This is a genomic window from Ruegeria sp. YKSF070, from assembly GCF_059612725.1.
In genome coordinates this window covers 1-54,930 of record NZ_JBXWRD010000011.1, presented here as the reverse complement: position 1 = coordinate 54,930, position 54,930 = coordinate 1, and the positions used below count along the sequence as shown (strand labels likewise).

General features: G+C 65.9%; 56 protein-coding genes, 1 pseudogene and 1 riboswitch (1 of these 58 only partly in view). Of the genes and pseudogenes, 41 read left to right on the top strand and 16 right to left on the bottom strand.

Going from position 1 to position 54,930, the window contains the following annotated elements; genetic code table 11:
• Positions 1–658 carry the 3' portion of a precorrin-2 C(20)-methyltransferase gene (locus tag AC2FL1_RS08420; RefSeq protein WP_496876612.1) on the top strand. Its footprint begins 71 nt before the window's first position, so only the last 658 of its 729 coding nucleotides appear in the window; the start codon falls outside the window, past its left edge; its stop codon occupies positions 656–658.
• Positions 655–1,407, top strand: coding sequence for a precorrin-3B C(17)-methyltransferase (cobJ, locus tag AC2FL1_RS08415; RefSeq protein ID WP_496876611.1), 753 nt, complete (start codon positions 655–657; stop codon positions 1,405–1,407). The genes AC2FL1_RS08420 and cobJ overlap by 4 nt, the downstream gene beginning before the upstream one ends.
• Here cobJ and AC2FL1_RS08410 read toward each other — a convergent pair.
• Complete coding sequence (locus AC2FL1_RS08410) at positions 1,380–2,132, bottom strand: cobalt-precorrin-6A reductase (RefSeq protein WP_496876610.1); 753 nt, start codon at positions 2,130–2,132, stop codon at positions 1,380–1,382. The genes cobJ and AC2FL1_RS08410 overlap by 28 nt on opposite strands.
• On the opposite strand from AC2FL1_RS08410, the gene cbiE reads away from it, so the two are divergent.
• The 9 genes from cbiE (at position 2,131) to AC2FL1_RS08365 (ending at position 8,976) form a co-directional block, all read left to right on the top strand.
• On the top strand, positions 2,131–3,330 hold the full coding sequence (gene cbiE, locus AC2FL1_RS08405) for a precorrin-6y C5,15-methyltransferase (decarboxylating) subunit CbiE (RefSeq protein WP_496876609.1): 1,200 nt from the start codon (positions 2,131–2,133) through the stop codon (positions 3,328–3,330). The genes AC2FL1_RS08410 and cbiE overlap by 2 nt on opposite strands.
• Positions 3,327–3,695 carry a cobalamin biosynthesis protein gene (locus AC2FL1_RS08400; RefSeq protein WP_496824666.1) on the top strand — a complete coding sequence of 123 codons (369 nt, stop codon included), beginning with the start codon at positions 3,327–3,329 and terminating at the stop codon, positions 3,693–3,695. Before cbiE ends, AC2FL1_RS08400 begins: the two co-directional genes overlap by 4 nt.
• A complete protein-coding gene (cobM, locus tag AC2FL1_RS08395; RefSeq protein WP_496876608.1) occupies positions 3,692–4,486 on the top strand; it encodes a precorrin-4 C(11)-methyltransferase in 795 nt (264 codons plus the stop codon). Before AC2FL1_RS08400 ends, cobM begins: the two co-directional genes overlap by 4 nt.
• The gene (locus AC2FL1_RS08390) at positions 4,473–5,795 is read left to right on the top strand and encodes a cobyrinic acid a,c-diamide synthase CobB (protein WP_496876607.1); all 1,323 of its coding nucleotides are present in this window, start codon (positions 4,473–4,475) and stop codon (positions 5,793–5,795) included. The genes cobM and AC2FL1_RS08390 overlap by 14 nt, the downstream gene beginning before the upstream one ends.
• Positions 5,792–6,520: a uroporphyrinogen-III C-methyltransferase gene (gene cobA / locus AC2FL1_RS08385; protein ID WP_496876606.1), complete on the top strand. Its 729-nt coding sequence runs from the start codon at positions 5,792–5,794 to the stop codon at positions 6,518–6,520. The genes AC2FL1_RS08390 and cobA overlap by 4 nt, the downstream gene beginning before the upstream one ends.
• Positions 6,513–7,256, top strand: a complete 744-nt coding sequence (gene cobF, locus AC2FL1_RS08380) for a precorrin-6A synthase (deacetylating) (RefSeq protein WP_496824673.1) — start codon at positions 6,513–6,515, stop codon at positions 7,254–7,256. Before cobA ends, cobF begins: the two co-directional genes overlap by 8 nt.
• Before the next feature lie 43 nt (positions 7,257–7,299).
• Positions 7,300–7,510, top strand: a riboswitch (cobalamin riboswitch).
• Between the two features lie 35 nt (positions 7,511–7,545).
• Positions 7,546–7,716 (top strand): CbtB domain-containing protein, encoded by a 171-nt coding sequence (locus AC2FL1_RS08375; RefSeq protein ID WP_234138881.1) that lies wholly within the window; start codon positions 7,546–7,548, stop codon positions 7,714–7,716.
• A gap of 3 nt (positions 7,717–7,719) precedes the next feature.
• The gene (locus AC2FL1_RS08370) at positions 7,720–8,418 is read left to right on the top strand and encodes a CbtA family protein (protein ID WP_496824675.1); all 699 of its coding nucleotides are present in this window, start codon (positions 7,720–7,722) and stop codon (positions 8,416–8,418) included.
• Positions 8,419–8,481: 63 nt separating this feature from the next.
• On the top strand, positions 8,482–8,976 hold the full coding sequence (locus AC2FL1_RS08365; RefSeq protein ID WP_496876605.1) for a hypothetical protein: 495 nt from the start codon (positions 8,482–8,484) through the stop codon (positions 8,974–8,976).
• Here the strand turns inward: AC2FL1_RS08365 and AC2FL1_RS08360 are convergent.
• Genes AC2FL1_RS08360 through AC2FL1_RS08350 form a run of 3 tightly spaced genes read right to left on the bottom strand, consistent with a single transcriptional unit; the run spans position 8,964 to position 11,187 of the window.
• Positions 8,964–9,320 (bottom strand): DUF1636 family protein, encoded by a 357-nt coding sequence (locus tag AC2FL1_RS08360; protein WP_496876604.1) that lies wholly within the window; start codon positions 9,318–9,320, stop codon positions 8,964–8,966. The two genes, AC2FL1_RS08365 and AC2FL1_RS08360, sit on opposite strands and share 13 nt — an antisense overlap.
• Before the next feature lie 55 nt (positions 9,321–9,375).
• Positions 9,376–10,326: a LysR substrate-binding domain-containing protein gene (locus AC2FL1_RS08355; protein WP_496876603.1), complete on the bottom strand. Its 951-nt coding sequence runs from the start codon at positions 10,324–10,326 to the stop codon at positions 9,376–9,378.
• Between the two features lie 33 nt (positions 10,327–10,359).
• A complete protein-coding gene (locus tag AC2FL1_RS08350) occupies positions 10,360–11,187 on the bottom strand; it encodes an aspartate dehydrogenase (RefSeq protein WP_496876602.1) in 828 nt (275 codons plus the stop codon).
• A gap of 83 nt (positions 11,188–11,270) precedes the next feature.
• Here AC2FL1_RS08350 and AC2FL1_RS08345 point away from each other — a divergent pair, with 83 nt between their 5' ends.
• Together AC2FL1_RS08345 and AC2FL1_RS08340 are read left to right on the top strand one after the other, a co-directional pair.
• Positions 11,271–13,400, top strand: coding sequence for a xanthine dehydrogenase family protein molybdopterin-binding subunit (locus AC2FL1_RS08345; RefSeq protein ID WP_496876601.1), 2,130 nt, complete (start codon positions 11,271–11,273; stop codon positions 13,398–13,400).
• A complete protein-coding gene (locus AC2FL1_RS08340) occupies positions 13,397–14,350 on the top strand; it encodes a dihydrodipicolinate synthase family protein (RefSeq protein WP_496876600.1) in 954 nt (317 codons plus the stop codon). The genes AC2FL1_RS08345 and AC2FL1_RS08340 overlap by 4 nt, the downstream gene beginning before the upstream one ends.
• Positions 14,351–14,425: 75 nt before the next feature.
• Here AC2FL1_RS08340 and AC2FL1_RS08335 read toward each other — a convergent pair whose 3' ends face one another.
• Positions 14,426–15,976, bottom strand: a complete 1,551-nt coding sequence (locus AC2FL1_RS08335) for an acetolactate synthase large subunit (RefSeq protein ID WP_496876599.1) — start codon at positions 15,974–15,976, stop codon at positions 14,426–14,428.
• A gap of 127 nt (positions 15,977–16,103) precedes the next feature.
• On the opposite strand from AC2FL1_RS08335, the gene AC2FL1_RS08330 reads away from it, so the two are divergent.
• The 7 genes from AC2FL1_RS08330 to mdoH all read left to right on the top strand — a co-directional run bounded on the left by AC2FL1_RS08330 (position 16,104) and on the right by mdoH (position 25,618).
• Complete coding sequence (locus tag AC2FL1_RS08330; RefSeq protein WP_496876598.1) at positions 16,104–16,577, top strand: DUF302 domain-containing protein; 474 nt, start codon at positions 16,104–16,106, stop codon at positions 16,575–16,577.
• A 73-nt stretch (positions 16,578–16,650) separates the two neighbouring features.
• A complete protein-coding gene (locus AC2FL1_RS08325) occupies positions 16,651–18,270 on the top strand; it encodes a thiamine pyrophosphate-binding protein (RefSeq protein WP_496876597.1) in 1,620 nt (539 codons plus the stop codon).
• Complete coding sequence (locus AC2FL1_RS08320) at positions 18,257–19,450, top strand: CaiB/BaiF CoA transferase family protein (RefSeq protein WP_496876596.1); 1,194 nt, start codon at positions 18,257–18,259, stop codon at positions 19,448–19,450. The genes AC2FL1_RS08325 and AC2FL1_RS08320 overlap by 14 nt, the downstream gene beginning before the upstream one ends.
• 176 nt (positions 19,451–19,626) lie before the next feature.
• The gene (locus AC2FL1_RS08315) at positions 19,627–20,997 is read left to right on the top strand and encodes a tetratricopeptide repeat protein (protein ID WP_496876595.1); all 1,371 of its coding nucleotides are present in this window, start codon (positions 19,627–19,629) and stop codon (positions 20,995–20,997) included.
• A gap of 27 nt (positions 20,998–21,024) precedes the next feature.
• Complete coding sequence (locus AC2FL1_RS08310) at positions 21,025–22,251, top strand: OpgC family protein (protein WP_496876594.1); 1,227 nt, start codon at positions 21,025–21,027, stop codon at positions 22,249–22,251.
• Entirely contained in the window at positions 22,248–23,747 is a 1,500-nt protein-coding gene (locus AC2FL1_RS08305) for an OpgD/OpgG family glucan biosynthesis protein (protein WP_496876593.1), read from the top strand. Before AC2FL1_RS08310 ends, AC2FL1_RS08305 begins: the two co-directional genes overlap by 4 nt.
• Positions 23,747–25,618, top strand: a complete 1,872-nt coding sequence (mdoH, locus tag AC2FL1_RS08300) for a glucans biosynthesis glucosyltransferase MdoH (RefSeq protein ID WP_496876592.1) — start codon at positions 23,747–23,749, stop codon at positions 25,616–25,618. Before AC2FL1_RS08305 ends, mdoH begins: the two co-directional genes overlap by 1 nt.
• A 4-nt stretch (positions 25,619–25,622) precedes the next feature.
• Here the strand turns inward: mdoH and AC2FL1_RS08295 are convergent, their stop codons facing one another.
• Entirely contained in the window at positions 25,623–26,441 is an 819-nt protein-coding gene (locus AC2FL1_RS08295; protein ID WP_496876591.1) for a CE1 family esterase, read from the bottom strand.
• Positions 26,438–26,905: a rhodanese-like domain-containing protein gene (locus AC2FL1_RS08290; RefSeq protein WP_496876645.1), complete on the bottom strand. Its 468-nt coding sequence runs from the start codon at positions 26,903–26,905 to the stop codon at positions 26,438–26,440. Before AC2FL1_RS08290 ends, AC2FL1_RS08295 begins: the two co-directional genes overlap by 4 nt.
• A 236-nt stretch (positions 26,906–27,141) precedes the next feature.
• Here AC2FL1_RS08290 and AC2FL1_RS08285 point away from each other — a divergent pair, with 236 nt between their 5' ends.
• Genes AC2FL1_RS08285 through selD form a run of 7 tightly spaced genes read left to right on the top strand, consistent with a single transcriptional unit; the run spans position 27,142 to position 35,277 of the window.
• A complete protein-coding gene (locus AC2FL1_RS08285; RefSeq protein WP_496876590.1) occupies positions 27,142–30,051 on the top strand; it encodes a monovalent cation/H+ antiporter subunit A in 2,910 nt (969 codons plus the stop codon).
• A 1-nt stretch (position 30,052) separates the two neighbouring features.
• Complete coding sequence (locus tag AC2FL1_RS08280) at positions 30,053–30,412, top strand: Na+/H+ antiporter subunit C (RefSeq protein ID WP_234138862.1); 360 nt, start codon at positions 30,053–30,055, stop codon at positions 30,410–30,412.
• Positions 30,409–31,956 (top strand): monovalent cation/H+ antiporter subunit D, encoded by a 1,548-nt coding sequence (locus AC2FL1_RS08275; protein ID WP_496876589.1) that lies wholly within the window; start codon positions 30,409–30,411, stop codon positions 31,954–31,956. The genes AC2FL1_RS08280 and AC2FL1_RS08275 overlap by 4 nt, the downstream gene beginning before the upstream one ends.
• Positions 31,953–32,450: a Na+/H+ antiporter subunit E gene (locus AC2FL1_RS08270; RefSeq protein ID WP_496824707.1), complete on the top strand. Its 498-nt coding sequence runs from the start codon at positions 31,953–31,955 to the stop codon at positions 32,448–32,450. Before AC2FL1_RS08275 ends, AC2FL1_RS08270 begins: the two co-directional genes overlap by 4 nt.
• Positions 32,447–32,719: a K+/H+ antiporter subunit F gene (locus tag AC2FL1_RS08265; RefSeq protein ID WP_235776030.1), complete on the top strand. Its 273-nt coding sequence runs from the start codon at positions 32,447–32,449 to the stop codon at positions 32,717–32,719. Before AC2FL1_RS08270 ends, AC2FL1_RS08265 begins: the two co-directional genes overlap by 4 nt.
• A gap of 7 nt (positions 32,720–32,726) precedes the next feature.
• On the top strand, positions 32,727–33,113 hold the full coding sequence (locus tag AC2FL1_RS08260) for a Na+/H+ antiporter subunit G (protein ID WP_496876588.1): 387 nt from the start codon (positions 32,727–32,729) through the stop codon (positions 33,111–33,113).
• Between the two features lie 4 nt (positions 33,114–33,117).
• On the top strand, positions 33,118–35,277 hold the full coding sequence (gene selD / locus AC2FL1_RS08255) for a selenide, water dikinase SelD (RefSeq protein ID WP_496876587.1): 2,160 nt from the start codon (positions 33,118–33,120) through the stop codon (positions 35,275–35,277).
• A 156-nt stretch (positions 35,278–35,433) separates the two neighbouring features.
• Here selD and mnmH read toward each other — a convergent pair whose 3' ends face one another.
• From mnmH to AC2FL1_RS08240, 3 genes are read right to left on the bottom strand one after another with little or no spacing between them, the layout of a single operon-like run.
• Entirely contained in the window at positions 35,434–36,486 is a 1,053-nt protein-coding gene (gene mnmH, locus AC2FL1_RS08250; RefSeq protein WP_496876586.1) for a tRNA 2-selenouridine(34) synthase MnmH, read from the bottom strand.
• 37 nt (positions 36,487–36,523) lie between these two features.
• The gene (locus AC2FL1_RS08245) at positions 36,524–37,189 is read right to left on the bottom strand and encodes an SOS response-associated peptidase (RefSeq protein WP_496824712.1); all 666 of its coding nucleotides are present in this window, start codon (positions 37,187–37,189) and stop codon (positions 36,524–36,526) included.
• A 9-nt stretch (positions 37,190–37,198) separates the two neighbouring features.
• The gene (locus AC2FL1_RS08240) at positions 37,199–37,828 is read right to left on the bottom strand and encodes a glutathione S-transferase family protein (RefSeq protein ID WP_496876585.1); all 630 of its coding nucleotides are present in this window, start codon (positions 37,826–37,828) and stop codon (positions 37,199–37,201) included.
• Between the two features lie 141 nt (positions 37,829–37,969).
• Here AC2FL1_RS08240 and AC2FL1_RS08235 point away from each other — a divergent pair, with 141 nt between their 5' ends.
• Complete coding sequence (locus AC2FL1_RS08235) at positions 37,970–39,706, top strand: sulfotransferase family protein (RefSeq protein WP_496876584.1); 1,737 nt, start codon at positions 37,970–37,972, stop codon at positions 39,704–39,706.
• A gap of 15 nt (positions 39,707–39,721) precedes the next feature.
• Here AC2FL1_RS08235 and AC2FL1_RS08230 read toward each other — a convergent pair whose 3' ends face one another.
• On the bottom strand, positions 39,722–41,296 hold the full coding sequence (locus AC2FL1_RS08230) for a bifunctional metallophosphatase/5'-nucleotidase (protein WP_496824718.1): 1,575 nt from the start codon (positions 41,294–41,296) through the stop codon (positions 39,722–39,724).
• A gap of 116 nt (positions 41,297–41,412) precedes the next feature.
• Here AC2FL1_RS08230 and AC2FL1_RS08225 point away from each other — a divergent pair, with 116 nt between their 5' ends.
• Genes AC2FL1_RS08225 through arsC form a run of 4 tightly spaced genes read left to right on the top strand, consistent with a single transcriptional unit; the run spans position 41,413 to position 43,575 of the window.
• Positions 41,413–41,751, top strand: a complete 339-nt coding sequence (locus AC2FL1_RS08225; RefSeq protein WP_496824719.1) for a DUF952 domain-containing protein — start codon at positions 41,413–41,415, stop codon at positions 41,749–41,751.
• Positions 41,748–42,179 carry a DUF1330 domain-containing protein gene (locus AC2FL1_RS08220; RefSeq protein WP_496876583.1) on the top strand — a complete coding sequence of 144 codons (432 nt, stop codon included), beginning with the start codon at positions 41,748–41,750 and terminating at the stop codon, positions 42,177–42,179. Before AC2FL1_RS08225 ends, AC2FL1_RS08220 begins: the two co-directional genes overlap by 4 nt.
• Entirely contained in the window at positions 42,176–43,234 is a 1,059-nt protein-coding gene (locus AC2FL1_RS08215) for a quinone-dependent dihydroorotate dehydrogenase (protein ID WP_496876582.1), read from the top strand. Before AC2FL1_RS08220 ends, AC2FL1_RS08215 begins: the two co-directional genes overlap by 4 nt.
• Entirely contained in the window at positions 43,231–43,575 is a 345-nt protein-coding gene (gene arsC, locus AC2FL1_RS08210; protein ID WP_496876581.1) for an arsenate reductase (glutaredoxin), read from the top strand. Before AC2FL1_RS08215 ends, arsC begins: the two co-directional genes overlap by 4 nt.
• Here the strand turns inward: arsC and AC2FL1_RS08205 are convergent.
• Genes AC2FL1_RS08205 through AC2FL1_RS08195 form a run of 3 tightly spaced genes read right to left on the bottom strand, consistent with a single transcriptional unit; the run spans position 43,559 to position 45,830 of the window.
• A complete protein-coding gene (locus AC2FL1_RS08205) occupies positions 43,559–44,884 on the bottom strand; it encodes an MATE family efflux transporter (RefSeq protein ID WP_496876580.1) in 1,326 nt (441 codons plus the stop codon). The genes arsC and AC2FL1_RS08205 overlap by 17 nt on opposite strands.
• 6 nt (positions 44,885–44,890) lie before the next feature.
• Positions 44,891–45,409 carry a PaaI family thioesterase gene (locus AC2FL1_RS08200; RefSeq protein WP_234138847.1) on the bottom strand — a complete coding sequence of 173 codons (519 nt, stop codon included), beginning with the start codon at positions 45,407–45,409 and terminating at the stop codon, positions 44,891–44,893.
• Between the two features lies 1 nt (position 45,410).
• Complete coding sequence (locus AC2FL1_RS08195; protein ID WP_234138846.1) at positions 45,411–45,830, bottom strand: PaaI family thioesterase; 420 nt, start codon at positions 45,828–45,830, stop codon at positions 45,411–45,413.
• Between the two features lie 117 nt (positions 45,831–45,947).
• On the opposite strand from AC2FL1_RS08195, the gene AC2FL1_RS08190 reads away from it, so the two are divergent.
• The 9 genes from AC2FL1_RS08190 (at position 45,948) to AC2FL1_RS08150 (ending at position 54,149) form a co-directional block, all read left to right on the top strand.
• Complete coding sequence (locus AC2FL1_RS08190) at positions 45,948–46,316, top strand: MerR family transcriptional regulator (protein WP_234138845.1); 369 nt, start codon at positions 45,948–45,950, stop codon at positions 46,314–46,316.
• A 119-nt stretch (positions 46,317–46,435) separates the two neighbouring features.
• The gene (locus AC2FL1_RS08185) at positions 46,436–46,630 is read left to right on the top strand and encodes a hypothetical protein (protein ID WP_234138844.1); all 195 of its coding nucleotides are present in this window, start codon (positions 46,436–46,438) and stop codon (positions 46,628–46,630) included.
• A gap of 218 nt (positions 46,631–46,848) precedes the next feature.
• Complete coding sequence (locus tag AC2FL1_RS08180; protein WP_234170547.1) at positions 46,849–47,250, top strand: MerR family transcriptional regulator; 402 nt, start codon at positions 46,849–46,851, stop codon at positions 47,248–47,250.
• Positions 47,251–47,294: 44 nt separating this feature from the next.
• The gene (locus AC2FL1_RS08175; RefSeq protein WP_496876579.1) at positions 47,295–49,076 is read left to right on the top strand and encodes an acyl-CoA dehydrogenase C-terminal domain-containing protein; all 1,782 of its coding nucleotides are present in this window, start codon (positions 47,295–47,297) and stop codon (positions 49,074–49,076) included.
• A gap of 52 nt (positions 49,077–49,128) precedes the next feature.
• Positions 49,129–49,341 carry a hypothetical protein gene (locus tag AC2FL1_RS08170; RefSeq protein WP_234143398.1) on the top strand — a complete coding sequence of 71 codons (213 nt, stop codon included), beginning with the start codon at positions 49,129–49,131 and terminating at the stop codon, positions 49,339–49,341.
• Positions 49,342–49,606: 265 nt separating this feature from the next.
• A complete protein-coding gene (locus tag AC2FL1_RS08165) occupies positions 49,607–50,245 on the top strand; it encodes a glutathione S-transferase family protein (RefSeq protein WP_234138841.1) in 639 nt (212 codons plus the stop codon).
• Between the two features lie 10 nt (positions 50,246–50,255).
• Positions 50,256–51,467, top strand: coding sequence for an acetyl-CoA C-acetyltransferase (locus AC2FL1_RS08160; RefSeq protein ID WP_496876578.1), 1,212 nt, complete (start codon positions 50,256–50,258; stop codon positions 51,465–51,467).
• Positions 51,467–51,955 carry a cupin domain-containing protein gene (locus AC2FL1_RS08155; RefSeq protein ID WP_496876577.1) on the top strand — a complete coding sequence of 163 codons (489 nt, stop codon included), beginning with the start codon at positions 51,467–51,469 and terminating at the stop codon, positions 51,953–51,955. Before AC2FL1_RS08160 ends, AC2FL1_RS08155 begins: the two co-directional genes overlap by 1 nt.
• Entirely contained in the window at positions 51,948–54,149 is a 2,202-nt protein-coding gene (locus tag AC2FL1_RS08150; RefSeq protein WP_496876576.1) for a 3-hydroxyacyl-CoA dehydrogenase NAD-binding domain-containing protein, read from the top strand. Before AC2FL1_RS08155 ends, AC2FL1_RS08150 begins: the two co-directional genes overlap by 8 nt.
• An 81-nt stretch (positions 54,150–54,230) precedes the next feature.
• On the opposite strand, the gene AC2FL1_RS08145 is transcribed toward AC2FL1_RS08150, so the two are convergent.
• Together AC2FL1_RS08145 and AC2FL1_RS08140 are read right to left on the bottom strand one after the other, a co-directional pair.
• Positions 54,231–54,356 (bottom strand): hypothetical protein, encoded by a 126-nt coding sequence (locus AC2FL1_RS08145; protein WP_275671883.1) that lies wholly within the window; start codon positions 54,354–54,356, stop codon positions 54,231–54,233.
• A 485-nt stretch (positions 54,357–54,841) separates the two neighbouring features.
• Positions 54,842–54,930 (bottom strand): annotated as a pseudogene (locus AC2FL1_RS08140) (IS5/IS1182 family transposase); the annotation flags it as partial.

The window sequence follows — 54,930 nt, the reverse complement described above, 5'->3', positions numbered from 1 at the left end:
CCGGCTGCTGCGCGGCGCCCGCCATGTGGCCTATTTCCGCAAGCCCGGCCGCAGTGGCCAGGCCCGCAAGATTGTCAACGGGATGGTCCCCGAGGGCGCGGTCGAGTTTCCGATGGAATACCCGGTCACCACCGAGATCCCGGTGACCGATCCGCGCTATAACCAGCTGCTGTCCGAGTTCTACGAGAGCGCCGCCGCCCATCTGCGCACGCTGGCCGACGCGGGCGAGGATGTGGTTGTCCTATGCGAGGGCGACCCGTTCTTCTACGGCTCGTTCATGCATCTTTATACCCGCCTGCGCGATCTGGTCCCGGTCGAAGTTATCCCCGCCATCACCGGCATGTCCGGCGCCTGGACCGCCACCGGCACCCCGATCACCTGGGGCGACGATGTGCTGACCGTGCTGCCCGGCACCCTGCCCGAGGATGTGCTGGCCGCCCGCATGGCCGAAACCGACGCGCTGGTGGTGATGAAGCTGGGCCGCAACCTCGACAAGGTAGTGCGCGCGCTCAAGACTGCCGACCTGTTCGAGCGCGCCTGGATCGTCGAATACGCGCAGATGGCCAATCAGCAGGTCTCGCGCCTGTCCGAGAAATGCAGCGGCGTGACCCCCTATTTCTCGATCATCATCGTACATGGTCAGGGGCGGCGGCCATGAGCGGCTGGCTGCGGATCGTCGGCCTTGGCCCGGGCTCGGAGGCGCTGGTCACCCCCGAGGTGACGGCCGCGCTGGAAGAGGCCACCGATGTGGTGGGCTATATCCCTTACGTTGCGCGGGTGGCCGAGCGGCCCGGCTTGACGCTGCATGCCAGCGACAACCGGGTCGAGATCGACAGGTCTCGCCATGCGCTCGAGATGGCCGCCGACGGACACCGGGTGGTCGTGGTCTCGTCGGGCGATCCCGGCGTTTTTGCCATGGCCTCGGCAGTGTTCGAGGCGGTCGAGGCTGGCCCGCCTGCATGGCGCGATCTGGACATTCAGGTGCTGCCCGGCATCACCGCCATGCTGGCCGCCGCTGCGCACGCGGGCGCGCCGCTGGGCCATGATTTCTGTTGCATTAATCTGAGTGACAACCTGAAACCCTGGCCGTTGATCGAACGCCGGTTGCGGCTGGCCGCGCAGGCGGATTTCGCCATGGCGTTCTACAATCCACGCTCGAAGTCCCGGCCCGAAGGCTTTGAAAAGACGTTGCAAATCCTGCGTGAAGAATGCGAACCCGAGCGGTTGATCCTGTTTGCCCGCGCGGTCTCGCGCCCGGACGAGGCGCTGCGCATCGCGCGTCTGGCCGAAGCGACACCCGAGATGGCGGATATGCAGACCGTGGTCCTGGTCGGTTCTTCCCGCACCCGCGTCATCGAAAGAGACGGTACCCCAATCGTTTACACGCCAAGGTTCACGCCGGAATGACGCAGCCAGCGCAGCACATCGGTGGGGGTGGCAAACTCGGTCCGGGGCGGCAGAACGGGGCGGTCGATCATAAGCACCGGCAGGCCCAGGTCGCGCGCCGCGTCCAGCTTGGCCCGCGCCCCGGTGCCGCCGGCGTTCTTGCTGACCACAAGCTGCGTTTTATGCTGTTGCATCAGCGCCTTGTCACCCTCTCTTGTGAAGGGACCACGCGACACCACGACCTGCGCCTTGGGCAAGGGCAGCGGATCGCTGGGCGCGTCGACGAGGCGCAAAAGATAATCGTGCTGCGGCTGGGATGCGAAGTCGCCCAGATGCATCCGGCCTACCGCCAGAAACACGCGCTGCGGGACGCCCTTCAAAGCGGCGACTGCGGCGGAGATATCCGGGACGCGGTGCCAGTTGTCCCCGTCTCCGGACTGCCAGGCGGGCCGCGTCAGCGCGGCCAAGGGCGTGTCCGTTTGGGCGCAGGCAGCGCAGGCGTTGGCACTCATTTGCGCAGCAAAAGGATGCGTAGCATCAATAACATGCGTTACGCTGTTGCTGTGGACAAATTCCACCAGACCGGCCACGCCGCCGAATCCGCCGACCCGCACCGGGATCGGCTGCTCGCGCGGCGCCTCGACCCGGCCGGCGTAGGAATAGGTCGCGCGCAGGCCCGTCTCGGCCACGGCGCGCGCCAACGCGTTCGCTTCGGTGGTACCGCCCAGGATCAGGAGGTGCGACATGTCTGATGCTCCGTGGCTGAGCGTGATCGGCATGGGCGAGGATGGACTGGATGGCCTGCCGCCCGCAAGCCGTCAAGCCCTGGACGCGGCCGAGGTGATCATGGCGCCGCCCCGGCACCTGTCGCTGCTGCCCGAGGGGCCGCAGGAGCGCATCGCATGGCCAGTCCCGTATTCTGACGGCTTGGAGATTCTCTCCGGGCTGCGCGGGCGCCGTGTCGCGGTGCTAGCTTCGGGCGATCCGTTCTGGTTTGGCGCGGGTGCCGTCATCGCCCGGCATTTCGATGCGGGCGAATGGCGCGCGTTGCCCGGAGTCTCGACCTTTTCGCTGGCAGCGGCGCGGCTGGGCTGGCCGCTGGAGAAGACCCTCACCCTGGGTCTGCATGCCGCACCGCTGACCCGGCTGCGGCCCTATCTGGCATCCGGCCTGCGCGCGCTGATCCTGCTGCGCGACGGTGCGGCGGTATCCGAACTGTCGCGCTACTTGGATCAGACCGGCTTTGCCGCCAGCCGCCTGCATGTGATGGAGGCGCTGGCGGGCCCGCGCGAGCGCCTGCAAACCCTGTCGCTGGCCGAGGCGCAAGCGGGCGATTTCGCCCACCCCGTCTGTGTCGGCGTCGCAGTGGCGGGTGAAGGTCGGGCGATCTCCAAGGCAAGCGGCAGGCCCGACGCGATCTTCGAGACCGACGGGCAGATCACCAAGCGCCCGGTGCGGGCGCTGACGCTTTCGGCGCTGGCGCCGCAGCGGGGCGAGCACCTGTGGGACATCGGCGGCGGCACCGGCTCGATCGGGATCGAATGGTTGATGAGCGATCCAACGCTGAGCGCCACCACCATTGAGCCCCGCGCCGACCGCGCCGCGCGCATCCGCGCCAATGCCGACGCCCTGGGGCAAGACCACCTGCGCGTGGTCGAGGGCAGCGCGCCCGAGGTGCTGGGCAGCCTTGCGCGGCCCCACGCGGTGTTCATCGGCGGCGGTCTCAGCACGGCACTGCTGGAATGGCTCTTTGCCGAACTGCCCGCCGGCACCCGGCTTGTCGCCAATGCAGTGACGCTGGAAAGCGAGGCTTTGCTGGCCCTCTGGCAGGCCGACAAGGGCGGCGAGCTGCTGCGGGTCGAACTGGCGCAAGCCGCCCCGCTGGGGCCGCGCCGGGGCTGGAAATCGGCCTATCCGGTGGTGCAGTGGAGCGTGACGCTATGATCGTCGCGGGACTGGGCTTTACCACCACGGCAGAGGCGGCCAGCCTGCGCGCAGCCTATGACAAGGCCGCCGCCGGACAGGCGGTGGCCGCGCTCGCCACCGTTGCCGACAAGGCCGGGCACCCGGCGCTGGAGGCGCTGGCGGCAGAGCTGGCGCTGCCCTTGCACCTTATTCCGGCGAGCGAGCTTGCCGGGCAGCGCACCCTCACCTGCTCGCCGCAAAGCCGCGCCAGCTATGGCACCGGCAGCGTGGCCGAGGCCGCGGCGCTGGTCGCCGCCGGGCCGGGCGCGCGGCTGATCACCCCAAGACAGATATCGGACGACCGGCGCGCCACCTGCGCCCTCGCCATCGGAGACCAGACATGACCGTACATTTCATCGGCGCCGGACCGGGCGCTGCCGACCTGCTCACCCTGCGTGGCCGCGATATCATCGCCTCCTGCCCGGTCTGCCTTTATGCCGGGTCGCTGGTGCCCGAGGAGATCCTGAGCCATTGCCCCGAGGGGGCAAGGATCGTCAACACCGCGCCGATGGATCTGGATCAGATCATGGCCGAGATCGAGGCCGCGCATAAGGCCGGGCAGGATGTGGCGCGGCTGCATTCGGGTGATCTGTCGGTCTGGTCGGCCATGGGCGAGCAGATCCGGCGGCTGAAACAGATGGGCATCCCGGTCAGCGTTACACCCGGCGTACCGTCGTTCGCGGCCGCTGCTGCCGCGCTGGGGACCGAGCTGACCCTGCCGGGTCTGGGGCAATCGGTGGTGCTGACCCGCACGCCCGGTCGCGCCTCGTCGATGCCCGAGGGCGAGAGCCTGGAGAACTTCGCCCGCACCGGTGCCACGCTGGCCATCCACCTGTCGATCGGCAATCTGGACAAGGTGGTCGCCGATTTGACCCCGCACTACGGCGCCGATTGCCCGGTGGCGGTGGTCTATCGCGCCAGCTGGCCCGACGAACGGATCATCCGCGCCACGCTGGAGACGCTGAAAGAGTCGCTGGACGAAAGCATCTCGCGCACCGCGCTGATCCTGGTGGGACCGGTTCTGAAGGGTGAGGGGTTTGACGAAAGCTGCCTCTATTCCCGCGAATACGACCGCCGTTACCGGCCGCAAAGCGCCGACAGCCCGTGGTCGAGCTGGAGCCATGGCGATGACTAACCCCCCCGGCCTGATGATCTCGGCCCCGGCCTCGGGCACCGGCAAGACCACTGTCATGCTGGGGCTGTTGCGCGCGCTGGCCGAAGACGGGCTGGTGGTGCAGCCCTTCAAGAGCGGACCCGATTATATCGACCCTGCCTTTCACCTAGCGGCGGCGGGGCGGGCCTCGTTCAACCTCGACAGCTGGGCGATGGGCGAGCGGCTGCTGGGTGCCGTTGCCGCGCAGGCGGCTGGCGCCGATATCGTGGTAGCCGAAGGGTCGATGGGCCTGTTCGACGGTGTCGCCAAACCCGGCGAGACCGGCCACGGTTCGAGCGCCGAGACCGCGCTCAGGATGGGCTGGCCGGTGGTGCTGGTCCTCGATGTGGGTGGACAGGCGCAATCGGCGGCGGCCACGGCGCTGGGATTCCGGATGTACAATCCCGACCTGCCCTTTGCCGGGGTGATCCTGAACCGCTGTGCCAGCCCCCGGCACGAGCGGCTGACCCGGCTGGGCATGGAGCGCGCGGGCCTGCCGGTGCTGGGCGTGCTGCCCCGGCGTGGCGACCTGACCCTGCCCGAGCGGCATCTGGGCCTCATTCAGGCGGTGGAACATCCCGACCTGGAGGCCGCCATCGCGGGCTATGCCGCATTCCTGCGCGAACATGTCGACCTGGACTCGATCCGGGCCGCCGCCTCTTCAAGCCCTGCAGGGCTTTCCTCGGCACCGCTGCCGCCGCCCCCGGCCCAGCGCATCGCGCTGGCGCGGGATGCAGCGTTTTCCTTCACCTATCCGCATCTCCTGGAAGGCTGGCGCGCGGGTGGCGCCGAGATCCTGCCGTTTTCACCGCTGGCCGACGAGGCCCCCGCGCCCGATGCCGATCTGGTCTGGCTGCCCGGCGGCTATCCCGAACTGCATGCGGGCACACTCGCCGCCGCCAATACCTTTCGCGCGGGGCTGAGACGACATGCCGAAACCCGGCCCGTGCATGGCGAATGCGGCGGCTACATGGCATTGGGTGAGGCGCTGATCGACAAGGACGGCACCCGCCACCGGATGGCGGGTCTGTTGGGCCTCGTCACCTCGTATGACAAGCGCAAGTTCAACCTGGGCTATCGCCGGGCCGAATTGCTGGGGCCCCTGCCCGGCTATGGTACCGGTGCCACCCTGCGCGGGCACGAGTTCCACTATTCCTCGATCCTGGAACAGCCCGACGCGCCGCTGGCCCGTGTTTTCGATGCCGAAGGCGTCGAGGGGCCGCAAACCGGGTCCGTGCGCGGGAATGTCACCGGCACCTTCTTTCACCTGATCGCAGAGGCGGGATCATGAGCGGTTTTGTCTCCTTCGTCGGCTCGGGGCCGGGCGACCCGGACCTGTTGACGCTGAAAGCTGTGGACCGGCTGGGCAAGGCAGACGCGGTGCTGTTCGACGATCTGTCGAGCGGTCCGATCCTGACCCATGCGCGCGCGGATGCCGATCTGGTGGGGGTGGGCAAGCGGGCGGGCCGCGCCTCGCCCAAGCAGGACCATGTGAGCCGCCTGCTGGTGGATTATGCGCAGACCGGCGCCCACGTCGTGCGGCTGAAATCCGGCGATGGCGGTCTCTTTGGCCGGCTGGAGGAGGAACTGGTCGCGCTGCGCGCGGCCGGGATCGGATACGAGATCATCCCCGGCATCCCCTCGGCGGTGGCGGCGGCGGCGGCGGCGGGCATCCCGCTGACCCGACGGCTGACCGCGCGGCGGGTGCAATTCGTCACCGGCCATGACGTCAGCGGGCAATTGCCCCCCGACCTGAACCTGCCCGCACTCGCGGATGCTCAGGCCACCACGGTCGTGTTCATGGGCAAGCGCACCTTTCCGTTGCTGCTCGACGCGCTCGAAGCGCATGGCCTGCCGCGTACGACGCCTGCGTTGATGGCCGAAAGCGTCTCGACCCCTGAACAGCGCCTGACACGCGCCACCATGGGCGAACTGGCCGAGCGGCTGGCAGAGGAGGTGGGCACCGCCCCTGCCCTGATCCTTTATGGTCCGCTGGCGGAGTTCGGCGATGGTTGAGCTACTCCTGATCGGAATCGGCACTGGCAATCCCGACCATGTCACCCGCGAAGGCATCGCCGCCATTCGCGCCGCCGATCTGATCCTGATCCCGCGCAAGGGGGCGGGGAAATCCGATCTGGCCGGGCTGCGCGAGCGCATCATCACTGACGCCACCGACACCCCGCCGCAGATCGCCTATTTCGACATCCCCGCGCGCCGGGCTGACGACGGGTATCTGAAGGGCGTCGACGACTGGCACGATGCAATCGCCCTGCGCTGGCAGGCGGCGATGGAGGACCACCCCGGCGCGGCGCGGGTGGCGTTGCTGATCTGGGGAGACCCGTCGCTTTATGACAGTTCGCTGCGAATCGCGGCACGGCTCGATCCGCAACCCAAGGTGCGGGTGATTCCCGGCATCACGGCGCTTCAGGCCCTGACGGCGGCACATGGCATTCCGATCAACGAATTAGGCGCACCGTTTCTGGTCACAACCGGGCGGCGCCTGCGCGACGAAGGCTGGCCCCCCGCCGTGGATACCGCGGCCGTGATGCTGGACGGCGAATGCTCGTTCCAGGCCTTGGATATGTCCGATTACCACATCTGGTGGGGCGCCTATGTGGGTATGGAGGAACAGATTCTGGTGGCGGGTCCATTGGCCGCGGTGGCGGGAGAAATCGTCGAAACCCGTGCCCGCGCGCGGGCCGATCATGGCTGGATCATGGATATCTATCTTTTGAAAAAGCGCGGAAACTGACCGGAAAGGTCGCAAATGACGATTGCGCCGGGCGCGCGTTCGCGGCTAAATGGAGGGGTCTGGTCCTGCCGGAGCAATCCGGATGCTAAGAGGGAATTTGGTGCGACCGCCCGCCGGTTCAAGCCAAAGCCGCCCCCGCGACTGTAAGCGGTGAGCCGCTGTTCAACCAGCCACTCCCGGGTTCGCTCCGGGGGGAAGGCGAACAGAGGCACCGACCCGCGAGCCAGGAGACCTGCCAGACAGGTAATGAAACACCGGCCGTCGGGTGCGGCGGCAAGGAGGAAATGACATGACGACCAAAACTCTCAAGGCATCGGCCACCGGTTCCGCGATCCTTCCGGCCCTGTTCGCCGTAATCCTGGGCCTGGGCATCGTGACCCTGGCGGGCCATGTGCAGGCATCCGCACTGCATGACGCCGCCCACGACGTGCGCCACGCAACCGGCTTTCCCTGCCACTGAACCATGTTCAGTCGCATTCTGACCAGCGCGTTGTTCGCTGGCGCTGCAGCAGGGCTGATTGCCGCCTTGCTGCAGTTTCTGTTCGTGCAGCCCGTGTTGCTGCATGCCGAGTTGTATGAATCCGGCGAACTGGTTCATTTCGGCGCCGAGGCGGTAAGTGCCCAGCCCGACCTGCCCGGTATGTTCGCCGATCCGATGCGCGATGCGCTCACGGTCGTTTTTGCGATGCTGACCTATACCGGCTATGCAGTTGTCATGGTTGCCCTGATGTCGGTGGCCGAGGGGATGGGCCATGCGGTGACCGCGCGCGCCGGTCTGCTTTGGGGGCTGGCCGGGTTCATCACCTTTCACTTCGCGCCCGGCCTGTCGCTGGCGCCCGAGGTGCCCGGTGTGTCCTATACAGATATCACCGCCCGCCAGATCTGGTGGACCGCGACCGTAGCCGCGGCAGGCATCGCCATGTGGCTGATCGCCTTCGGTGGCAACCTGATGGCCTATGGCGCCGCCGCGCTGCTGTTGATGGCGCCGCATCTGATCGGCGCGCCCGAGCCTGACAGCTTTGCCGGCCCGGTCCCCACCGAGCTGGGCGCGCTGTTTGCCGCCCGCGCCTTTGGTGTCGGGATGGCGGCCTGGGTGCTGCTGGGTGGCTTCGCGGGTTACTTCTGGCAGACCGAGAGCAAGCGCGCCGAAGCGCACGCCTGATCCGCCAGCCCATATGCCCCGCCGGACCCATCCGGCGGGGTTTTTCTTTGCTAGGAGACTGATATGTCCCGCTCTCTCGCTCTGTTCGCCATCGGCCTTGTCTTTGGTGGCGGTGCCGGTTTCGTAACCGCGGCGGCCTATGGCGTTACCTTTGACGGTCATGATCATGGCGACACGGCCCAGCATGGCGCCCATGACGTGGCGCAAGGCGGCCACGACCACGCCCAGGCCACCCATCTGCCCGCTGGCCCCGACGCACCCGGTGTGTCCGTAGCACTGACCCGTGATCCGATGTCGGGTTGGAACCTGCATGTAAGCCCGCAGAATTTCCGCTTTGCCCCCGAAAATGCCTCGGCCAGTGACGTGCCGGGCGAAGGCCATGCTCATGTTTATGTCAACGGCGTGAAACTGGCCCGGCTCTATGGCGAATGGATGCATATCCCCGACCTGCCCAAAGGCCCGGTCGAGGTGAAGGTCTCGCTGAACGCCAACAGCCACAGCCCGCTGATGGTCGATGGCACCCCGGTCGAGGCCGTGGTCACGGTTCAGGTGGAATAGGCCGGAATCCGCGCCAGCAGGCATTCCCGCAACCGTCCGCAGGGACGGGCATCGGAAATCCAGCCTCCGGGGCTATCCAGATAGACACGGCAGGTGGCGGCGATATCGTCGGCATCCGCCACCACGTCGAGATCCGAGAACACATAGCTGGCCCGCCCCGGCCCCTGAAGGGCCAGCGCCACCGGGGTGGCGCAGGCGCCGAAACAGGCATGCTCCACCAGCTCCACCCTCCCGCTCAGCCCGGCGCGCGCCAGCGCCTCGGCCACGGCGGCACGCTCGGCCCCTTGGTCACGGTCCCGGTCGTCCTGACAGCTGGAGCAAAGGGAAAGGCGCATGTCGCTCATGGTGTCTCCTTGATCGGTGCCGCAGATGTGGCGCATCGGGTCCACCGAGGCAAGCTCAACGCGTCATTTGCGCGGCCTCAACCCGCAGCGCATCCAGCACGCCGGCGACCGAGGGCGACAGGCTGGCGGATTTGCGCATCGACACACCCACCGGCCCGATCGGGATCGGCACCGGCCAGTCGACCCGCGCCAGCGCCCCCGCGCTGATATCGTGGCGCGGCACATGCGCGGGCATCACCGCCAGCATGTCCGACCCCAGCAACAGACCCCGGTTGGCCAGGTAAGAGACCGATTCCACCGCATAGGGTGGCGCGCCGCCGCCCAGATCGACAAAGACCTGATCCAGCTGGCGGCGCAACGTGGTTTCCGCCGGTGGCAGGATCCAGGGGTATTCCATCAGGTCGGTCAGCACGGGCGCTGCGTGGCGATGCACCGGATGGTCGCTCCGGGCGACACAGATCACCTCTTCGTCGAACAGCCGTTCCTGCACGATCTCGGCCCGGTGCCGGTGCATCGGCAAGCGCCCGACCACCAGATCGACATCGCCCGAGCGCAGCGCCGGCATCAGCACCTCGTTGGTGCCCTCGACCAGTTTCACCACCAGCCCCGGCTTGTCGGTCAGAAGCCGGGTCAGCACGCGGGGCAGAAACTCGGCCGAGGCGGCCAGCAGCGTACCCACCACCACGCGCCCGCCATTGCCCTCGTTCAGATCGTCAAGCTCTTGGGCGGCATGGGAAATCTGCGCCAGGATCAGCTTGCCATGCCGGATCAGGGCCGCCCCGAACACGGTGGGCACCATGCCGCGATTGGTGCGGTCGAACAGCTGCACGTCGAAATCCAGCTCCAGATCCTTGATCAGCTTTGTTGCGGCGGGTTGGGACATGTTCAGCGCCTGCGCCGCGTGCAGGATCGAATGCCGCTCGCCCACGGCGACCAGCAGGCGCAGCTGTTTCAGCTTGAGCCGGGTCAATACACGCTCGACGATGCGGATCTGGGTGCGGTTCATGGGTTTCGCGATATCACGAAGCGTGGCTATCGGTCAAAGCGATAGCCGGATCGCCGCGCCGCGCTGTCGCAGCGCCGCCAGCAGGCTGAGCGCGGTCAGCGCCGAGGAACGTGGATTGCTCGGCAGCGGCAACCCCTCGATCTGAAACCGGAACCGGCCAAAAGCGCCTTCGGCCGCGATCTCGTGGATATTGGCGGTAGCGCCCGGATCGGCGATCAGCTCGGCCCGGGTGGCGTCCAGCCCGGCCCCGGCAAGCGCCACGGCGGCGGCCACATTGGCATTCTTGGGATAGGCTTGCGCCGCCGCGCGCGCGGTGCCGGTGAAATGGGTGGCGGGTGCGGTTAGCGCGTCCAGATCCAGCACCTTCTCGGCGCGGCTGCCGCGCCAACCCTGCGGCGGTTTGCGCCCGGTATAGGTGACCTGCAAGCCCGTGCCCATCGCCGCCGCCGCCAACGCGTCCAGCGCCCCGATCGCGCCCGAGGCCAGGCAGAGTCGCGTGCCACCGGCGCGGGCGGCAGCCTCCAACTCGGCACAAAAGACCGCATCGGCCAATGCACCGACCGAGACGGTCAGCACCTCGACCCCCGCGCCCAGCGCCGCCACCCCATGGGCGCGCAACCCGGAATGCCCTGCGCAATCGACCAGCAGATCAGGCCGCCCGGGCAGGCCCTGCAAGGCTTGCGCCACCGGCACGCCCAGCGCCGCGCGCGCGGCCTGATCCCGCCCGGGACGGCAAAGCGCCCCGGTCAGCTGCACGCCGACAGGCAGATGCGCCGCCACATGGGCGGCAATGGGTCCATGCCCGATCAGTGCTATCCTCACCCTGTCCCCCTTTGGCCAACTGCCCCATAGTTTCCACATATCAGAACGATTGTGATATGCCGATTGCGGATAACAGGATGCAATTTCGCGATTTGTACCCGCCCGGTCAGGCTTGCAGGATCGTGGCACCCGCCACCGCAACCGAGACCCCCGTGACCCGATCCGCGCCCTATACCGGACAAGCGCTGCCCCGGCGCGAAGACCCCCGCCTGCTGCGGGGCGAGGGGCAGTATACGGGTGATATCCGCCTGCCGGGGGCGCTGCACCTAGCCTTTCTGCGCAGTTCCCATGCCAGCGGGCGGCTCGTTGCCTGCGATACCTCTGCCGCCCGCGCGATGCCGGGTGTGGCGGCGGTGCTGACCGCCGCCGACCTGGGCGCGCTGGGCGGACTCGAGGTCAACCCGGTGCTGCCGCTCGACCATGCCACGCCTTATCCGATTCTGGCGGATGGCGCGGTATCGGCAGTGGGCCAGCCCATCGCGGTGGTGCTGGCCGAAACGCCGGGTCAGGCGCTGGACGCGGTCGAGGAGATCTGGGCCGAGATCGACGAGACCCCCGCCCCGACCCCCGAGCTGTTGGCCATGCAACACTGGCAGAGTGGCGATGCGGCAGCGGAATTCGCCCGTGCCGCCCATGTGGTCGCGGTCCGGGTTGCGCATCCTCGCCTTGCCCCCAGCCCGATGGAGCCGCGCGCCATCGCCATTCTGCCCGACAGCAGCGGGCTGACCGTCTGGCTGTCCACCCAGACGCCGCACCGGGCGCGGGCCGATCTAGCCCGTATCCTGTCGCTCGACCCCGAGCACCTGCGGGTGATCGCCCACGACGTGGGCGGCGCCTTTGGCATGAAGGCCTCGCTTTACCCCGAAGAGGTGCTGGCGGTCTGGGCCGCGCATCATCTGGGCCGCCCGGTGCGCTGGACCGCCACCCGCAGCGAAGAGTTCCTGTCGGCCACCCATGGCCGGGGGCTGACAAGCGAAGGACAGCTTGCCATTGACGGTGACGGGCACTTTCTGGCGCTCAAGGCCCGCGTCGAGGCGCCGCTGGGCCATTGGCTGCCCAATTCAGCGCTGATCCCGGCCTGGAACGCCGCCCGCATCCTGCCCGGCCCCTATGACATCGCCGCCACCGATCTGGGTACCAGCGCCCGGCGCGCCCATACTGCGCCCACCGGCATCTATCGCGGCGCGGGCCGCCCCGAGGCCTGCGCGCTGATGGAACGTCTGGCCGATGCCGCCGCCCGTGCCACCGGCCTTGATCCCGCCGAGATCCGCCGCCGCAACCTGCACCGCTTGAACGGCCCGCGCGACCTGCCTGCGGGCCAGGTCGAGGGGGCCGATTATGCCACGGAACTCGACCATTTCCTGGCACTCGCGGATTATCCTGCCTGGCGCGCCTGGCGCGACGCTCGGCGCACCGAGGGGGCATTGGCCGGGATCGGCCTCGGCTTTTACGTCGAACCCTCGGGCAAGGGGTGGGAAAGCGCGCGCGTGACCCTTGAGGCGGGCCGCGCCACCGTGGCATTCGGCGGCAGCAGCCAGGGACATGGGCGCGAAACCGCGCTGGCCCAGATCGCCGCCGATGCTCTGAACCTCACGCCCAATGCAATAACGGTCAGACATGGCGACACCGCCACCTGCCCACCCGGCATCGGCGCGTTGGCCAGCCGCAGCACCCCCATCGGCGCCAGCGCCGTGCTCGAGGCCTGCCGCGAGATCATCCGCCGCCGCGACGCGGGCAAGCCCGCCCCGATCACCGCCGACACCGTCTATACCGCCCCGGGCGAGGCCTGGGGGCATGGCTGCTACCTCGCCGCGATCGAGATCGACCACGACACCGGTGCCCCGCGCCTGACGCATATGGCCTGCCTCGACGATGCCGGGCGGCTGATCAACCCGCTGCTGGCCGAGGGACAGGTGATGGGCGGCTTTGCCCAGGGCCTGGGCGAGGCGATGATGGAGGCGCTGCATTTCGACGACGGGCAGCTGCTCACCGGCTCGTTCATGGATTACGCGATGCCGCGCGCGGGTGACCTGCCGCCACTCACCATCCACAAGACCGAGACGCTCGCCACCACCAACGCGCTCGGCGCCAAGGGGATCGGCGAGGCCGGCACCATCGGCGCCCCGGCGGCGATCCTGAACGCCGCGCTCGATGCGCTGGCGCCGCTGGGTGTGACCGATCTGCAAATGCCGCTTACCAGCCTGTCGCTCTGGCAGGCGATCACCGATGCAAGCAAGGGAAGTGAGACATGAAATACGCCAAAAGCGAGGCCAAGGACCATGCCCGCGAACATATGCGCGGCATCTGGGCCGCCGCCCTCAACCCCTTTGCCGAGGATCTGTTGTTCGACGAGGCCGGTTTTCGCCGCAACATCCGCCACTGGGTCGATGATCTGGGCATCGAGGGCCTCTTCATCTGCGGCAAACAGGGCGAGTTCTTCTCGATGTCGCTGGAGGAGCGCAAGCGCAACCTCGAGGTTGCGGTCGAGGAATGCGCCGGACGCGCGGGCACCATGATGTCGGTCTCGGACCAGAATTTCGACACTGTGCTGGAACTGGCACACCATGCCCAGGACGTGGGCGCCGATTACATCGTGGTGCACGCGCCCTTGCTGCATTTCGTGCATGATCGCGACGCGCTGCTTTACGAGTATTACAAGGCGATCAGCGAGGCGGTCGATATCGGCATCGCCATGTGGAGCCACCCCGACAGCGGTTACCTGATGAGCCCCGAATTGTGCGCGCGCATTGCCGATCTGCCGAATGTGGTGGCGATCAAATACTCGGTCCCGCGCGAGATGTATGCTCGCCTGACCGAACTGGCGGGCGACCGGATCCAGGTCTCCACCGCGTCCGAGGAGGAATGGTTCGACAATATCGTGGAACTGGGCTGGCGGCTCTATCTCTGCTCCTCACCGCCTTACCAGCTGCAAACCGCAAACGACCGGCGCATGCATGACTATACCCAACTGGCCTTTGCCGGCCGTATCGACGAGGCGCGCGCGATCCGCGACAGCCTCGACCCGGTGCGCCAGGCGATCAAATCCACCAAACCGGGCGGCAAGCCGCAGGCGCATGGCAAATACTGGCAAGAGCTTCTGGGACAGACCGGCGGGCGGGTGCGCTTTCCCATGCAGGAACTGACCGAGGCTGAAAAATCCGCCACGCGTGCTGCCTTTGAGGCCTGCGGCCTGCGACTCTGACCCTTCATTTCGCCCAAAATACTCCGGGGGAGTCGCGCAAGGCGCGACGGGGGCAGCGCCCCCTCCCCGGCCCCGCTAAAGCAGAACCTCGATCAGCTTCGGCCCCGCCTCGGCAAATCCCCGCTCCAGCGCCAGCGCAAACTCTTCGGCCCGCTCGACCCGGACAGCAGGCACACCAAGGCTTTGCGCCTGCCCGATCCAATCGATGGCGGGCCGCTCCAGGCTCAGCATGTCGAGCGCGCGCGGGCCGGGGTTCATCACTCCTACCCCCGACAATTCGCCCAGCAGGATGCGATAGCTGCGGTTGGCCCAGATCACCACGGTGATATCCAGACCTTCACGCGCCATGGTCCACAGCGCCTGTGGCATGTACATGGCCGAGCCATCACCGGTCAGCGTCATCACCTTGCGGTCGGGGCAGGCGATGGCCGCGCCGATGGCGGCGGCAAGGCTATAGCCGATGGAGCCGCCGCAATTGTTGATCCATGTATGCGGCGCAGCGCCCAGCGTGGCGCCGTGAAAGGCGCGTCCCGTGGTCACCGACTCGTCCAGCACGATGGCGTCTTCGGGGATGTGTTGGCCCAGCACGGCGGCAACGCTCTCGGGCGTGCAGGGGCCGCTGACCGATCCCTGCACGACAGGCGGCGCGTGCACCGGCGCGGCACCCGCAGCGCCCACCGCCTGTTCCAACCCTGCCAGCGCGCCGTCCAGATCGGCGGCCCAATCGGCCAGCGCGATGATCTCGGCCTCTGGATGGGTCAGCACGGCGGGTTTGCCCGGATAAGCGAAAAAGCCGATGGGTGGCCGCGCACCCAGCAAGACGATGCGCCGAAACCGCGACAGCGCCTCCACTGCCATATCGATCGGATAGGGCACGCGCGCCACCGGCACCCGGCCCGCGCCGCGCTCCATCCGCGCATTGGCCCATTCCGACAGCAACGCGCAGCCAGTCGCCGCCGCGATACGGCCCGCGCGTTCGAGATTTTCGGCGCTCAAAGCCTCACCCCCGAGCAGCAACAGGCTGTCCGGCCCTCTCAGCGCGGCGGCGGCCTGTTCCAACGTCTCGGCCTCAACCGGCGCCCGCGCAGGCACCGGTCGGGCGGGCGCGACCTGCCCACCCGAGGTCCAGGCCGTGTCAGACGGCAGGATCAGCGTCGCCACCTGCCCCGGCGCGCTGCGCGCCGCCTGCACCGCGCGGGCGGCATCGCGCCCCACATCCGCCGCCGAGAGCGAAGTTTCGACCCAATGCGACACCGGCCGAGCCAACCCTTCGATATCCGCCGTCAATGGCGCGTCCAGCTCCAGATGGCTGGCCGCGTGCTGGCCTACGATGTTGACCACGCCCGACCCGGCCTTTTTGGCGTTGTGCAGGTTCGAGATTCCGTTGGCCAGTCCCGGTCCCAGATGCAGCAGCGTCGCCGCCGGTTTGCGCGCCATCCGGTAATATCCATCCGCCGCCCCGGTCGCGACACCCTCGAACAGCGCCAGCACCGAGCGCATGCCCGGCACCTGATCGAGCGCCGCCACAAAATGCATCTCTGAGGTGCCGGGATTGGTGAAACAGGTATCGACCCCGCTTTGCAGCAGGCTGCGCACCAGGCTTTCGGCGCCATTCATGTCGCTCATTCCCCTCACTCCTCGCTATTGAGGCGAGCCTAGGCGGCGCGCGGCGTCACGTAAACGGTGCACGATATCGTGAGCGCGGACGGCCCCGAAATCTGGCATCAAGGGACGAGCAACGGAGACACCCACCATGCGCCTTGCCATCCTCGCCCTGATCGCCTGCCTTGCCCTGCCCGCACTGGCGGGCGACCTGAGCCCGCGCCCGGGCTGGGCGGTGCACGCCACGACCAAGACCCATGCGCAACTGATCGAGGATACCCGCGCCGCGATCACCGCAAACGGCTTGGGCATCGTCACCCAGGCGGGCCCTACCGAGGCCGCTGCCCGGCGCGGCATCACCATTCCCGGCAACCGGGTCATCGGCGCCTTCAACAACGATTTCGCCGTCCGGATACTTGCGCTGTCCACCGCCGCGATGATCGAGGCGCCGATCCGGTTCTACGTCACCGAGAACGCCGACGGCTCTGCCACGCTGGGCTACAAGCTGCCCTCGCAGGTCTTTGCCCCCTATCTGGACGAGGGCGGCGACGAACTGGCCGCCATTGCCGCCGAACTGGACGCGCGGTTTGCAGCCGTGGCGGCGCAGGCAATCGCCTCACAGTGACGTGACCCCCCTTGCCTTCGGACGCAGGCTCCGCAATCTCGGCCAGAACCGACCCCTTTAACGGAGCCCCACCATGTCAGACCCCCTTCCCCGCGCTGCCGACCTGCTGGCCCGGCGGCTGTACGAGGCGGGCTGCCGCCATGCCTTTGGCATGCCCGGCGGCGAGGTGCTGACGCTGGTCGATGCGCTGGACAAGGCCGGGATCACCTTTCATCTGGCCAAGCATGAGAATGCCGCAGGCTTCATGGCAGAGGCGGTGCACCACCGCGATGGCGCACCCGCGATCCTGCTTGCGACGCTGGGGCCCGGGGCGATGAACGGGGTCAATGTCGTCGCCAATGCGCTGCAGGACCGGGTACCGATGATCGTGCTCACCGGCTGTGTCGATGCCGACGAGGCGCTGACCTATACCCATCAGGTGATGGACCATGCCCAGGTGTTCCGCCCGATCACCAAGGGCAGTTTCCGCCTGACCGCCGAAGGCTCGGATATCATCGCCGACAAGGCGGTGTCGCTGGCGACGCAACCCCGCTCCGGCCCGGTTCATATCGACGTGCCGATCGGCGTGGCCGATACCCCGGTGCGCGAGACAAGGCGGCGGCGGCTGACCCCGGCGGCCCCGGTGGCGCCCGGTGGCACCTGTCTGGAGACCGCCCGCCGATGGGTCGCCGAGGCACGCCGCCCGCTGGCGGTGATCGGCCTCGACGTGCTGGCGGACGGGTCGAAATGTGTCCTGCAAGCCTTTCTGGAACATTTCGAAATTCCTTTTGTGACCACCTACAAGGCCAAGGGTATCCTGCCCGAGGATCATCGCCTTTGCCTGGGCGGCGCGGGCCTGTCACCACTGGCCGACAGCCACCTGCTGCCGCTGGTCAAGGCCGCCGATCTGATCCTGTGCCTTGGTTATGACCCGATCGAGATGCGCCCCGGCTGGCGCGAGGTCTGGGACACCGAACGCCAGCGGGTGATCGACATCTCAGCGGTGGTCAACGACCACTACATGCATCAAGCCGGGATCAATATCGTCGCCGATACCGGCGCCACGCTGGAGGCCATCGCCAAAGGCACACCGGGGCACCCTACCTGGCCCGGGGGCCAACCGCAGGCGGCCCGCGACGCTCTGGCCCGCGCCTTTCCCGAAGACGAAGAGTGGGGGCCCGCCGCGATCATCGCCGAGACCCGCGCCACCCTGCCCGAAGGCACATTGGCCACCGCCGATAGCGGCGCCCATCGCATCCTGCTCAGCCAGATGTGGCGCTGTGACGAGCCGCGCGGGCTGATCCAGTCCTCGGGCCTGTGCACCATGGGCTGCGCCTTGCCGATGGCAATTGGCCTGAAACTGGCCGAACCGAACCGCCCGGTGATCAGCTTCTCGGGCGATGCCGGGTTCCTGATGGTCGCCGGAGAGCTGTCCACCGCTGCCGAGATGGGCGGCAACCCGATCTTTCTGGTCTTTGTCGATGCCAGCCTGTCGCTGATCGAGCTGAAGCAGCGCGGCCGCCAGTTGCCCAATCGGGGCGTCGATTTCGGACATCACGACTTTGCCGCCATCGGCCGCGCCTTTGGCGGGCATGGACACACCGTGCGCTCGCGGGCAGAGTTGCGCGCGGCGCTGGAGGCGGCGCAGGCGGCAGACCGGTTCACGGTGATCGCAGCCGAGATTTCACGGGGAGATTACGATGGCCGGATCTGAGCAACCAAAGGGTCCGCTCGACGGGGTGCGCGTGCTGGACCTCAGCCGCATTCTGGCGGGGCCGACCTGTACCCAGCTTTTGGGTGATCTGGGCGCCAATGTTATCAAGATCGAGAACCCCGGCTCGGGCGGTGACGACACCCGCCAATGGGGGCCGCCCTATGTGACTGATGCGGATGGCAATCCGAGCGATTTGAGTGCCTATTTCATGGCCGCCAACCGTAACAAGAAATCGGTGACGCTGGATATCTCGACGCCCGAGGGGCAGGCACAGATCCGGCGTCTGGCGGCCCATGCCGATATCCTGATCGAGAATTTCAAACCTGGAGGGCTGGCCAAATACGGGCTGGACTATGCCAGCCTCGGACCGGAGTTTCCCGGCCTCGTCTATTGCTCGATCTCGGGCTTTGGCCAGACCGGCCCCAATGCCTCGAAACCGGGTTATGACCTGATGGCGCAAGGGTTCGGCGGCGTGATGTCCCTGACAGGAGAGCCCGAGGGCGCCCCGATGAAGGTGGGCGTGGGCATCGCCGACGTGATGTGCGGCATGTATGCAACCGTGGGGATCCTCGCCGCGCTGCATCACCGCCAGCGCACCGGCGAAGGCCAGCATATCGACCTGGCGCTGGTCGATGCGCAGGTGGCCTGGATGATCAACGAGGGCGTGAACTACCTGACCAGCGGCGCCCTGCCCCAGCGGCGGGGCAATGCTCATCCCAACATCATGCCCTATGACGTCTATGCCACCTCGGACGGGCATGTGGTGCTGGCGGTGGGCAATGACAGCCAGTTCCGTCGGTTCTGCGGTTTTCTGGACCTGGGCGCGCTGGCAGACAACCCGCGCTTTGCCACCAACCAGGCGCGGTTGCAAAACCGCTCCGAATTGGATGCCTTGCTGCGTCCGGCGCTGGCGGCGCGCAGCATGGCCGAGGTGATTGCCGGGCTCGAGGCGCTCAAGGTCACGGTGGGGCCGGTCCAGACCATCGACCAGGTCTTTGCCAGTGATCAGGTCGCGGCCCGGCAGATGCAGATCGACATGGAGGCCGAGCCCGGCCCGGTGCACCTGATCGGCAATCCGCTGAAACTGTCGCGCACCCCTGTCACCTATCGCAGGGCGCCGCCGCGCTGCGGGCAGGACACCGAATCCGTGCTCTCCTCGGACGATCCGTTCGCAGACTGAAACATCGCCTGTCCCTGGGCGGCAAATTGCTGAAACAACAGGGGCATTCGGCGGCTTTTCCCCCATTTTCCGCACACGCGCTTTCACCAATTCGCGAGCGGCGTCGATCCTGATACGGGGCTCCAATAGACTTGGCAAAGGCGCGAACTGCCCCCTTTGCAAGGAACGGACCCGGTATGAGAGACGATGTTTTTGGACAGACCAACAGCCTGACCCGCGCGGACAGCGCCGAGGCGTGGGACGGCGTTCTGCTGGGCTTCATGGCCCATGCGTCAGTTACCCCGCAGCATCTGGCGCGGGTGTTGGAACTGGAGCCCGATTTTGCCCTGGGCCATGCCATCAAGGGCCTGTTCATGCTGCTTTTGGGCCGGCGCGAGATGACGCCGGTCGCGGTCGACGCGATGGCCGCCGCCGAGCGCGCGGCCGATGCGCACCCGGTGACGCCGCGCGAGGCGCATTACCTGGCCGCGCTGCGCCACTGGCTGGCAGGCAGCCCCAGCCGCGCGGTTCAGGAATTCGAGGCGATCCTGCGCACCCATCCCGAGGACACGCTGGCGATGAAGCTGAGCCATGCGACCCGATTCGTACTGGGCGATCCCGACGGAATGCGCCGCTCGATCGAGCGGGTGCTGCCCGCCTATGCCCCCGATCACGCCGGGCGCGGATACCTGCTGGGTTGCCATGCCTTCGCGCTGGAGGAAACCGGCGCCTACGACAAGGCAGAGATCGCCGGACGGCAGGCGCTGTGGATGGTATCGGACGACGCCTGGGGCCTGCATGCGGTAGCGCATGTCCATGAAATGAAAGGACAATCCGAACAAGGCCTGGAATGGCTGGCCGGGCGCGAGTCGGCCTGGTCCCATTGCAACAATTTTCGTTACCACGTCTGGTGGCACAAGGCACTTATGCATCTGGACCAAGGCCAGATTGATCAGGTATTCGATCTCTACGATTCAGCGATTCGCAAGGATAAGACAGACGACTATCGGGACATATCGAACGCCACCTCGCTGCTGTCGCGGCTCGAGCTCGAAGGCGTAAATGTCGGAGACCGCTGGGAAGAACTGGCCGATCTGAGTGCCGCGCGCACCGAGGATGGATGCCTGATCTTCGCAGACCTGCATTACCTGCTGGCCCTGACCGGGGATACCCGAGAAGACGCCATCTCGCGAATGCTGCACCGGATCAAGCGCGATGCAGACATGGCCCAGTGCGACACCACGCGCCGCATGGCCGACCCCGGACTGGCCGCAGCACAAGGGCTCGAAGCCTTTGGCGAGGGGCAGTATGGCCAAGCCTTCGACCACCTGCTGGCCGCGCGCGGCAGCATGCAGCTGGCCGGGGGCAGTCACGCCCAGCGCGACGTTTTCGAACGCATCACCATCGACGCGGGCCTTCGGGCGGGGCGTCTGGACGCAGTCGAGCGGGTGCTGGACGACCGTCGCGCCAAACGCGGCGGTCATGAAGATAGCTATGCCCTCGCCCGCCGGGCCTTGATCGAGGCGGGTCGCGACGACCGCAATTTTCACAGCGTTCCCGCGGAATGACGAGTGACACAGAAGGACCAAGGACGTATGGCGACGATTTCGCCCGCCTCTGATTTCGCCCCCACAGCCACGGCGCACCGCGCTGTGGCCACGGCCGCCAGAACCCGCGACCTGCGGCTGGATTTCTTTCGCGGCATCGCGATGTTCATCATTCTGGTGGCCCATATTCCCAGCAACCCCTGGGCCGGCTGGATCCCGGCGCGGTTCGGCTTTTCCGACGCGACCGAAATATTTGTCTTCTGCTCGGGCATGGCCTCGGCCATCGCCTTTGGCGGCGCCTTTCTGAAACGGGGCTGGTGGATGGGCACCGCGCGTATCGCGTTCCGGGTCTGGCAGGTCTATTGGGCGCATATTGGCCTGTTCTTTTTCACCGCCATGTGCATGGCAGCGCTGGACCTCTCGGGCCTGTTTGAAAAGAGCTATGTAGACGGGCTGAACCTGCAGCATTTCTTTGGCGATCCGATGTCGCAGATCGTGGGCTTGTTTACGCTCACCTACGTCCCCAACTACTTCGACATTCTGCCGATGTATCTGGTGGTTCTGGCAATGATGCCGCTGATGATGGGGCTGAAACAGGTCGGGTTCTGGGCGATGGCGCTGGCCTCGGTGCTGATCTGGGCGGTGGCCCAGACCGGTGCGCTGGCGCTGCCGGCGGAACCCTGGTCCGAGCGGCAATGGTTCTTCAACCCGTTCGGCTGGCAATTGCTGTTCTTTACCGGCTTTGCCTTCATGCGCGGCTGGATCCCGGCTCCCCCCGTCCACAAGGCGCTGATCTGGGCGGCGGCGCTGTTTGTGGTACTGTCGGCCCCGTTCGGCTCCTGGAAGGTGTTTCTTTGGGTCGATGCCTGGAACTCCACCGTCAGCGAGCCGATCCGCGAGACCTGGAAAGTGACCGGAGAGCTGCGCGACAAGACCGATTTCGCGCTGCTGCGCTATGTCCATTTCCTGTCGCTGGCCTATCTGGGCTGGGTCGTCGCAGGCGACAAGGGCGCGCGGTTGCTGCCGCAGGGCGATGGCGCAGTGGCGCGGGCCTGGCAGATGGTGCTGAACGTCATCCTCAAGGTCGGCCAACAATCGCTGGCGGTCTTCGTCTTCTCTATGGCCGCCGCTCGACTGCTGGGCGTGCTGCTCGACATCGCCGGACGCGATGCGCTCAGCGTTCTTGCCGTCAACCTGTTCGGCTTCGCCCTGATTGCAGCGGTTGCCTATGGCGCCGCCTGGTTCAAATCGCATCCCTGGAAATCCCGCACATGATGCTGTCTCGCCGTTTCTTTCTGGCCTCTGTCTCCTCTCTGGCGCTGGTGCCGCGCGCCTTTGCCGCTGCACCTGCCGAGCCTTTCGAGCGCGAGATGGTGACCGCCATGGCGCGCGATCTGGCAACGCGCGCTTACGCGCCACGCCCTAGCGTGCCCGAGCCCTGGCAGGCGCTGACCTATGAGCAATACCGCTCGATCCGGTTCCGCATCGACCACGGGCTGTGGGCCGGGACCGAGACCCCGTTCAGCGTCGATTTCTTCGCGCCCGGTCTCTATTTCCCGCGCGCCGTTCAGGTCGAGGCGGTCGAGAGCGGCATGACCCGCCCGGTGGCCTTTGAAATGGACATGTTCGATACCGGACCCGAGGTGCCGCCGCTGCCTGCCGACGAGGCACTCGGCTTCTCCGGCCTGCGTCTGCGCACCGAGATGCACCGCCCCGGCGAGACCGATGAATTCTGTGTCTTTCAGGGGGCCAGCTATTTTCGGGCCATCGGCCTGGGCGAGGCCTATGGCCTGTCGGCGCGCGGTCTCGCGCTCAAGACCGGCGATCCGATGGGCGAGGAATTTCCCGATTTCATCCGCTTCTGGCTGGAACGTCCCGAACCGGGCCAGCGCGCCATGGTGTTGCATGCGCTGATGGACAGCCCCTCGGTCACCGGTGCCTACCGGTTCGAGGTCACCGCCGGCGAGGATACCGTGATGGAGGTCGAGGCGACGCTGTTTGCCCGCGAGGACGTCGACCATGTGGGCCTCGGCCCGCTCACATCGATGTTCCTTTACGACGCCACCGATCGCACCCGGTTCGACGACTTCCGCCCCGCCGTGCATGACAGCAACGGGTTGATGATCCGAAACGGCGCGGGCGAGGTGATCTGGCGGCCGCTGGCCAATCCGCGCGCATTGCAGATCTCGTCGTTTGTCGACGAGAACCCGCGCGGGTTCGGCCTGATGCAGCGGGCACGCGACTTTGCCGATTTTGCCGATCTCGAGGCGCATTACCACCGCCGCCCCGGCCTGTGGGTCAAACCGCATGGCGATTGGGGCAAGGGCGCGGTGACCCTGGTCGAGATCCCCGCCGATCAGGAGATTTATGACAATATCGTCGCCTATTGGCGCCCCGCGACCCCCTATGCCGCCGGCAGCGAGATTTCGCTGTCCTATCGTCTGACTTGGGGCGAGGAACCGCACCGCACGCCGCTGCCACGGGTGATCCGCACCGCCATGGGCGAAAAGACCTTTGGCGAGGGGCGTCTGGTCGTCATCGACTTCGAAGCCAGCCCGCTGTTCGACGATGTCGACGCGCTGGAACCGATCGTGCAGTCGCCCCATACCGAAATCGCCCCGCCGGTTCTGCAACGCAACCCCGATACCGGTGGGATGCGACTGGCGTTTTCTTTTGTTCCGGGCGAGGCACCTCTGGTCGAATTGCGCGCGCAATTGCGCCACGACAAAGAACCGGCGTCGGAAGTCTGGCTTTACAGGTGGACCGCGTGATGCGCGACGATCTTCATATCATGCCGCCCCGCGCGCCGCTCGACATGCGCGCGCAGGATTTCAGCGCCGGGTTCCGCGACGCGCAGGCCCCATCCGACACCGCGCCGCAGGACGTGGCGCTGTGGCGGGTGGTTGCCTTCTCGCCCGCCATGGCAGCGACGCTGGCGCTGGTCTGGCTGATGGGCGACTGGTTCTCGGACAGCGGCATCTCGGTAATCGAGCTGGTGCTGCTGGCGCTGATCTCGTTCAACTTCTTCTGGATCGCCTTTGCGGTCAGCACAGTTCTGTTGGGCATGCTGTCGCTGTCGCGGCAGCCCGCACGAACTCGCGCAGGCCGGGCCGAGCCGCTGAAGGTGGCCTTGCTGATGCCGGTCTATAACGAGGTGCCCTGGTATGTTCTGGGCAATGCCCGCACCATGCTGGAGGAACTCAAGGCGCGCGGCGGCCAGCATGAATACGCCATGTTCATCCTGTCCGACACCCGCGACGACGCCATTGCCGCGCAGGAACAGGCCAGTGTCGAGGCGCTGCGCACCACGCTGGCACCGGATCTGGCGCTCTACTACCGCCGCCGGGTGGAAAACACCGACCGCAAGGTGGGCAATATTGCCGATTGGGTCGCCGGCTGGGGCGCCGACTGGGACGCGATGCTGGTGCTGGATGCCGACAGCCTGATGACCGGTCGCGCCATCGTCCGGCTGACCGACGCGCTGGCCCGCGACCCCGGCGCCGGGCTGATCCAAAGCTTTCCGCAACTGATTGGCGCACAATCGGTTTTTGCCCGGATGCAGCAATTCGCCAATGGCGTCTATGGCGCCGCCTTTGCCGAGGGCATGGCCCGCTGGTGCGGGCAGGAAGGCAACTATTGGGGCCATAACGCGATCATCCGCACCGCCGCCTTCGCCAATTGCGCGGGCCTGCCCAAGCTGCGCTCGCTGTCGGGGCGCGAAAAGCTGATCATGAGCCACGATTTCGTCGAGGCCGGACTGTTGCGCCGGGCTGGCTGGTCGGTGCGCTTCCTGCCGCGCATCCGGGGCTCTTACGAGGAAACCCCGCCCACCCTGATCGACCACGTACTGCGCGACCGCCGCTGGTGCCAGGGCAATCTGCAGCACCTGAACCTGCTGACCGCGCGCGGCTTTCGCTCGGTCTCGCGGTTTCACATGTTCCACGGCGCGATCGGCTATCTGATGTCGCCGATCTGGTTTGCCCTTTTGGTGATGTGGGCGCTGATCGGGCATGGGCAGGATGGATCGGTGCTGCAGTATTTCAGCCCCGACAACCCGCTGTTCCCGCAATGGCCCGAGATGAGCGAGGGCCGGCATGTGCTGATCATTGTGGTGATGTATGCAATGCTGCTGTTGCCCAAACTGCTGGGCATCGTGGCGCTGCCGCTGAGCGGCGCGCATTACTCGGATTTCGGCGGTGCGGGCCGCTTCATGCTGTCCTTCCTGTCTGAGGTCGTGTTGTCGATCCTCTATGCGCCGATCCTGATGGTGCAACAGATGATCGCGGTGTTTCGCACGCTCTTGGGCATCCAGAAGGGCTGGTCACCACAGGCCCGCGACGGCGGCACCTATGGGCTGGCCACGCTGGTCAAATGCCACGCGCTGGAAACGGTGAGTGGGCTGGCGCTGAGTACCGGCATCGCGCTGGGGCTGGTATCGGTCTGGCTGGCACCTATCGCGCTCAGCCTGGCGCTGGCGGTGCCGCTTTCGGCGCTGTCGGGCGTGTCGGCGGGCACCGCGCGGCGGCTGATCGGCATGCGCGAAGAGTTCCGCGAGCCCGCGATCACCCGCAGCGCCCGCGCCTATCGCAACGAGCTGAAGACCTTGCTGGAACGCGGCAGCCGGATTCACCCGGCCGAGTGAGGGATCAGGGCGCGGGCAGCGCCTCGACCCAGTCGGCCATCATATCGGCCCAGCCTTCGGGCACCGTATGGCCGCCGGGAAACAGCGCGAATTCCAGCGAACCGCCGCTGCATCCCTGCCAGCGGCGGCGCAGAAAAGGGCCAGTCTGATCAAAGCCGTCCGGCTTGTGCTCGACGCAACCATTGGTCAGGCGCCACAGTTCCAGCCCGGCAAAGATATCGCCTTGTTGGAACCGGCCACTTCCCAGGAAACGCCCTTCGAGCGGCACCACCGGATCGGCCCAGCCATGGGTCTGGAACAGGTGCACCGGACCTGCACAGCTGTCGGGCTGCGGGCGCCAGAACCCGCCCGAGACCGGCACATAGGCCCGATAGGCTCCGGGCGTGGCGCAGGCCAGATAGGTCACCATGAAGGCGCCAGCCGAAAACCCGCCCAGCACCGCCCGCTCGGCATCGAGCCCGAAGCGCGCGCTGGCATCGGCCAGAACCTGGGTCAGAAAAGCGGTCTCGTCCCGTCCCTCCCATCCGGGAAAGAAGGTCCAGCTGCGCGGGCGACCCGGGGCGCGGGACTGGCCATCAGGCGCGATCACAGCCCAGCCGCGCGCCAGCAAGGGCGCCACCAGCCGCGCATTGCGCAGGGTCGCCGCGCCCTCGCCGCCATGACCGTGCAAGAAAATCAGGACCGGCGGGTTCTCGGCCTCGGGCACGGCGATGTGATATGTGCCGTCTGCGGTCTCGCAGGGGGCTGCCTCAGCCGCGCACCCCGCCTGCGCGCCTTGCCCCCAGAGACCGGCCAGAAGAGCCAGAACCGCCGCGCTCCTCATTCCAGAGCCTCGGCATGGGCCACGACCGGCAGTCCAGCGCGCAGCCAACCCGACCCCGCGCGCGAGCCGAGCATACCCTCGGGCACGTCGATGATGCCGGTGAACCCGGCCTGTGCCAGTTGGTTGGCCAATCGGGCCGAGCGTACCCCGCGGGCGCAGATCAGCGCGATGGGTCGGGTCCGGTCGCCTTCGGCCAATTCGTCGAGCGCCGTCACGAAATCCTCTCGCCGCATGTCGAGCGGGTGCGCCCCCGCACCGAGCCCCGTCGAGGCCCATTCATCGGGACGACGGATATCGACCAGCAGCACCTTGCCCGCGATGGCCTGCGCATGTGCCTCTTCCACGCTCAGGGCGCCACCGGTGAAATCCTCGGGCGTCAGCAGGTATTCCCGCACGGCAAATCCGGTCAGCGCAGCGGCGCCCAGCACCAGCACGGCCCGGCGGCCAACCCGGTGGGCAAGCATCGTGGATGCGGTCAAAGCAGCGTCCTTTCTGTCGAATTCGTCTGTTTCTAACACGGGCAGGTCCCTGCCGCGCGCCTGGAGTGGCACCTGAATGATCAAGAAAACGTCAGTCCGGAATACATGAAACATTCTGTCGCGCCGAAACTTCGGGCTTTGCATCCTTGCAATACCGGCCAAGGACATAAATTATCGCTGCAAAGCGGAAACAAGAATAACCAGCAGCGGAGTAATCGACGGTGTCCCTTTTCCTCATCGCCGCCCTACCCTTTCTCGGGGCAATCTTCCCTGCCCTGCTGATCCGGGCGGGACGCAACGCTTCGGCTTCGGCGGCGGGATTGACCAGCTTTCTGGCCTTCACCGGTCTGATGATCCATGCCCCGACCGTGTTGTCGGGCGGAGTGGTTACGGCAAGGTTCGACTGGCTGCCCGGTCTGGGTCTGAACGCCAATTTCATGCTGGACGGTCTGGGATTCCTGTTTGCAACGCTGATCCTGGGGATTGGCATGCTGATCATCCTATATGCCCGGTTCTATCTGTCGCGGCATGATCCGATGGGGCAGTTCTATACCTATCTGCTGCTGTTTCAGGGCGCGATGGTGGGCATCGTCCTGTCCGACAACATCCTGCTTTTGCTGGTATTCTGGGAGCTGACCTCGCTCAGTTCCTTCCTGCTGATCGGCTATTGGAAGCACCTGCCCGAAGGCCGCCAGGGGGCGCGCATGGCGCTCGCGGTGACCGGGTCGGGCGGGTTGGCGATGATCGCGGGCATGCTGATCCTGGGCCATATCGCCGGGTCCTATGACCTGAGCGTGATCCTGCAACACAAGGAGGCGATCCAAGCCTCGCCGCTGTACCTGCCGGCACTGATCCTGATCCTTTTGGGCTGTTTCACCAAATCGGCGCAGTTCCCGTTCCATTTCTGGCTGCCGCACGCGATGGCAGCGCCGACGCCGGTGTCGGCCTATCTGCACTCGGCCACCATGGTGAAGGCGGGGCTGTTCCTGATGGCGCGCATGTGGCCGGTGTTGGCGGGCACGCCCGAGTGGTTCTATATCGTGGCCACCACCGGGTTGGTTACCATGGTGGTGGGCGCGGTCATCGCGCTGTTCAAGGATGATCTGAAGGCGCTGCTGGCCTTTTCCACGGTCAGCCACCTGGGGCTGATCACCATGCTGCTGGGCTTTGGCACCAAGGTTGCGGCAGTTGCGGCGGTGTTCCACATCATCAACCACGCCACGTTCAAGGCCGCCCTGTTCATGAGCGCCGGGATCATCGACCACGAAACCGGCACCCGCGACATCAAGCTGTTGGGCGGTCTGCGCCGACTGATGCCTATCACCTTTGGCATCGCACTGATCGCGGCCCTGTCGATGGCGGGGATACCACCGCTGAACGGGTTCCTCAGCAAGGAGATGATGCTGGAAGAGACGTTCCACACCGTTTGGCTGGACAGTCATGTGGTGGTGCCGGCGCTGGCGGTTTTCGCGGCACTTTTCTCGGCGGCCTATTCCTTTCGCTATATCGCGCATGTGTTCCTGGGGCCCGAGCGCGAAAGCTATCCGCAGAACCCGCATGATCCCGGCCCGGGCCTGTGGCTGTCGCCCGCCCTGCTGGTGGTGCTGGTGGTGATCATCGGCCTGAACTCCGCCACCGTGGCGGGGCCGCTGGTCAAGGCCGCCGCCGGGGCGGTGATCGGCGGCGAGTTGCCCTATTTCAAGCTCAAGCTCTGGCATGGGTTCACGCCCGCGCTCTACATGTCCATCGTGGCGGTGCTGGGAGGCCTGCTGTTGCTGGCACTGCACCGGCATCTTGAACGGTTCTGGAACGCCCTGCCCCGGCCCGAGGCAAAGGTCATCTTTGACGCGGTGATCGAGGCGCTGACCGCGCTGTCGAACCGGGTGACCGACGGGCTGCACAACGGTGTGATCAGCCGCTATGCGGCCATCATGGTCACCTTTACCGTGGGCATCGGCTATTACGCCTATGCCAGCGGCAACATCGGCGCACCGACCCGAGTGCCGCTACCCGCACCGATCCTGCCGATCATCGGCTGGGTCTGTCTGGTGGGAGCAACGCTTGCGATCATGTGGTTCCACCGAAACCGGCTGCTGTCGCTGGTGCTGATCGGGGTCGTCGGCCTGATCGTGTCGATGGCGTTCAACTATCTCTCGGCCCCCGACCTGGCACTGACCCAGATCTCGGTCGAGGTGGTGACGATGATCCTGCTGCTGCTCTCGCTGAACTTCATGCCGACGGAAACGCCGGTGGACAGCACCAATGGGCGCAAGTTGCGCGATGCGGCGATCTCGATCGTCGCGGGTATCGGCGCGGGCGGGCTGATCTATGCGCTGATGCTGCGCGATTTCGCCTTTCCGACGATCTCCGAGTTCCACCTGGCCAATTCCTACAAGGGCGGCGGCGGCACCAATGTGGTTAACGTGATCCTGGTGGATTTCCGGGGCTTTGATACCTTTGGCGAGATCATCGTGCTGGGCATCGCCGCGCTAGTGATCTTTGCCCTGACCGAAAGCGTGCTGGCCACCAAGGTGCGGGCCTATCTGCTCAATCGCAAGCCGCATTGGCCGCAATCGGGCGACGCGCATCCGCTGATGATGGTGGTGGTGACGCGTGTGATGATGCCGATCGCGCTGATGGTGGGGGCCTATATCTTCTTCCGGGGCCACAACCAGCCGGGCGGCGGTTTCATCGCCGGTCTGGTGGTCGCCATCGCCTTCTTGATGCAATACATGGCCAGCGGCTTTACCTGGGCGGCCGAGCGGCAGCGGTTCTATTACCACGCCACCATCGGCTGGGGCGTGCTGATCGCGGCTGCCACCGGTCTGGGCGCCTGGTTCAATGACATGCCCTTCCTGACCAGCGATTTCGGCTATCTGCACTGGCCGCCTCTGGAGGAGTTCGAATGGGCCACTGCGATGCTGTTTGACACCGGCGTGTTCCTGGCGGTGCTGGGCGCGGTGATGCTGACGCTGGAAAGCCTGTCGCGCTTTGCCTGGCAGCCGGGGATGACCCAGGAATTCCCGATGGATATCAACCCCGCGCGTGAGGCGCTGCGCCAGTTCGTCGAGGAGACCAAGCAGAAGATGGCCGAAAAGGGCAAGACCATAGATACGGAAAAGGGGGCCTGAGATGGAAGCGCTTCTTGCATCCGCCGTGGGCGTTCTGACCGCCGCCGGCATTTTCCTGATCCTGCGCCGGCGCACCTTTCCGGTGATCCTGGGCCTGTCGCTGCTGACCTATGCGGTCAACGCGTTCCTCTTCGCCACCGGGCGGCTCGCGCTCAACGCGCCGCCGGTACTGAACAAGTACAAGGAGGTCGCCTATACCGATCCGTTGCCGCAGGCACTGGTGCTGACGGCAATCGTGATTTCGTTCGGGATGACGGCGGTGATCGTGATGATCGCGCTCAGCGCCTATCTGTCGTCGCGCGATGACCGGATCGACATGAGCGCGCAGGACAGTGTCGACGCGGCGGGAGAGGACGCATGAACCACTGGATCATCGCCCCCATCGTGCTGCCCGCGCTGCTGGCGCCCTTCATCATCATGGTGCTGCGCTATCACCTTGATTTGCAGCGCATCTTTTCGGTCGCGGGCACCGTCGGCCTGGTCGGTATCGCGCTGACGCTGACCGCGCAGGCCTCGACCGGCGTTGTTCAAGTCTATGAGCTGGGGAACTGGCCCGCGCCCTTTGGTATCGTGCTGGTGCTCGACCGGATGTCGGCGCTGTTCGTGCTGCTGACATCTCTGCTGGCACTGGTCGTGGTGCTTTATGCGATGGGATCGGGTTGGGACAAGCGCGGGCGGCATTTCCACCCGCTGTTCCAGTTCCAGCTGATGGGGGTCTGCGGCGCCTTTCTGACCGGCGACGCCTTCAACCTGTTTGTGTTCTTCGAGGTGTTGCTGATCGCCTCTTACGGGCTGATGACCCATGGTGGCGGCGCGGTGCGGCTCAAGGCCGGGGTGCAATATGTCACCTATAACCTGCTCGGCTCGACCCTGTTCCTGTTCGCGCTCGGTACGCTTTATGCGGTGACCGGCACGCTGAACATGGCCGATCTGGCGGTGCGGGTGGCCGAACTGCCACCCGAGGATACCGCCCTGCTGCGCGTGGGGGCTGTCCTGCTGCTCCTGGTGTTCTGCATCAAGGCCGCGGTGCTGCCGCTGCATTTCTGGCTACCGGCGAGCTATGCCAATGCGCCGCTGCCGGTGGCGGCATTGTTTGCGATCATGACCAAGGTCGGCGCCTATGCCATCCTGCGCATGTATACGATGGTCTTTGGCCCCGATCTGGCGATTGCCGAGGGGCTGGCGGGCGCTTGGCTGCTGCCTGCCGCTCTGATCACGCTTGCGGTGGGCGCCATTGGTATCCTGGGCACCCAGCATATCGCTCGACTGGCGGCCTTTGGCGCCATCGCCTCGATGGGAACATTGTTGATCGCGGTCTCGCTGTTCACCCCGCAGGCCACGGCGGCGGCGCTGTATTACGCGGTGCATTCGACCCTGGCGGCCGCGCTGCTGTTCCTGGTCGCCGATCTGGTGATGGAGCGTCAGGGCGGGCGCATTGACGGCATGCCGCCGATGGCGCAATCCGGCCTGATCGCGGTGCTGTTCTTTATCGGTTCGATCGCGCTGGCCGGGATGCCACCACTGTCGGGCTTCGTCGGCAAGCTGCTGGTGATGGACGCCGCGCGCGATGCGGGAGATTTCGCCGCGATCTGGGCGGTGATCCTGATCAGCTCGTTCATCACCATCGTCGGGCTGGCACGAGCGGGGTCGCTGATCTTCTGGCAAAGCCATGACGAGCGCCACAATACCGAGCCGGACCCGGAAAACGAGGATGAGGTGATCAACCTGCCCGCACCCGAGCCGATGCCCGGTCTGACCTATTCCGCCGTGTTCGGCCTGGTTGCCGGACTCGCGGCGGTCACCCTCTTTGCCGGACCGATGATGGACTATACCCGCGCCACCGCGGAACAGCTTTACGCGCCGCAGGGGTACATCGACGCCGTGCTGACGGGAGATGAAGAATGAAACTCTTGCGCCGCATCTTTCCACACCCGCATCTGACCCTGCTGTTGACGCTGGTCTGGGTGCTGCTGGCCAACGCGCCCTCGCTCAACTCGGTGCTGTTCGGGCTGATTCTGGGGATCGTGATCCCCTTCATCACCCAGCCCTACTGGCCGGACCGACCCAAGCTGCGCAACTGGCCGATGGTGGTGGAATATATTCTGGTCGTGCTCTGGGATATCGTGGTGGCCAATGTCACCGTGGCCAGCATCATCCTGTTCAAGCGCGACGCAGACCGCAAACCGGCCTGGATCTCGATCCCGCTGGAACTGCGCAGCCCCGAGGCGATCACCGTGCTCGCAGGCACCATCACCATGACCCCCGGCACCGTCAGCTGCGACCTGTCCGAGCGCGGCCTGAACCTGCTGGTGCATTGCCTGGACGCGCCCGACCCGGAGGCAGTGCGCGACGAGATCAAGCAGCGCTATGAACGCCGCCTGAAGGAGATTTTCGAATGATCCTGACCTATGCGATCTATTTCACCTTTGCCTGTTTCGGCGCGGCGATCATGATGTGCCTGTGGCGGATCATCACCGCCGACGGGGTCGGTACACGGGTGCTGGCGCTGGATACGATGGTTATCAACACCATCGCGCTGATGATCCTCTATGGCCTGGCCATCGGCAGCGAGATCTTCTTCGAGGCGGCCATGATCATCGCCATGCTGGGTTTTGTTTCAACCGTGGCCTATGCGCGCTTCATGCTGCGCGGCAATATCATCGAGTGAGGGCAGCATGGAACAATTCTGGGAAATCGCCATCGCCTTCTTCCTGATCGTGTCAGGGGTGTTCGGCTTTGTCGGCTCGTTCGGGATGATCAAACTCAAGGACCCGATGTCGCGCCTGCACGCGCCGACCAAGGCCACCACGTTGGGGGTGGGCGGGGTCCTGATCGCCTCGATCCTGCATTCTCTGACGCTCGAGGATCACATCTCGCTGCATGAATTGCTGATCACGCTGTTTCTGTTCCTGACGGCGCCGGTCACGGCGCTGTTCATTGCCAAATGGCACATTCACCGGCATGAAACGCCCGAAACCCTACCGCCGACCGGTGGGGATGGTAGATGGGCCACCCATGCGGTCGCGCCCGACGACGACACACCAGAGCATACGGCCAACTGACATCATGCACACACCGCCCCTGCCCCGCACCCGCGACCTTGTTCTGATCGGGGGCGGCCACACCCATGCGCTGGTGCTGCGCAAATGGGGGATGATGCCGCTGGCGGGCACAAGGGTGACGGTGATCAATCCCGGTCCAACCGCGCCCTATTCGGGCATGCTGCCCGGCTATGTGGCCGGTCACTATGAGCGCGCGGCGCTGGATATCGACCTGGTGCAACTGGCGCGCTTCGCGGGCGCGCGGGTGGTGCTGGGTGCGGCCCAGGGGATCGATCTGGACCGGCGCGAGATCCATGTGACCGGGCGTCCACCGATCAGCTTTGACGTGGCCTCGCTCAATGTCGGCATCACCTCGGCCATGCCCGAGATGGAGGGCTTTGCCGATCATGCGATCCCGGCCAAGCCGCTGGGGCCCTTCGCCGCCCGCTGGGCCGCCTATCTTGCGGGCGAGGGCCCGGCGCGGGTGGCGGTGATCGGTGGCGGCGTCGCCGGGGCCGAACTGGTGATGGCCATGGCCCATGCCCTGCGCAGCCGGGGCCGCGCGAGTCAGGTGACATTGATCGACCGCGCGCGCGTGCTGGCGGGTCTCGGCCCGCGCGCCGCCGCGCGTGTCCGCCAGGCAATGGCCGGTCTGGGCGTGACCCTGGTGGAGGGGGTCGAGATTGCCCGGATCACCGCCGAAGCGGTCGAGCTGGGCGATGGCCGCCGGGTCGAGGCCGATTTCATCACCGGCGCCGCCGGCGCGCGCGCCTATCCCTGGCTGTCCGAAACCGGGCTGGACACCAACGAGGGGTTCATCGCTGTCGATGCCTGCCTGCGTTCCAGCGACCCGGCGGTCTTTGCCGCCGGAGATTGCGCTCATCTTACCAACACGCCGCGCCCCAAGGCCGGAGTCTACGCGGTGCGCGAGGCGCCGGTCCTCTATGACAATCTGCGCGCAGCGCTGGGGGCCGGGCATCCGCGCCCCTACCGCCCGCAATCCGATTACCTCAAGCTGATCTCGCTGGGCGGCAAATCCGCCCTTGCCGAGAAATGGGGCCGTGTCTTTGCGGGGCCCGCCATGTGGCGATGGAAGGACCGGATCGACCGGACATTCATGGACCGGTTCCGTAACCTGCCGCAGATGGGCCAGCCCGCCCTGCCCGAGCTTCACAGCGCCGGGCTGAGCGAGGCGCTGGGGGACAAACCGCTTTGCGGCGGCTGCGGTGCCAAGGTGGGGCGCGCCGCCCTGCGCGCGGCGCTGGCGCCACTGCCGGGCGCGGTACGCAACGATATCACCCCGCTGCCCTGCGACGACGCGGCGCTGCTGTCAACTGGCGGTGTCCTGCAGGTAATGACCTCGGACCACCTGCGCGCCCTGGTCGAGGATCCAGTGCTGATGACCCGCATCGCGGCCCATCACGCGCTGGGCGATATCTGGGCCATGGGCGCGGCGCCGCAGGCGGCCACCGCCACGGTGATCCTGCCGCGCCTGTCACCCGAGCTGCAACAGCGCAGCCTGGCCGAGATCATGGCCGCCGCAACCGAGGTGATGCGCGCCGCCGGGGCCGAGATTGTCGGCGGCCACAGCTCGGTCGGGGACGAGTTGACCATCGGGTTTACCCTGACAGGCCTGTGCACGCAGGCCCCGATCACTCTGGCGGGTGGAAAACCCGGCGATGTATTGATCCTGACCAAACCACTGGGCAGCGGTGTGCTGATGGCGGCCGAGATGGCGGGCCGCGCGCCGGGTGCGGACGTGGCCGCTGCCTATGCCCATATGACCACAGACCAGGGCCCCGCCGCCCGCATCCTGAGTGCGGCCCATGCGATGACCGATGTTACGGGCTTCGGCCTTGCCGGCCACCTGCACGGGCTGTGCGAGGCCTCGGGCACCGGGGCGGAGCTTGACCTTGCGGCGGTGCCCCTGATGACCGGCGCGCTGTCGCTGTCCGAGGCGGGTTACCGCTCGTCGATATTCGGCGAAAACCGGATGCTGGTACCGGAATTGCCCGCCACCGGCGCGGCGGCGCTGCTCTTTGACCCACAAACCGCGGGCGGCCTGCTGGCCGCTGTCGCGCCCGGTCAGGCCCACGCCTGCCTCGCGGCGCTGTTAAAGGCAGACTACCCCGCCGCCCGGATCGGCTCGCTGACCGAAACGCCTGGCCTGCGCCTCGCCCGCTGACGGGGGGCCAGCCCCCCGCCGCCCGTTGCGGGCGACTCCCCCCGGAGTATTTCCAACCAGAAAGAAGCAGCAGAGGCTCAGCCCTTCATTTCGCCCCAAATACTCCGGGGGAGTCGCGGCCCGCCGCGACGGGGGCAGCGCCCCCACTTGCAGCAGTCAGAGGTTATCCAGCGCTGCGGCCACCTGTTCCGCCAGCGCCGCAATGCCTGCATCGTCGAGTGTGTCAGACCGCAGACACGCCGCAACCTGCACCGCATGGCTGGCGCGGGATTTGCGATAGGCCGGGTCGTAATGCTGCTCCATCAGGGCGCGAGTGACCCCGTGTTTGTCACCTGCCGCGACCAGGGCCAGCCAGCCCTCGACCACCGCATGCCCCCGGTGATAGCGCAGCGGGTCGAGCCGGGCGGTCAGGGTCTCGGCATCCGACAGGATATCGTCATAGGCGGCGGTGAGATAGGCGGTGCGGGCGGCGACCGGGGCCTCGATCTCGATCCGGGGCGCGGCACAAAGCGCGGCCCAAAGGCTGGGCGGCAGGATCCGTTCGCCAATCTTGGAGCTTTCCGCCTCGACCACCACCGGGCGCGCTGGGTCGAGCCTGCACAGCGCCGCCGCCAGCGCCGATTCGAACGCCTTCTGCCCAGGTTGGCCGCCGGGACGCGCCCCCAGCAGCGAACCGCGATGATTGGCCAGCCCTTCGAGGTCCAGCATCTGGACGCCCAGCGCCGGCAGCCGGGCCAGGATTTCGGTCTTGGCGGTGCCGGTGAACCCATCAAGCGCCACCAGCCTGTGCGGCAGCGGATCGTCGTAGAGGTACCGGTTCACTAGTCGGCGATAGCTGCGGTACCCGCCCGCCACCACCTCGGCCCGCCAGCCGATCTGTTGCAGCATCCAGGTGAACGAGCCGGACCGCTGCCCGCCACGCCAGCAATAGACCAGTGGTCTCCAGTTGCCCTCGTGATGGGACAGGCTCTGCTCCACATGGGTCGCGGCGTTGCGGAACACCAGCGCCGCGCCCAGCTTGCGCGCCAGAAACGGGCTTTGCTGCTTGTAGATGGTACCGACGCGGGCGCGTTCTTCGTTATCCAGCACCGGCAGGTTGATCGCGCCGGGCAGGTGATCCTCGGCAAATTCCGCCGGGCTGCGAACGTCGATGACGGCGTCATTGCCATGCGCATAGAGCTGCGGGAGCGTGGTGAATTCAAGAGCCATGCGCGCGGTGTAGCGCCCTTTGCGAACGGGCGAAAGATCACCCGTCGAAGGGTTCGATCAAATCCGGCCCACTGGCGCGGTTCGAATTCACCGCCGGGTCGACGCGGTGATAGTCCAGCACCTCCTCGGCGCCGGGATGCATCAGCCGGGCAGCGCCATGGCCCGCCTCCCCCAGCCAGAGCGGCCAGTCTTCGGTTTCCAGGATCAGCGGCATCCGGTGATGCAGCTTACCCAGATGATTGTTGGCGGCGGTGGTGACGATGGCGCAGGTGGGCTGGCGCGCGCCCTCGGGTCCCCAGTCCTGCCAGATCCCGGCAAAGGCGATCGGCGCACCGTCGCGGCGATGGATGTACCAGGGCAGGCGCACGTCTCCGCTCGGTCGCGTCCATTCATAGAATCCCGTGGCCGGGATCAGGCAGCGTCGCTGGCGGCAGGCGGCACGAAAGGCAGGTTTCTCGGCCAGCGTCTCGGCCCGGGCGTTGATCAGCAGCGGGCCATCGGTTTCGGTCTTGTACCAGTGCGGCAGGAAGCCCCAGCGCATCGCCAACAGGTGTCGCCCGCCCGGCCCCGCCCGCACCACATGCACCGGGTTGGTCGGGCAGATATTGTAGTTCGGCACCGATGGCAGGTCATTGGCCGGCTGCGCCTGAAACAGGCGCGCCATGGCGTCGCTGGGCAGGGTATTGGCGATCCGTCCGCACATGGCGGCAGGTTACGAGGCCGCCTGCACCTTGGCCAGCACCTCTTGCATCTGAGCCTCGGCGATCTGCCAGGCCGGCAGTGCTTCGACCGCAGCGATCCAGCGGTGGATATTGGCAAAGCCGTCCAGCGGATACTGGCACTGATCGCGCAGGCTGAGGATGCAGGCGACCGAGATGTCGGCCAGCGTTACCCCGTCGCCAACCAGCCAGTCGCGCCCGGCCAGATGCGTATCGAGAACGGCCGCGTATCTGGCGGTCTGCGTGGTGGCGGCTTCCAGATCGGCATCCATCTGGCCAAAGATATGGTGGCTGATAAACGGCGAGAGCGCAGGCGTCCAATGCGCAGTCTCCCAGTACTGCCAGCGCAGGATATCATAGCGGATCTCGGATTTCGGCCAAAGCGCGGTTTCCGTCTCGGCACAGAGCCGGGCCATGATGGCGTTCGATTCCCAAAGCGTGCTGCCGTCATCAGATTCCAGCACCGGCACCGTGGCATTTGGGTTGAAGGCAACAAAACCCGGGGCGTGCTGTTCACCAGTGGCGAGATTGACCATCTCGAGCGGCAGGTTCAGACCCAGATGGGCGTTGACCACAAGCACCTTGCGAGAGTTCGGGGACGGAGGAAAGACATGCAATTTCATGGGGCACCTTTTATTTAACTATTACGTTAATTGTATGATCTTCCCGCCCTGCGTCAACCCGCGTGTCCAAGGCCGCGGCGGTTGCGGCCCCGCGCCTTGCACCCTAAACCTGTGCTCATCTTGTAACGGAGACAGTTTAAGGTGCAGAACGACATCTCTCAGGCACAGCGCGCCGTCCAGGGCGGCGACTTCCGCACCGCTCAACGACTGGCCCGCAAGGGGTTGAAAGCCGACAAGACACATCCCGGCTGGATGAACATCGCCGGGATCGCCGAATGCGGCCTGGGCCGGCACAAGGCCGGACTGCCGCATTTCCAGCTGGCGTTGAAGCTTGCCCCCGATTTCCAAGACGCCCGGCGGAACCTGGCACAAACGCTGGTGCTGTTGGGCCGCACGGACGAGGCCGACATGCATCTGCGGCGGCTGACCGATGCGAACCCGCAGGACGCTGGGGCCTGGGCGCTGCTGGCGCAGGTTGGAATGGCACGGGGCGATGACGTGGCAGCGAAAGCTGCGGTGGACCGGGTCATCGCGCTGTTTCCGGGGCAGGCGCGCGGGTATCTGCTGCGGGCACGGCTGTTGGTACAAACAGGTGACGAGGCGGGGGTACTGGCCGATCTCGAACGCGCGGCAGAGCTGGAACCAGGCAATGTCGAGGCGCTGATTGCGCTGTCGCTGCCGCTGGCGCGTGCCGACCGGCCGGAAGCGGCGCGTGCGGCGGCAGAGCAGGCGGTGGCACTGGCCCCGGACCATGTTCCGGCACGGCTGGCGCTGGCGATGCGGCTGGTGGAGCAGGGTCAGACCGAGGCCGCCAAGGAACAGTACCGGGCGGTGCTGGAGATTACGCCGGGACAACCTGAGGCGTTGGAGCAACTGGCGCAGATCAATTCAGGTGCGGAAAACGCCGCTTTGATCCCACAGGCGCTGGCGGCGCTGAAGGCCGCCGATGACAGCGGCCCGGCCAAGGGGCAGTTGCATTTCGCGTTGGCCCGGATCGCCGCGCAAGCGAGAGACGAGGACGGGTTTGCCAAACACCTGACCCGTGCCAATGCCACGATGGCACGGCTGATGCCCTATGACGCCGGGGCCGACACGCGGCTGAGCGAGGCGCTGATGGCGCGGTTTGAACCGGGCGCGGACTATGACGGACCTGGCGACGGTGTGGCGCCGGTCTATGTGCTGGGCCTGCCGCGATCCGGCACCTCTCTGACCGAGGCGATGCTGGGAGCGCATCCGGCGGTCCATCCGCTGGGCGAGCGCATCGCGCCGGGTCGGCTGCTGGCCCCCTTGATCAACGGCAGCCTGCCATTCGATGATCAGGCCCGCGCGACCTTCCGCCAAGGTGAGGCCGAGAGCCTGCCCGCCCTGCCCGACGGCACCCGGTTCTATACCGACAAGATGCCCGAGAACTATCGGCTGGTGGGGTTCCTGCTGACGGCGCGGGCGGATGCGCGGGTGATCCACCTGCGGCGCGACCCGCGCGATTTGGCGCTGTCGCTGTGGCAGGCGCATCTGGCAGGCTCGGCGCTGAACTATGCCTATGACTTGAGCGCCATGGCGCATCGATTCAACCTTTATGCCCGGATGATGGCGCATTGGCATGCCGTGTTCCCGGGCCGCATTCTGGATCTGGCTTACGAGGATCTGGTGGCGGATGTGGAGGGCGCCAGCCACCGGCTGGCCGCACATCTGGGTCTGGACTGGGTGCCCGAGATGGCGCGACCCGATCAGGCGGCAGGCCAGGTGCTGACACTCAGCGCCAGCCAGTTGCGCCAGCCGGTGCATATGCGCTCGGTCGGCAAATGGCGCAAGCACGAGGTCATGCTTGCGCCCTTCATCGCGGGGCTCGACCCCCGGCTCTGGCCCGAATTGGGCTAGGTCGGGGTCTGCCGCTTACTTCTTGGTGATCCGCCCGTCCACATAGGGTTGATAAGGCGCATTGGCGGCAAGATACTCTGCTGTCACATCTGCAAGATCGGGCCCGTAGTCATAGGCGTTCTTGTCATCGCCCGAGAACATGGCATAGCCGTCGCCACCATTGCGGACATAGTTGTTGGTCACCACCAGATAGGTCCCTGCCGGGTCAAGCGGCACATACCCGTCCTCGCTGGCCACCATAACCTCGACAACGCGACTGCCCGGCGCCTGGGCACCGTCCCAGGTAAACGTGATGCCCGAGACCTGCGGGAAGCGTCCCGCGCCCTCTTCAACCTGGCTGACACCATTTTCCAGCGCCTCGACGATGAGGGCCCCGGAGGCCTCGAAGGTCGCCAGCGTATTCTGGAACGGCAGCACGGTCAGCACCTCGCCCATGGTCACGTCGCCCGCGTCGATCGATGCGCGCAGGCCGCCCGAATTGGCGATGGCGATGGTGACACCCTGATCGGCGACGCGCTCCAGCATGGCGTCAGTGACCAGATTGCCCATCTGGCATTCCTGCACCCGACAGACATCGCGGCTGCCTTCGATGGGGGCTGCGGCGTTTGCGACGACCTTGTTGCGGATCTCTTCGAGCGGCACGGCCAGTTCCTGGATGCGTGCGACGGTGGCGGCGTCCTCGGATACGGCGGCGTCCATGATCAGCGGCTCGCCCACCGCCTCGGTGACGTTTCCGGCGTCATCAAAGGTGACGTTCAGCTCGCCAAGGAACTTGCCATAGGCATAGGCCTGAACGATCTGCACCCCGTTGACCACGGTGGGATAGGGGCCCGAGGCCTTGTCCGAGACATTGGACAGGTAGGTGTTCGAATGCCCGCCCACGATCACATCGACACCACTTGTTTCCGCCGCGACGCGCTGGTCGGTGCCATACCCCGAATGGCTGAGCACGATGATCTTGTTCACGCCCTCGGCGGTCAGCCGGTCGACCTCGGCCTGCACGGCAGGCACCGGGTCCGAGAACGAAATATTCGGGCCGGGGCTGGCCAGTTCATGGGTATCCTCGGGCGTCAGGCCGATAAGGCCGATCTTTTCACCACCCTTCTCGATCACCGTCGACTTCAACAGCTTGGTGGCCAGCAGTTCCTCGCCGCTGAAATCGGCATTGGACATCAGGACCGGAAAGCTTACCGCATCCATGAAACCGCGCAGCACCTCGGGGCCGTCGTCGAATTCGTGGTTGCCCACGGTCATCGCGTCATAGCCGAGCTTGTTCATGAACTCGGCCGCAACCTTGCCCTTGTAATAGGTATAGAACAGCGTGCCCTGGAACTGGTCGCCGCCATCTACCAAGATTGCGTTTCCGGCTCGCGCGCGCGCGGCCTCGATCGCGGTGACCAGACGGGCGGTGCCACCGAAACACTTGCCTTCGGCATTGTCTTCGGCCCCGCAGCCGCTGTCATACTTGCTGATCGGCTCGAACCGGGCGTGGAAATCATTGGTGTGCAGAATGGTCAGCTTGTACTCGGCGGCGGCCATGCCCGCGGTCAGGCCCAGCGCCGCGACCGAAGTCAGAAAACGGGTGATCATCGAATTGCTCCCTGTTGTTATTGCGCGCGATGGTGCGCGCGGAATTGAGCGGAGTCAAAGGTCTCGTGAGGGAAATCGCGCTTGATTCCTCTCCCTGCCCAAGGCATCACCGGGCCATGCTGATCTACAAGATTTTTCGCGCCGACGAATGGGCGGCGCTGGAGCGTGACGGCCAGAGTGCCGGGGCGCCGGTGGACCTGGCCGACGGGTTCGTGCATTTCTCGACCGCCCAGCAGGCGGCGGAAACGGCGGCGAAACATTTCGCCGGGGCCGAGGGGCTGGTTCTGCTGGCCTGCGAGGCGGACGCCATGGACGATGCGCTGAAATGGGAAGTGTCGCGCGGCGGCGCGCTGTTTCCGCATCTTTACCGCGAATTGCGGCTCTCGGATGTGGTCTGGTCGCAGCCGCTGCCGCTGGTGGATGGAGTGCATCAGTTCCCGCAGGAGATGACATGACAGGCTATATCGACCCCGACCGCGCCCAGTTCGAGGCCTTCAAGGTGCTGGATCGCGACCACCCGATCGAGATGCTGAACCTGGTGAAGTTCCGCGACCACGCCGCCTATCCCGAGGGCCATGCGCTGGGTGGTGCCGGGCTGAGCGGGGCCGAGGCCTATCGCAATTATGGCCGCGAGACTGCGCCGATCATCGCGCGGCTGGGCGCCTCGATCGTCTGGCGCGGCGCATTCCAGTCCGTGTTGATCGGCCCCGGCGACGAGGTCTGGGACGAGATGTTCATCGCCCGCTATCCCAGCGGACATGCGTTTCTGGAGATGGTGACCGATCCCGCCTATCGTCAGGCGGTGGTCCACCGGCAGGCGGCGGTCGCAACCTCGCGCCTGATCCGCACCAAACCCGGCATAGGGGGCACAAGCTTCGGATGAAGATGATCGAGAGATTGGGGCTGGCGGCCCTGCACCGGATGGACCCGGAAACCGCGCACGGGCTGTCGATCAAGGCGTTGAAGGCGGGGCTGGTGCCCCTGCCCGGCCCGGTCACCTCACCCCGTTTACGCACCCGTGTAGCGGGGCTGGACCTGCCCAACCCGGTGGGGCTGGCGGCTGGATTCGACAAGAATGCCGAGGCGCTGGCACCGCTTTCGCGCGCAGGCTTCGGGTTTGTCGAGGTGGGGGCGGCCACGCCGCGCCCGCAGCCGGGCAACCCGCGCCCGCGCCTGTTCCGCCTGACCGAGGATCGCGCCGCGATCAACCGGTTCGGATTCAACAACCAGGGGATGGAGGCGATTGCCGCGCGGCTTGCCAAACGCCCTAGCGATGCGGTGATTGGCCTCAACCTGGGGGCCAACAAGGACAGCACCGACCGGCCCGGCGATTTCGCCCGCGTGCTGGCGCATTGCGCCGCGCATCTGGATTTCGCGACGGTCAACGTCAGCTCTCCCAACACCGAGAAGCTGCGCGACCTGCAAGGGCGCGCGGCGCTGACGGCGCTGCTTTCCGGCGTGATCGAGACGCGCGATGCGCTGGCGCGACCGATCCCGGTGTTCCTGAAGATCGCGCCGGACCTCAGCGAAGACGAGGTCGCCGATATCGCCGCTGTCGCGCGCGATACGCGCGTGGATGCGGTGATTGCCACCAACACCACCCTGTCGCGCGAGGGGCTGCACAGCGCCCACAAGGATGAGGCGGGCGGGCTGTCGGGCGCGCCGCTGTTTGACAAATCGACCCGCGTTCTGGCGCGACTGTCGGCGCTGACCGACGGGACGATCCCGCTGATCGGCGTGGGCGGCATCAGCAATGCCGAACAGGCCTATGCCAAGATCCGCGCCGGCGCGTCGGCGGTGCAGTTCTATACCGCCATGGTCTATGGCGGTCTGGCGCTGGCGAGTGAGATCGCGCAGGGGCTTGATGCGCTTTTGGCGAGGGACGGCTTCGCCTCGGTCGCCGAGGCGGTGGGAACCGGAAGAAAGGACTGGCTGTGATCGAATACTGGCACAACCCGCGCTGTACCAAGTCGCGGCAGGGTCTGGCGCTGCTGGAAGAGCGCGGCGCAGAAATCGAACTGCGCCGCTATCTGGAGGATGCGCCCAGCCTTGAGGAGCTGCGCGCCACCCAGGCGGCGCTGGGGGTTGCCGCCATCGACATGATGCGCACGGGCGAGGCGCGGTTCAAGGAACTCGGTCTAAGCAAGAGCGACCCCGACGCGGTGCTGCTGGCTGCCATGGCGGAAAACCCGGTGCTGATAGAACGCCCGCTGGCGATCAAGGGAGACCGGGCGGTGATCGGGCGCCCGCCCGAGGACCTGCTCAGCCTGCTGGACTGACCGCCGCGCGCTCCAGCGCCGGATAGCGCAGGCCCAGCGTGATCCCGCGCGCGACAAAGGAAATCGTCAGCGCCATCCACAGGCCATGATTGCCGTAGGGCTCGATCAGCAGCCAGACGGCGGCAAAATAGATCGCCGCCGAGAGTGCCATCATGTTGCGCATGTCGGCCGAGCGGGTGGCGCCGATAAAGATACCATCGAACATCACCAGCGCCAGCATCAGAAGCGGCGCCGCCACCATCCACGCCAGATAGCCGCGCGCCGCCAGTTGCACCGCCGGATCCTTGGTCATCACGTCGATCAGCCAGGGGCCAAGCGCCCAGAACACCACCGCCAGCAACAGTGCCAGCACCATTCCCCAGAGGCTGGTCATCCACGCCGCGCGCCTGAGTCGGGCCACGGCACCGGCGCCAAAGGCCTGCCCCACCAGCGACTCGGCGGCAAAGGCAAAACCGTCGAGCGCATAGCCGGTGATATGGACGAATTGCAGCAGCACCTGATTGGCCGCCAGCGTCACGTCGCCGAACCGGCCGCCCAGCAGCAAGAAGCTGACAAAGATCGCCTGGAGCAGCATCGAGCGGATCAGGATATCGGTATTGACCACCGCCATGCGGCGCAGGCGAGCCGCCTCGAACACACGCGCCCAGTCGCGCCAGCGCGGGTTCAGAAAGGCATCGCGGCAGAGCCAGAGGCCAAAGGCGAGCCCGGTCCACTCGGCCAGAAAGGTGGCAAAGGCAACCCCGTTGACGCCCCAGCCGAGGCCAAGCACGAACCACAGGTCCAGCCCCATGTTGAGCCCGTTCATCCACAGTTGCAGCACCAGCACCGCGCGGGTGCGCTCCAGCGCGATCAGCCAGCCGGTGATGCCGTAGATGGCGATGGCGGCAGGCGCCGACCAGATGCGGATGGACATGTAGCCGCGCGCCAGCGTCTCGACCTCGGCGCTGGCCGGGCTGACGGCCAAGGCGCCCCAGTAGATCGGCAATTGCAGCAGAATGAGCACAATGCCGCCCGCCACACCGATCATCAGCGAGCGGGTCAGCAGGGCAGCAACCTCGCCCTCTTGCCCTGCCCCATGGGCCTGCGCAGTCAGCCCGGCGGTGCCCATGCGCAGAAAGCCGAAGATCCAGTAGATCGCCGACAGGATGATCGCGCCGACGCCAACGGCGGCGATGGGCGCGGCCTGAGGGATCTGCCCCACCACGGCGGTATCCACCGCGCCAAGGATCGGCACGGTCATGTTGGCCAGCATGATCGGAACGGCGATCTTCAGAACCCGCTGATGCGTGATCGGGGCCGCGTCGGACATGTACGCTCAGCTTTCGGGTTTGGGATCCTGCGGCATCAGGAAATGCCCGGTCCCCTGCGCATAGAGCTTGTCGTGGTGGTCCTGCCAGGCCTCGACCCGGACCGAGGCATAGCGCCGCCCGGCCCGGCTGATATAGGCGCGCGCATAGGCGTCGCGCGGCAGGCCCGAGCGCAGGTAGTCGATGGTAAAGTCGATGGTCTTGGGAAAGCGCATATTCTCGTCGGTCAGGATATCCTCGGGCGCCAGGTCACCGCTCTCGATCCGTTCAAACAGATGCGCCCAACTGAGGGTGATGATTGCCGTCACCTCGAGAAAAGCCGCCGTCACCCCGCCATGGATGGCAGGCAGGAACGGGTTGCCGATCAGCTTGTCATCGAAATTCAGCACCCCTGTCAGCTCGTCCCCGCGCCGGTCGAAGGTGATGCCCAGAAAGCGGATATAGGGCACCCCGCTGACAAGTGCGTTCAACGCGGCATCGCGGCGCTGCTTGACCACCTGCATCGGTTCGGGACGGGTCCGGGCCATCTCAGCGCCCCTCCACGGTAAAGGCGCCTGCGGCTGTGGCGACGGGACGGTCGGTATCGTCATCGGTGGCCACCGCACGCACAAAGGCGACGTTGCGGGTGATATGATGACAGGTGGCGCGAGTGGTGATGGTCTGCCCCGGGGTCGCGGCCCGCATGTAGTCGATCCTGAGGTCGATTGTCGCAGTTCCGCCCGGCGCTGCGGGGTGACTCATGACTGCGGCGCCGCAGCAGGTGTCCAGCATCGCCGACACCGCGCCGCCATGAATGACGCCGGTACGCGGATCGCCCACCAGATCGGGGTTGTAGGGCATGGAAATCTCGGCCTCGCCCTGACCGATATGGGTCAACTCCAGCCCCAGCGCCTTGGCATGGGGTATCGCCTGGATGAATTGCCGGGCCAGTTTCACCTTGTCTGTCATGCGCTTGCGATCCCGCCTTAGTTCCGCTCCTTTATGAGCAGGCCGCGACACAAAGGGCAAGCCCGGCTGTTGCGCTGGAATTCGCAAGCCCCTAGGTTGCGGGCAAGGAGATTGGACATGCCCGAGACGCGTTTGTCATTCAAGGAGATGTGCGCCGAGTTCGACGTGACCCCGCGCACGCTCAGATATTACGAGTATATCGAACTCCTCCAGCCCGACCGCGAGGGGCGCGCCCGCTATTACGGCGCCCGCGAACGGGCGCGGATGAAGCTGATCATGCGCGGCCGACGCTTTGGATTTGCGCTGGAAGAAATCCGTCAGTGGCTGCTGATCTACGAGGACGAAGGCAACCAGGCGCAGATGACCGCCTTTGTCGAAATGGCCGACCGCCAGATGAACGAATTGCGCCTGCAACAGCAGCAACTGGAAGAAGCCATGAGCGAGTTGCAGCAGCTGCGTGAACAAACCGCCAAAGGCATCAAGTAAACCGCTCCTTGCCGCAAACGTGATCCGGGCGCGCGCGCCGATGGGTTGCCTTTGATCCCTGCCTGGCGCAGGCTTGAACCCTCCCGCCCCTGTCGGCGGGGCCTGAGCGGGAGGATCAGATGCCGAACCCTGCACTCCTTGTGACCCTGATGATCGCGGCCATTGCACTGGCGGCCTGTGATCCCGGTCCAACCGGCTATGGCACCGCGCCTGCCGGCGTCGATCAGGCGCAATGGGACCGCGAGATCGCCGCCCGCCGTCAGGCGCGCAGCGACTTCTACCGCGGGCCACGCGGCGGTGCCACCGGACGCTGATTCCGCAGCTTTACCGTCGGTACCGGCCGCGAAACGCAGCTCGGACGCGGCTTCCGCTGGGTAAGGAAATGTCGTCAAACGCGCCTTCCGCGACTTGATCTTACGTCAGCAAAAAAGTGACGTGACGTTCAGCTTACGTCAACGTCAACTGAATGTTGTAAACGGCGGGCAAGCTGATCACCTCTCTGCCATGACGCCAGCGACGAGAGATTGAGAGAATGACCGAAGACCTGATGACCATCCGCGAAATGTGCGACGCCTATGACGTGACGCCGCGCACGTTGCGGTTCTACGAATCCAAGGAGCTTCTGTTCCCGGTCCGGGAAGGTCAGAAGCGCCTGTTCACCAAACGTGACCGCGCCCGGCTCAAGCTGATCCTGCGTGGCAAACGGTTCGGCTTCAGCCTTGAGCAGATCCGCCAGCTGCTGGATCTCTATCACGTGGGCGATCAGCAGCACATGCAGCTGAACCGCACCTACGAGATCGCGCACGAGCGGCTTGCAGATATGGAAGCCCAGCGCGACGAGCTGACCCAGGCCATCGACGACCTGCGCGAACAGCTGCGCTGGGGCGAGAAGGTGCTTGCCTCGATGAAAGACACCAAGAAGGCGGCCGAATAAGCCGCCTGATCCGACACCAGACCCACGACTTCAGGGAGCCACCCATGCCCATCTATACCGCCCCCACCAAAGACACGCAGTTCATCCTGCACGACGTTCTCAAGGTCTCGCAATCCGACACCCCCGGCTATGCCGAACTGGACGCCGATTTCACCGGCGCCGTGCTGGAAGAGGCCGGCAAGATAGCCACGAACGTGCTGCACCCGCTGAACGCGGTGGGCGATACCGAGGGCTGCCGGCTGGAAAACGGCGTGGTCTATACGCCGACCGGCTTCAAGGACGCCTTTGAACAGGTCAAGGAAGGCGGCTGGACCGGGCTGGACATGCCCGAGCAATATGGCGGCCAGAACATGCCCCAGGTGATCGGCACCGCGGTGGGCGAGATGTTCTCGGCCTCGAACCAGGCCTTTACCATGTATCAGGGCCTGACCCATGGCGCCGCCTCGGCGATCCTGGCCCATGGCACCGACGCGCAGAAGGACACCTATCTGCCCAAGATGGTGTCCTGCGAATGGACCGGCACCATGAACCTGACCGAGCCCCATTGCGGCACCGATCTGGGCATGATGCGCACCAAGGCCGAGCCGCAAGGCGACGGCTCCTACAAGATCACCGGCCAGAAAATCTTCATCTCGTCGGGCGATCACGACATGGCCGACAACATCGTGCACCTGGTGCTGGCCAAGATCACCGGCGGCCCCGAGGGCATCAAGGGTGTGTCGCTGTTCATTGTCCCCAAGTTCATGGTGAACGAGGATGGCACACTTGGCGCCCGCAACGCGGTCTCGGTCGGCAAGATCGAGGAAAAGATGGGCATCCACGGCAACTCGACCTGCGTGATGAACTATGACGGCGCCACCGGCTATCTGCTGGGCGAGGAACACAAGGGCATGCGCGCCATGTTCACCATGATGAACGAGGCCCGGCTGGGTGTCGGCATGCAGGGCCTGGCCCAGGCCGACGCCGCGTACCAGAACGCGCTGGAATATGCCAAGGACCGGCTTCAGGGCCGCGACGTGACCGGGGTCAAGAACCCCGAGGGCCCGGCCGACCCGCTGATCGTGCACCCAGACATCCGTCGCAACCTGATGGATCAGAAGAGCTTCACCGAGGGCGCCCGCGCCTTCCTGCTGTGGGGCGCAACCCTGATCGACGCCGCCCACCGCGCCGGCGACAAGGATGCGGACGGGCTGGTCTCGCTGCTGACCCCGGTGATCAAAGGTTTCCTGTCCGATCAGGGCTATGACATGACCGTGCAGGCCCAGCAGGTCTATGGCGGCCATGGCTACATCGAGGAATGGGGCATGTCGCAATACACCCGCGACGCCCGTATCGCGATGATCTACGAAGGCGCCAATGGCGTGCAGGCGCTGGATCTGGTGGGCCGCAAGCTGGCCCAGGACGGTGGCAAGCACGTGATGGCCTTCTTCGAGCTGGTCAAGAGCTTCTGCAAGCAAAACGCCGGTCAGGACGAGGCCTATGACAAGGCGTTCATCGAACCGCTGAAAGCGGCGTCCAAGGATCTTCAGGCCGCTGGCATGTACTTCATGCAGAACGGCATGAAGAACCCCAACAACGCGCTGTCGGGCTCCTATGACTTCATGCACATGTTCGGCCACGTCTGCCTGGGCCTGATGTGGGCGCAGATGGCCAAGGCCGCCCGTGCCGCGCTGGCTGGCGGCGCCTCGGACACCGCTTTCTATGAGACGAAGATCGCGACCGGGCGTTACTACATGGCCCGCCGCCTGCCCGCCACCGCCATGCACCTGGCCCGCATCCAGACCGGCGCCGAAACGGTCATGGCCCTGGACGCGGCGAACTTCTAAGCTGCCGGGTGGGCAGCGATGCCCACCCACCCCAGCCCGACAGGAGAGCCCGATGCCGAAACGTTTCCGCCTGACCCGCCGCTTCCCGGTTGCGATGACCGAAGACGGCTATCGCCGCCTCAAGAGCTTCTCGCGCGAGGCCGGTCTGGACGAAGGCGAGGCGTTGTCCTTTCTGTTCGAGAATTTCAACAGCGTGATCAACGAGGAGAATCTGACCCACCGGCTGCGCCTGTTCAACGCCGAGCTCGACGACCGCAAGCGGTAGAAAACGCCTTCGGCGAGCGTATTTGCAGCGGAATGAAGAACACACCTGTCCCCCCCTCCGGCCCAGCCAACACGCGGGACTCGGACAGAACGACGGGCCTTCATTCCGCGTGGTCATCGGCTCTCCAGCCTGTACCGCAGCCGGAAACAGACCAGATTAAGCTTGTTACCCGGTAACGAGGCCCCTGCTTCATTTCGCCGGAAATACTCCACGGGAGTGCGGGGGTGTGAAACCCCCGCCGCGACATTGGCCAAGGGAGGCAATGATGACGATCAAACTCTACTGCTTCGGAGAAAGCGGCAATTCCTACAAGGCGGCGCTGGCGCTGCAACTCTCGGGTCTGGACTGGGAACCGGTCTTTGTCGACTTCTTCGGAGGTGAGACCCGAACGCCCGAGTATCGCGCCAATATCAACGCGCTGGGCGAGGCGCCGGTGCTGGTCGATGGCGATTTCAAGACCGGGCAATCTGGCGCGATCCAGGCCTATGTGACCGAGGCATCCGGCAAGTTCGGCGGCAAGACCCGTGAAGAGAATTACGAGATCCTGCGCTGGGTGCTGTGGGACAACCACAAACTCAGCTCGATGGCCGGGCTGACCCGTTTCCTGATGAACTTCCTGCCAGAGGACAAACGCCCGCAAGAGGTGATCGCGTTCAACCAGGGCCGGCTCAAGGCCGCCTATGCCACGCTGAACGCCCATCTGGAGGGCCGCGACTGGATCGTGGGCGATGGCCCCACCAATGCCGATCTCAGCTGCTGCGGCTATCTCTATTATCCCGAACCTTTCGGCTTTGACCGCGCCGACTGGCCCCATATCGACGCCTGGCTGGACCGCATCGCCGCCCTGCCCGGCTGGAAACACCCCTATGACCTGATGCCCGGCAACCCGTCGGATCGCGCTTGAGGAGACCAAGATGACCGAAGCTTATATCTATGACGCCGTGCGCACCCCGCGCGGCAAGGGCCGCAAAGACGGCAGCCTGCACGAGGTGACCTCGGTGCGCCTCAGCGCGCTGACGCTGAACGCGCTGAAAGAGCGCAACAATCTCGAAGGTCACGCGGTCGAGGACGTGATCTGGGGCAACGTGACCCAGGTGATGGAACAGGGCGGCTGCCTGGCGCGGACCGCGGTGCTGGCCTCGGATCTCGACCAGTCGATCCCGGGCCTTGCCATCAATCGGTTCTGTGCCAGCGGCATGGAGGCGGTGAACCTGGCCGCCAACCAGGTACGTGGCGGCGCGGGCGATGCCTATATCGCCGGCGGGGTCGAGATGATGGGCCGCGTGGCCATGGGCAGCGACGGCGCCGCCATCGCCGTCGATCCCAGCATCGCGATGGAGACCTATTTCGTGCCGCAGGGTATCTCGGCGGATATCATCGCCACCGAATACGGCTTCACCCGCGACCAGGCCGACGCGCTGGCGATGGAAAGCCAGCGCCGCGCCAAGGAGGCCTGGGACGAGGGCCGCTTTTCCAAATCGGTCATCACCGTGCGCGACCAGAACGGGCTGACCATCCTCGACCATGACGAATACATGCGTCCGGGCACCGACATGCAGTCGCTGGGTGGCCTCAACCCCGCCTTCCAGATGATGGGCGAGCAGATGCCCGGCTTCGACAAGATCGCGATGCTGAAATACCCGCATCTGGAGCGGATCAACCATATCCACCATGCGGGCAATTCCTCGGGCATCGTGGATGGGGCCGCTGGCGTGCTGATCGGCAACAAGGAATTTGGCGAGAAATACGGGCTGAAGCCGCGCGCGCGCATCAAGGCCACCGCCAAGATCGGCACCGACCCGACCATCATGCTGACCGGCCCGGTGCCGGTGACAGAGAAGATCCTGGCCGATAACGGCATGACGATCGGTGACCTCGACCTGTTCGAGGTGAACGAGGCCTTTGCCTCGGTCGTCCTGCGCTTCCAGCAGGCGTTCGATGTCGACCCGGCGCTGGTCAACGTCAACGGCGGCTCGATCGCGATGGGTCACCCGCTGGGCGCCACCGGCGCGATCATCATCGGCACCCTGCTGGACGAGTTGGAGCGTCGCGACCTGGAAACCGGTCTGGCAACGCTCTGCATCGCCTCCGGCATGGGCGCAGCCACGATCATCGAGCGCGTGTGATGCCGAAACTGGACCTCGACAGTATCGAACGGCGTATCGGCTCGGTCTATCCGGGTCGGCTGAACGCGGCCATGGATGGCCGCTCCAGCCTGCGCCTGGGCGATGCCGGCGGGCTCAGCCAGTTTGGTGTCAACCTTGTACGGCTGGAACCCGGGGCGATGTCGTCGCTGCGCCATTACCACATGGAGCAGGACGAGTTCGTCATGGTGACCGAGGGTGCGCTGGTTCTGGTCGACGATCAGGGCGAGCATCCGATGGTCCCGGGCGACTGCGCCGCCTTTCCCGCTGGCGACCCGAACGGGCACCAGTTCGTCAATCGCACCGATGCGCCCGCCACCTTCCTGGTGGTGGGCACGCGGACCCCGACCGAGACCGCTTATTACAGCGATATGGACATGATGGTGAAACAGGATGCCTCGGGCTTCGCTTTCACCCGCAAGGATGGCAGCCCGCTGACGGCTGACCAGATCGGAGACGACAATGAGTGATTTTACGCTGACCAAGGACGCCGACGGCGTCGCCTTCATCACCTGGGACGCCCAAGGCAAGTCGATGAACGTGATGACCCGCGAGGCCTTTGAACTGGTCGACAGCCTGGTCGATCAGGCGCTGGCCGATGACGAGGTCAAGGGCATCGTCATCACCAGCGGCAAGTCCGACTTTGCCGGTGGCATGGACCTGAACACGCTGGCCGTGATCCGCGAGGAAGCGGGCGAAAACCCGGCGCAGGGCCTGTTTGACTTTGTCATGGGCGGCCACCGCATCATGCGCAAGCTGGAACTGGCGGGCATGGACCCCAAGACCAAGAAGGGCGGCAAGCCGGTGGCCTGCGCCATCAACGGCACCTGCGCCGGGATCGGCACCGAGATCGCGCTGGCCTGTCATCACCGGGTGATGACCAGCAACCCCAAGGCCAAGATCGGCCTGCCCGAGATCCTGCTGGGCATCTTCCCCGGCGGCGGCGGCACCATCCGCTATTCCCGCATGGTGGGCGCCATGGCGGCGGCCCCGGTCCTCTTGGAAGGCAAGATGATGGACCCGGCCAAGGCCAAGGGCGCGCAGATGGTCGACGCATTGGCGGATGACCCGGTTGCCGCGGCCAAGGAATGGGTGCTGAACGCCAAGGATGCCGATCTGGTCAAACCCTGGGACGCCAAGGGCTACAAGATGCCCGGCGGCGCACCCTATCACCCGGCGGGCTTCATGACCTTTGTCGGCGCCTCGGCCATGGTCAACGGCAAGACCCAAGGTGCCTTCCCTGCCCCCAAGGCGCTGCTGAGCGCCATCTACGAGGGCGCGCTGGTCGATTTCGACACCGCGCTCAGGATCGAGGCACGCTGGTTCACCCATGTGCTGATGAACCCCTCCTCCTCGGCCATGATCCGCAGCCTCTTCATCAACAAGCAGGCGCTGGAAAAAGGCGCCGTGCGGCCCAAGGACATCCCCGACCAGCGGGTCAAGAAACTGGGCGTGCTGGGTGCGGGCATGATGGGCGCGGGCATTGCGCTGGTCAGCGCGCAGGCGGGTATGGAGGTCGTGCTGATCGACCGTGACCAGGCTGCCGCCGACAAGGGCAAGGCCTATACCGAAGCTTACCTCGACAAGGGGATGAAGCGCGGCAAGGTCACCGCCGAGAAGAAAGAGGCGATGCTGGGCCTGATCACCGCCACCCCGGATCTGGACGCGCTCAAGGGCTGTGACCTGATCATCGAGGCGGTGTTCGAGGATCCGGGCGTGAAGGCCGAGATGACCAAGAAGGTAGAGGCGATCATCCCCGAGGACTGCATCTTTGCTTCCAACACCTCGACCCTGCCGATCACCGGCCTGGCCAAGGCAAGCGTGCGGCCCGAGCAGTTCATCGGCATCCACTTCTTCTCGCCGGTCGAAAAGATGCTGCTGGTCGAGATCATCAAGGGCAAGGAAACCGGACCGCGCGCGGTGGCCAAGGCGCTGGATTACGTGCGCCAGATCAAGAAGACCCCGATCGTGGTCAACGATGCGCGCTTCTTCTACTGCAACCGCTGCATCATCCCTTACGTCAACGAAGGCGCGCGGATGATCACCGAAGGCGTGTCGCCGGTGCTGATCGACAATGCGGCGCGGCAGCTGGGTTTCCCGGTGGGTCCGATCCAGCTGACCGACGAGACGTCGATCGATCTCGGCGCCAAGATCGCGCGCGCAACCAAGGCGGCGATGGGCAATGCCTATCCCGAAAGCCCGGCGGATGACCTGATCTTCTGGATGGAAGAGCTGGGCCGGATGGGCCGCAAGGCCAATGCGGGCTTCTTCGATTATGACGACAAGGGCAAGCGCACCGGCTATTGGAAAGGCCTCCAGGACAAGTATCCGCTGGCCGAGGAACAGCCCGACCTGATCGAGGTGCAGGAACGCCTGATGTTCGCCCAGGTGCTGGAAGCGGTCCGCGCGCTGGAGGAAGGCGTTCTGGAAGACATCCGCGAAGGTGACGTGGGCGCCATCCTGGCCTGGGGCTTTGCCCCCTGGTCGGGCGGCCCGCTCAGCTGGATCGACATCATCGGCACGCCCTATGCGGCGGACCGCTGCGACCAGCTGGCGGCGAAATACGGCGAGCGCTTCGCCTGCCCGCCGCTGCTGCGCGAAATGGCCGACAAGGGCCAGAGCTTCTATGGCCGCTTCGACCCCGAGGCGAAATCGGCCGCCTGACGCCCCCTGTCATGACAAAACGAAACGGCGCCCCTGCAAGGGGGCGCCGTTTGCGTTTGGGGGCGGGCTGGAAACGGGGGCTTACTTGCCCTTGGCGCGGGGGGCGACGGGGGCGGGTTTCGCCATTCCGGCGGTGGCCAGGACCTTGGGCTTTTCCTTCTTGGGCTTCTTGGCCTCGCGGTTGCCGCGATTCTTTTCCTTGGACATGGGTTTTCTCCTGACGGATCCGGCGGGCACCATGCCTGCCGGGAGGGTAGCGTGGCCGTTGCTCTGGGTGTCAGGGTTGCCTGATCCGGTCGGGTCAGGGCGATGAGACTTTCGACGCAGCAGGGGCACGGGACCTCGCGGTCAACCGCCGCCTGCATAAAGGAGTCTATGTGCCGCTCTGGGACGCCGCAAGGGGGAGGCGGGGGATGGGGGAGGTATTTTTGTGGGGATGTGTGGGCGGTGGGCAGGACTGCCCACCCTACGCTGGCTGGCTATTTCTGAAGTCGCTTATTCTTCTGTTGAACAACTGAAAAACTTCTAAACGCCAGGCGAGCAGTGGTAATCCGAACTTCAGTTGGCACAATTTGTTTAAGCGCTTCACTGGCAGTGTGGCACTCCGCTCCGATAATTATCTCTTTAAGCTTCATTCTTTCGGAGAATGGCTCGAAAAATAACCCCGTCTTAGGCTCCAGACTCATTGATTTTCAGAGCCAGAAGATGACTGCGGCGGCGAGTGCGATGGCTGATAGGAATACCTTCGGACATCTGTCGTAGCGGGTTGCGACGCGTCGCC

Bases quoted from the DNA above. Each gene is read 5' to 3' on its own strand.
- AC2FL1_RS08245 (WP_496824712.1), bottom strand. From the start codon at position 37,189: ATGTGCGGACGGATCGCCAATACCCTGCCCAGCGACGCCATGGCGCGC.
- AC2FL1_RS08360 (WP_496876604.1), bottom strand. From the start codon at position 9,320: ATGAGCGACATGCGCCTTTCCCTTTGCTCCAGCTGTCAGGACGACCGG.
- AC2FL1_RS08355 (WP_496876603.1), bottom strand. From the start codon at position 10,326: ATGAACCGCACCCAGATCCGCATCGTCGAGCGTGTATTGACCCGGCTC.
- AC2FL1_RS08290 (WP_496876645.1), bottom strand. From the start codon at position 26,905: ATGCTTGCCCACCGGGTTGGCCGCCGGGCCGTGCTGGTGCTGGGCGCC.
- AC2FL1_RS08185 (WP_234138844.1), top strand. From the start codon at position 46,436: ATGCCGAACCCTGCACTCCTTGTGACCCTGATGATCGCGGCCATTGCA.
- AC2FL1_RS08265 (WP_235776030.1), top strand. From the start codon at position 32,447: ATGATCCTGACCTATGCGATCTATTTCACCTTTGCCTGTTTCGGCGCG.
- AC2FL1_RS08315 (WP_496876595.1), top strand. From the start codon at position 19,627: ATGAGAGACGATGTTTTTGGACAGACCAACAGCCTGACCCGCGCGGAC.
- AC2FL1_RS08145 (WP_275671883.1), bottom strand. From the start codon at position 54,356: ATGTCCAAGGAAAAGAATCGCGGCAACCGCGAGGCCAAGAAGCCCAAG.
- AC2FL1_RS08305 (WP_496876593.1), top strand. From the start codon at position 22,248: ATGATGCTGTCTCGCCGTTTCTTTCTGGCCTCTGTCTCCTCTCTGGCG.
- AC2FL1_RS08260 (WP_496876588.1), top strand. From the start codon at position 32,727: ATGGAACAATTCTGGGAAATCGCCATCGCCTTCTTCCTGATCGTGTCA.
- AC2FL1_RS08230 (WP_496824718.1), bottom strand. From the start codon at position 41,296: ATGATCACCCGTTTTCTGACTTCGGTCGCGGCGCTGGGCCTGACCGCG.
- AC2FL1_RS08410 (WP_496876610.1), bottom strand. From the start codon at position 2,132: ATGTCGCACCTCCTGATCCTGGGCGGTACCACCGAAGCGAACGCGTTG.
- AC2FL1_RS08400 (WP_496824666.1), top strand. From the start codon at position 3,327: ATGATCGTCGCGGGACTGGGCTTTACCACCACGGCAGAGGCGGCCAGC.
- mnmH (WP_496876586.1), bottom strand. From the start codon at position 36,486: ATGGCTCTTGAATTCACCACGCTCCCGCAGCTCTATGCGCATGGCAAT.
- AC2FL1_RS08220 (WP_496876583.1), top strand. From the start codon at position 41,748: ATGACAGGCTATATCGACCCCGACCGCGCCCAGTTCGAGGCCTTCAAG.
- AC2FL1_RS08170 (WP_234143398.1), top strand. From the start codon at position 49,129: ATGCCGAAACGTTTCCGCCTGACCCGCCGCTTCCCGGTTGCGATGACC.
- AC2FL1_RS08330 (WP_496876598.1), top strand. From the start codon at position 16,104: ATGCGCCTTGCCATCCTCGCCCTGATCGCCTGCCTTGCCCTGCCCGCA.
- AC2FL1_RS08295 (WP_496876591.1), bottom strand. From the start codon at position 26,441: ATGAGGAGCGCGGCGGTTCTGGCTCTTCTGGCCGGTCTCTGGGGGCAA.
- AC2FL1_RS08180 (WP_234170547.1), top strand. From the start codon at position 46,849: ATGACCGAAGACCTGATGACCATCCGCGAAATGTGCGACGCCTATGAC.
- AC2FL1_RS08175 (WP_496876579.1), top strand. From the start codon at position 47,295: ATGCCCATCTATACCGCCCCCACCAAAGACACGCAGTTCATCCTGCAC.
- AC2FL1_RS08280 (WP_234138862.1), top strand. From the start codon at position 30,053: ATGGAAGCGCTTCTTGCATCCGCCGTGGGCGTTCTGACCGCCGCCGGC.
- cobJ (WP_496876611.1), top strand. From the start codon at position 655: ATGAGCGGCTGGCTGCGGATCGTCGGCCTTGGCCCGGGCTCGGAGGCG.
- AC2FL1_RS08155 (WP_496876577.1), top strand. From the start codon at position 51,467: ATGCCGAAACTGGACCTCGACAGTATCGAACGGCGTATCGGCTCGGTC.
- AC2FL1_RS08275 (WP_496876589.1), top strand. From the start codon at position 30,409: ATGAACCACTGGATCATCGCCCCCATCGTGCTGCCCGCGCTGCTGGCG.
- AC2FL1_RS08390 (WP_496876607.1), top strand. From the start codon at position 4,473: ATGGCGATGACTAACCCCCCCGGCCTGATGATCTCGGCCCCGGCCTCG.
- AC2FL1_RS08195 (WP_234138846.1), bottom strand. From the start codon at position 45,830: ATGACAGACAAGGTGAAACTGGCCCGGCAATTCATCCAGGCGATACCC.
- AC2FL1_RS08365 (WP_496876605.1), top strand. From the start codon at position 8,482: ATGTCCCGCTCTCTCGCTCTGTTCGCCATCGGCCTTGTCTTTGGTGGC.
- AC2FL1_RS08310 (WP_496876594.1), top strand. From the start codon at position 21,025: ATGGCGACGATTTCGCCCGCCTCTGATTTCGCCCCCACAGCCACGGCG.
- AC2FL1_RS08215 (WP_496876582.1), top strand. From the start codon at position 42,176: ATGAAGATGATCGAGAGATTGGGGCTGGCGGCCCTGCACCGGATGGAC.
- AC2FL1_RS08165 (WP_234138841.1), top strand. From the start codon at position 49,607: ATGACGATCAAACTCTACTGCTTCGGAGAAAGCGGCAATTCCTACAAG.
- AC2FL1_RS08320 (WP_496876596.1), top strand. From the start codon at position 18,257: ATGGCCGGATCTGAGCAACCAAAGGGTCCGCTCGACGGGGTGCGCGTG.
- AC2FL1_RS08240 (WP_496876585.1), bottom strand. From the start codon at position 37,828: ATGAAATTGCATGTCTTTCCTCCGTCCCCGAACTCTCGCAAGGTGCTT.
- AC2FL1_RS08335 (WP_496876599.1), bottom strand. From the start codon at position 15,976: ATGAGCGACATGAATGGCGCCGAAAGCCTGGTGCGCAGCCTGCTGCAA.
- selD (WP_496876587.1), top strand. From the start codon at position 33,118: ATGCACACACCGCCCCTGCCCCGCACCCGCGACCTTGTTCTGATCGGG.
- cobA (WP_496876606.1), top strand. From the start codon at position 5,792: ATGAGCGGTTTTGTCTCCTTCGTCGGCTCGGGGCCGGGCGACCCGGAC.
- cobF (WP_496824673.1), top strand. From the start codon at position 6,513: ATGGTTGAGCTACTCCTGATCGGAATCGGCACTGGCAATCCCGACCAT.
- AC2FL1_RS08325 (WP_496876597.1), top strand. From the start codon at position 16,651: ATGTCAGACCCCCTTCCCCGCGCTGCCGACCTGCTGGCCCGGCGGCTG.
- AC2FL1_RS08340 (WP_496876600.1), top strand. From the start codon at position 13,397: ATGAAATACGCCAAAAGCGAGGCCAAGGACCATGCCCGCGAACATATG.
- mdoH (WP_496876592.1), top strand. From the start codon at position 23,747: ATGCGCGACGATCTTCATATCATGCCGCCCCGCGCGCCGCTCGACATG.
- cbiE (WP_496876609.1), top strand. From the start codon at position 2,131: ATGTCTGATGCTCCGTGGCTGAGCGTGATCGGCATGGGCGAGGATGGA.
- AC2FL1_RS08350 (WP_496876602.1), bottom strand. From the start codon at position 11,187: ATGTGGAAACTATGGGGCAGTTGGCCAAAGGGGGACAGGGTGAGGATA.
- AC2FL1_RS08375 (WP_234138881.1), top strand. From the start codon at position 7,546: ATGACGACCAAAACTCTCAAGGCATCGGCCACCGGTTCCGCGATCCTT.
- AC2FL1_RS08200 (WP_234138847.1), bottom strand. From the start codon at position 45,409: ATGGCCCGGACCCGTCCCGAACCGATGCAGGTGGTCAAGCAGCGCCGC.
- AC2FL1_RS08205 (WP_496876580.1), bottom strand. From the start codon at position 44,884: ATGTCCGACGCGGCCCCGATCACGCATCAGCGGGTTCTGAAGATCGCC.
- AC2FL1_RS08225 (WP_496824719.1), top strand. From the start codon at position 41,413: ATGCTGATCTACAAGATTTTTCGCGCCGACGAATGGGCGGCGCTGGAG.
- cobM (WP_496876608.1), top strand. From the start codon at position 3,692: ATGACCGTACATTTCATCGGCGCCGGACCGGGCGCTGCCGACCTGCTC.
- AC2FL1_RS08190 (WP_234138845.1), top strand. From the start codon at position 45,948: ATGCCCGAGACGCGTTTGTCATTCAAGGAGATGTGCGCCGAGTTCGAC.
- AC2FL1_RS08270 (WP_496824707.1), top strand. From the start codon at position 31,953: ATGAAACTCTTGCGCCGCATCTTTCCACACCCGCATCTGACCCTGCTG.
- AC2FL1_RS08160 (WP_496876578.1), top strand. From the start codon at position 50,256: ATGACCGAAGCTTATATCTATGACGCCGTGCGCACCCCGCGCGGCAAG.
- AC2FL1_RS08150 (WP_496876576.1), top strand. From the start codon at position 51,948: ATGAGTGATTTTACGCTGACCAAGGACGCCGACGGCGTCGCCTTCATC.
- AC2FL1_RS08370 (WP_496824675.1), top strand. From the start codon at position 7,720: ATGTTCAGTCGCATTCTGACCAGCGCGTTGTTCGCTGGCGCTGCAGCA.